This window comes from Phytohabitans sp. LZ39, assembly GCF_059359075.1.
The window spans coordinates 56,508-113,051 of the sequence record NZ_JCADBM010000002.1 but is presented as its reverse complement, the minus strand read 5'-3'; the positions used below and the strand labels follow the sequence as shown (position 1 = coordinate 113,051).

Here is a 56,544-nt window from a genome sequence, read left to right as displayed (position 1 = left end):
GTCAGCGTTGTGGATGGCGATGACGCGCCGAGGTTGACCACGGACTGGCCGCCGACCACGTCGTCGAAGGCACCGACCACGTCGAGCCGGCCGGCGCCCACCTCGTACGGGTCGGCGCCGGGCAGCGGGTCGGCCGCGCCCACCAGCGCCGCCTTGAGCCGCCCGGCATCCCAGTCGGGGTGCCGCTGCACGAGCAGCGCCGCCGCGCCGGCCACATGGGGTGCGGCCATCGAGGTGCCGGAGGTGGCGGTGTACCGGTCGTCGATCACGCGGCCCATCGCGGTGCCGGCCGCGCGGGCGGCGACGATGTCGACGCCGGGCGCGACGATCTCCGGCTTGGCGGCGTTGGTGTTGATCACCGGGCCGCGGCTGGAGAAGGCGGCGAGGCGGTCGCCGCCGTCGACCGCGCCGACGGTGAGCGCGCTGGTCGCCGCGGCCGGTGCGGTGATGAGGCGGTCGGCGTACCCGTCGTTGCCCGCGGCCGCCACGAACAGCGTCCCGTGCTGCTTGGTCAACGTGTCCACGGCCTGCGACATCGGGTCGGTGCCGTCGCTCGGCTCCCAGCCGCCCAGGCTCATGTTGACCACGTCGGCGCGCGCGGCGGCCCACTCCATGCCGGCGATGACCTGGGAGTCGAAGCCGCCGCCGTCGTCGCCGAGCACCTTGCCCACGAGCAGGGTGGCGCCGGGCGCGATGCCGCTGCGCTCGCCGCGCGCACCCGCGCCGGAGCCGGCCGCGATGGACGCCACGTGGGTGCCGTGGCCGTGCCGGTCGACCGCGTCGCCGCCCTCGACCGTGAAGTCGACCTTTTCCGCGATCCGCCCGGCCAGGTCGGGGTGGTTCGGATCCACACCGGTGTCGAGCACCGCGATCTTCGCGCCCACTCCGGTGTACCCGCTGGCCCAGGCGCGCGGCGCGCCGACCTGGGTGATGTTGCGGTCGAGGGTCGCGGTGGTGGTGGCCGTGGCGCGCACCCGGCGGTCGAGGGTCGTGGTGGTGGCCGTGGCGCGCACCCGGCGGTCCAGCCACACCCGCGCGCCCGCCGCTGGCAGCGCGCTCACCAGCGCGGCACCGGACGCCTTGGGCTGCCGTCCGGCCACCGCGGCCACGCTGGGCAGGTCACGCTTGGCACGCAGGCTCGTCGCCAGCGGCGCCCGCGAGGCGGCCGCCTGCGTGCCGGGTCGCACGATCAACGGCAGTTCCTTGGTACGGGCGTCGTCGTACCCCTGGAGGATCAGCGTCGTCACGTCGAACAGGGCCTCGTCGAGCACCCCGCCGACCAGCGAGGCGACCCGGCCGGGGATCACCCGCACGTGCCCGTCGGGGCCGCAGGAGCGCTGGAGCACGCCGTCCGGTGTCGCTGGTCGCACGCTCACCACCGGGCACCCGGTCTCGCGGGTGTGCACGGTCACCACGTCACCGCTCAGCAGCGTGACCGTGTAGGTCTGACCGGCCGGCAACGGCCCAGGCTCCACAGTGGACGCGGCGGCCGGTTGCGGGACGATCGGCAGGAGCAGCGCCGCGATCGCGATCGCGATGCGTGATTTGTACCCAAACACGCCGTGCCTCCTTCGCCGCGACCAATCACCCCGTAGACGCATGGACATCCGTTGCCGGTTGCACGACATTTCGCCATCCCGGGATGTCACGGCATAGTGGTGCGGTGGACCATCGCCCCCGGGTCCAGCTAGCCGTGCTGCTGGCGGTCGCCGTGCTCGTCACTGTCGGTATCGCTCGCTGGCAGACCCGGCCAGGTGCCGCCCCCGAGCCCGCCGCCGTGACCAGCACCTGCGCCGGCCACGCGCTCACCGCCGACCGCCAACTGCGGGGCATGTGGCTGACCACCGTCAACAACACCGACTGGCCCAGCCGCCCCGGCCTACCCGAGGATCAGGTCAAGGCGGAGTACCGGGGCTGGCTCGACCTGGCACAGCGGCGCGGCCACAACGCGGTCTTCGTGCACGTGCGGCCGGCCGGCGACGCGTTCTGGCAGTCCGACTACGCACCGTGGTCGTACTACCTGACCGGGCGAAGCGACGGGCAAGGTCCGGGGTGGGACCCGATGGCCTTCATGATCGCCGAAACGCACGCCCGCAACATGGAGTTCCACGCCTGGTTCAACCCGTACAAGGCGAGCCGCTCCGGCGTCTTCGCGGAGCTGCCGCCCAACCATCCGCTGCGCGCGCACCCCGACTGGGCGGTGCCCTACCCGGCCAAGGGCAAGGGCAGCCGGCTGCACTACAACCCCGGCATCCCGGAGGCGCGCAAGTTTGTGGAGGACTCGATCCTCGACGCGGTCAACCGGTACGACATCGACGGTGTGCACTTCGACGACTTCTTCTACCCCTACCCGAAGGGGCGCGAGGACTTCAACGACGCGGCCGCGTTCAAGGCACACAGCCGGGGCATCAACAACAAGGCCGACTGGCGCCGCGACAACGTCAACCTGCTCGTCAAGGAGACCAACGAACGGATCAAAGCGGCCAAGCCGTGGGTGAAGTTCGGCATCAGCCCCTTCGGCATCTGGCGCAACGCCTCGACCGACCCGCTCGGCTCGCCCACCCGAGGACTGCAAAGCTACGACGCGATCTACGCGGACACGCGACGCTGGGTGCAGGAGCGGTGGGTCGACTACATCGTGCCGCAGCTGTACTGGCACATCGGCTTCGCGATCGCCGACTACGCCAAGCTGCTGCCCTGGTGGTCCGACCTGGTGGCCGACAGCCCGGTGCAGCTCTACGTCGGCCAGGCCGACTACCGCATCGGGCAGAAAGGCGCGTGGCGCGACCCGGGCCAGCTCGACAAGCAGCTCGCCCTCAACCGCAAGTACCGGGTCACCGGCAGCGTGCACTTCAGCGCGCGCCAGGTGAAGGCGGACCGGCTCGGGGCGGTGTCCCGGTACGCGGCCGCCCACTACGCCGAGCCGGCGCTGGTGCCGGCGATGGCACACCTGCCCGGCAAACGCCCGCCGGCCCCGGAGCTGGAGGTCGACGGTGCCCGCCTGCGTTGGGATGGCGACGCGGCAAGCTACGCGGTCTACCGGGTCGACGGTGAAGCGGCCCGACTGGTGGCCACGACCCGCGACACCACATGGACCGACACCACGAAGAGCGAGGCGCCACGCACCTACTGTGTGACCGGCCTCGATCGACTGTGGAATGAAGGAAACGCGAGTGAACCACGCGTCATCGATTAACCACACGCGGCTACCGAATCTTTTCCCTGGTCAGAGCGCTGCCTGAGTCCACTGTCGATCAGGTAAGCTCTTCGGCGGTCTGCCGCGCGGCGGCGCCCCCACGGCGTCGGCGGCACACCGCCGCCTAATCGCCCGCCCAGGGCGAGTCGGGGAACCAGGTTACTGGGGTGAATCCGCGGTCCGCGGTAGGGATCCTTCCGTCCCGAATCCGTCAGCTAACCCGGCCGGCGGCCGATGGGAGGAATCGCGTATGACGCCACCCGTACGTCGCCGGCGCTGGTCGCTGGCCGTAGCCCTGGTCGCCTCGGCGGCCGCGTTGCTTTCCGGGGTGACGCTAGGACCGCTCGGCGCGTCGGCCGCCCCGAAACCCAACCCCGGTGACGAGGGCAGCTCGCCGCTGCTGCGGGACGTGCTGTCCGAAACGAGCAAGGGATACATCGAAGCCCGCAACGCCGTCAACAAGTCGCGCGGCCGGCAGCTACAGCTCCAACTCCAGCTGAACCAGGCCCAGGAGAAGGTCAAGGCGATGGAGCCCGAGATCCAGCTCCTGGTCGCCGCCTCCTACCGCAACGGCCGCATCGGCCCGATGAGCGTGCTGCTCAACAGCTCCTCCCCCGACGAGTTCCTCCAGCGGGCGGCCACCCTCGACCTGTTCGCCGCCCGCGACAACGCACGCCTGGCCCGGCTCAACGCCGCCCTCGACCAGGCCGATCGCGCCAAGGCGGCGATTGACGCCGAGCTCAAGGAAGAGCAGAAGCAGCTCGCCATCATGGCCAAGCAGAAGTCCGAAGCGGAAAAGGCGCTCCAACTGGTCGGCGGCAAGGCGACCGGCGGCTTCGTCAGCGCCACCTCCCCGGTGGCCCGGCCCGCGCCCCGCAACAGCAACGGCGGCTTCTCCCCGCAGGGCTGCACCGCCGGCGACCCCACGACCGGCCGCTGCATCACGCCGCGCACGCTGCACATGCTCAAGGAAACCCAGCGGCTGGGCTTCGACCGCTTCGTCAGCTGCTACCGCCCCGGCGGGCCGTACGAGCATCCGAAGGGCCGCGCCTGCGACTGGTCCTCGGAAAGGAACAGCTTCGGCGGCGACGCCACCGGTGCCGCCAGGCTCTACGGCAACAACCTCGCCGCCTATTTCGTGCGCAACGCCGACCGTCTCGGCGTGATGTACGTGATCTGGTACCGCCAGTTCTGGTCCCCGGCCACCGGCTGGCGGGCCTACGGCGGCGCCGGCGGCGATCCCTCCAGCGACCATACGAACCACGTACACATCTCGATGCTCTGACCCAGGATTCGAGCTACGAAAAAGCCCCGCGCGGTGGCGCGGGGCTTCGTTTCGGTCTGCCTACTGGTCTGGCATGCGGCGGGCGGGGGCCCGGCCGAAGGGCTGGCGCGGCGGGGGGCCCACCGGTGCCAGCGCGGGGATCGCCAGGGTCAGCGGGGTGTCGCTGGTGACCGTGACGTGCTCCCCGTGGTGCAGGAGGTCGAGCTTGGCGCCGTCGCCGCCGTTGCGCAGCGAGTAGGTCACCTCGTGCGGCTGGACGGCGACCCGGAGTCGAAGGCCCCGCCACAGCAGCGAGAACTCCATGTGGTTGATCCGGCTGGGCAGCCGTGGCGCGAAGGACAGGTTGCCGCCGTGGTCGCGCATGCCGCCCAGGCCCGCCACGACGGCCAGCCAGGCGCCGGCGAGCGCGGCGATGTGCAGGCCCTCGCGGGTGTTGTTGTGGATGTCGTGCAGGTCCATGAGCGCGGCCTCGCCCAGGTAGTCGTGGGCCAGCTCCAGATGGCCCACCTCGGCCGCCATGACCGCCTGGGTGCACGTCGACAGCGACGAGTCGCGGACGGTGCGCTGCTCGTAGTAGGCGAAGTTGCGTGCCTTCTGCTCCGGGGTGAACGCGTCGCCCCGCCAGTGCATGGCGAGCACCAGGTCGGCCTGCTTGAGAACCTGCTTGCGGTACAGGTCGAAGTACGGGTAGTTGAGCAGCAGCGGGTAGCCACTGGGCGGGGTGGCCGCGAAGTCCCACTCCTGGAGCCGGGTGAACTCTTCGCACTGCTGGTGTACGCCCAGCTCCTTGTCGTACGGGACGTGCATGGCGGTGGCCGCGTCGCGCCAGGACGCTGCCTCCTCCTCGTCGACGCCGAGCCGGCGGGCCTGCTCCGGGTGGCGCAGGGCCGCGTCGGCGGCACCGACGAGGTTTTTTTGCGCCATCAGGTTGGTGTAGATGTTGTCGTTAACCACCGCGGTGTACTCGTCGGGGCCGGTGACCCCGTCGATGTGGAAGACGCCGTGCCGGTCGTGGTGACCCAGCGAGCGCCACAGCCGCGCGGTGTCGACGAGCAGCTCCAGGCCGACCTCGCGTTCGAAGTCGTGGTCGCCTGTCGCTACGACGTAGCGCTGCACGGCGTCGGCGATGTCGGCGCCGATGTGGAAGGCCGCGGTGCCGGCCGGCCAGTAGCCGGAGCACTCGTGCCCGCGCACCGTGCGCCACGGGAACGCCGCGCCCTTGAGCCCCAGCGTCTGCGCGCGCTCCCGGGCCAGGTCGAGCGTCGCGTGCCGCCATCGCAGGCCGTGGGTGACCGCCTCCGGCTGGGTGTACGTGAGCACCGGCAGCACGAACGTCTCGGTGTCCCAGAAGACGTGCCCGTCGTAGCCCGGACCGGTGAGGCCCTTGGCGGCGATCGGCCGCATCTCCGCGCGTGCGCCGGCCTGGAGCACGTGGAAGAGCGCGAAGCGCACCGCCTGCTGCACCTCGGGGTCGCCCTCGAGCCGGACGTCGGCCGCGTCCCAGAACTGGTCGAGGTACTTGCGCTGCTCGCGGACGAGCCCATCCCAGCCGGAGAACTTGGCCGAGGCGATCGCCGCGCCGACCTGGTCGCGCAGCGCCGGGAACGAGCGGCGGCTCGACCAGCCGTACGCGAGGATCTTGACGACGCGCAGCTTTTCGCCGGGCTTGAGCACGGTCGCCACCGTGGTGCGCGCGAAGTCCGGGTAGGCCTCGGTGCTGATCACCGTGCGCTCCGGCCCCTCGATCTCGTGCTCCATCGCGGCGGCCATCCGCAGCCCACTTTTCTTGGTGCGGTGGATCAGCTGCCCGCCGGCGGCGGTCGCCAGGTGCTCCTCGGCCTTGAGCGGGGCCTTGAGCACGGCGGCGACCCGGGGGTCCTTGCGGGTGGCCGGCAGCTCCTCGTTGGCGACGAGCTCGGACTGCACGATCAGGCGCAGCGGGCGGTCGTCGGCCACCTCCACCTCGTAGCAGATCGCGGCGACCGCGCGCTGCGTGAAGGAGACCAGGCGGGTGCTGTGCACGCGCACCGCCCGCCCGGCCGGCGAGACCCACTCGACCGTGCGGTCGAGCGTGCCCGCCTGGAGGTCGAGGACGCGCTGGTGGGTGCGCACCTCGCCGTATCGGACGTCGAAGGGCTCGTCGTCGACCAGCAGCCGGATGAGCTTGCCATTGGTGACGTTGACAACTGTCTGCCCGGACTCCGGGAAGCCGTAGCCGGCCTCCGCATAGGGTAGGGGGCGCAGCTCGTAGAACGAGTTGAGATAGGTGCCCGGCAACCCGTGTGGTTCACCCTCGTCAAGGTTACCGCGGAGTCCAATGTGGCCATTGGACAACGCGAAGACCGACTCAGACTGAGCCAGCACATCGAGGTCGAGCCGGGTCTCCCGGACGTGCCAGGGCTCGACCGGGTAAGCCCGCTCACGGATCATGGATTCTCCAGCAACTCACTGAGGTCGCGCACGACGACGTGGGCGCCGTGCTTGTAAAGCGCGTCGGTTTGCCCGACCCGGTCGACCCCGACGACCAAGCCGAAGTCGCCGGCGCTGCCGGCCTCCACACCGGCCAGGGCGTCCTCGAAAACGGCCGCAGCCGACGGCGCGACGCCGAGCAGCTTAGCTGCGTCGAGGAACGTATCGGGGTGCGGCTTGCCGCGCAGATTGTCGCGTCGGGCGACGATGCCGTCGACGACCACTTCGACCTCGTCGATGAGGCCCGTGACGGTCAGGATATCGCGGCAATTGGCGCTTGCAGAGACCACAGCGCGACGCAATCCTGACTCGCGGACCGCCTTCAGATAGGCGACCGAGCCCGGATAGACCTCCACCCCGTCGTCGCGGATGTGGCGCAGCAGCAACTCATTCTTACGGTTGCCGATGCCGTTGATCGTCTCGGCGGCCGGCGGGTCGTCTGGTGTGCCCTCGGGCAGGGTGATCCCCCGCGAGCCGAGGAAGGTGCGCACGCCGTCCGCCCGCGGGCGGCCGTCGACGTACTTGTTGTAGTCGTCGCCGGCGTCATACGGGCGGAACGGCTCACCGGTGCGCTCGGCACGGGCGCGCAGGTAGGCGTCGAAGGTCTCCTTCCACGCGGCGTTGTGCACCTTGGCGGTCTGCGTGAGCACACCGTCCAGATCGAACAAACAGGCGGTAACGCCATCGGGGAGTCCCAACACTCGGACAGAGTAACCGCTGAACGTCTGATGAAACTGCCGGCTCACCCGTGGCTTTTGTGGTGACCGTGAGTGTCCGGACGGCCCGGCTTTTGTCCCGGCTCGACCACCACGAACTGGCCCATCATCCCGGCGTCCTCGTGTTTCAGCACGTGGCAGTGGTACATGTAGGGGACGTCCGGGTCGGCGTAGTCGGCGAATCGCGCGATGACCCGCACGGTCTGGTCGGGTGCCAGCAGCACGGTGTCCTTCCAGCCGCTCAGCTCGGCCGGCGGCGGCTCGCCACCCACCGAGAGCACCTGAAACTGCACGTCGTGGACGTGGAAGCTGTGCGGCGTGCCATCTTCCTTGGTGATCTCCCAGATTTCTGTGGTGTCCTTCGTGACCACCGCGTCGATCCGGCCCATGTCCATCTTCCGGCCGTTGATCTGCCGTCCGGAGAGCGTGAACTCGCGTGTGGTCACGGCGTCGGCGGGGTCGAGCCGCTCGATCGGCGCGAGTGTGGCCGGGACCTCGGCCGACCGGGCCAGATCACTTTCCGTGCGCAGCTGGAGTACGTCCAGGGTGTCCCGCCCGCCGGCGAACCGGTCGGAGACGGGGTTGTCGAGACTGGCCGGAAAACTACGTAGGGTGACGCGCTTGTCCGGCTTCATCGCGACCACGATCTCGGCCCGCTCGCCCGGGGAGAGCCGGATCCGGCCCATGTCGTGCGGTGCCGGGAGCAGCCCGCCGTCGGTGCCGACGAGGGTGAAGCTCCGCCCGTCGGACAGCCCGAAGGAGTACGTGCGCGCGGCCGAGGCGTTGAGCAGCCGGAGCCGCACCCGCTCGGTGCGCACGTCCAGGTAGGGCGCCACGGTCCCGTTGACGAGCACCGTGTCGCCGGTGTCGCCGCTGTCCTTGATCTGCCCGCCGCCGTCGAACTCGTGGTCCTGGACGATCACCGGGATGTCGTCGATGCCGTACTCGTGTGGCAGTTTGGCGGAGTTTTCGTCGTCGAGGATGAACATGCCGGCCAGGCCGCGCTGGACGTGCCGGGCGGTCTGGCCGTGCGGGTGCGGGTGATACCAGAGCGTCGCGGCCGGCTGGTCCACCGTCCAGGTGGGTGACCAGGTGGCGCCGGGCCGTACCTCCTGGTGTGGGCCGCCGTCCATGCGGGCCGGCAGGTGCATGCCGTGCCAGTGCACGCTGGTCGGCTCGGGCAGGCCGTTGGCGACGTTCACCAGCACCTGCTCGCCGCGCTTGGCGCGCAGGGTGGGTCCGAGGTGGTCGCCGTTGAAGCCCCAGGTGCGGGTGGGCTGGCCCGGCCCGAGATCGGTACGCCCCTGCTGGGCGCGCAGGTCGAACACGCGGCGCCCCTGCCCGTCGATCCGCGACTGGGCCAGCGGCGGCACCTTGAGCGGGTTTCGGAAGTCGACCTGGCCCGCGGTGTCGAGGCCCGCGCGGCTCCATGCCACGGCGGCGGCCACCGCCCCGCCGCCGCAGCACAGTGCGAGGGCGGTAGCCACGCTCACGAGCAACACTCGTTTCATCACCACTCCTTATCTCTCTACATGTAGCTTGACTACTTATCTGGGCGCGCGTCCACGTTCTCGGGGCCAATTGGGGGTCCCTTCCAGGGTTACTTGCGGGTAACATCTGGTGCATGTCCATCGACGCGCAGGCCGTTGGAGCCGGGATGCTCCAGGCGGTGCCGTTCGCCCGCACGCTCGGCTTCGAGTTCGTCGACGCCGCACCCGACGGCGACGGCGGCGTCCGCACGGTCGTCCGCCTGCCCGACTCACCCGCGACGCACAACCACGTCGGTGGCCCGCACGCCGGCGCCATCTTCACGCTCGGCGAGACCGCGTCCGGCGCGGTGGTGCTGGCCGCGTTCGCCGACCTGCTCGACCGGGCGGTGCCGCTGGCCGTCCGCGCCGACATCGCGTACAAGCGGCTGGCGCTCGGCGCCATCCGCGCCACCGCCCGCCTGGGCCGCCCGGCCGCCGAGGTGGCCGCCGAGCTGGAGGCCGGCACCCGCCCGCAGTTTCCGGTGCTGGTCGAGATCGCCACCGAAGACGGCGAAACCACGGCCGAGATGACGGTGATCTGGACGCTGCGACCACAGCGCTGAGTACCGTGCAGGCGTGACCGACCCGCTCGAGAAGGCGCGGCAGATCGCCGACGACGTGCTCTTCCCCGCCGCGCTGGAGGTCGACGCCACGGGCGTCATCCCGGCCGGCCACCTCGACCTGCTGGCATCCGCGGGCCTCTACGGCATGGCCGGCCCGCCCGGCGTGCCGGACGCGCCGATGATCGTGGAGTCACTGGCCAGCGGCTGCCTGGCCACCACGTTCGTGTGGATGCAACATCACGGTGCGGTGCGGGCCGTGGCCGACAGCGCACAGCCCGACCTGATCGAGGAGTGGCTCGACCCGCTGTGCCGCGGCGAGCGCCGGGCCGGCGTCGCGCTGGGCGCCCTCCGCCCCGGCCCACCCTCGGTGCGCGCGACGCCCGTCGACGGCGGCTACCGGCTCGACGGCACCTGCCCGTGGGTCACCGGCTGGGGCATGATCGACGTCTTGCTCACCGCCGCCCGCGACGACGCCGAGACGGCGATCTGGTCCCTCGTGGACGCCGTGCCCGGTCCGACGCTGGCCGCGCGGCCACTCGACCTCGTCGCCGCGAACGCCGCCACGACCGTCGAGGTCACCTTCGACGGCCACTTCGTGCCGGCCGAGCGGGTGACCACCACCCTCCCGTTCGCCGAGTGGGGCGCGCGTGACGCCGCCGGCCTGCGGATGAACGGCTCCTTCGCCCTCGGCGTGGCCGCCCGCGCCACCCGCCTGCTCGGCCCGACCTCGCTGGCCGCGGAGCTGGACGCGTGCCGCGCCGCGCTCGACGCCGCCACCCCCGAGACGCTGCCGGCCGCGCGTGCGGCGGCGTCCGCGTTCGCGATGCGCGCGGCGACCACGCTGACGGTGGCAAGCGGCGCGCGGTCTGTCCTTCGCGACCACCACGCCCAGCGCCTGGTCCGCGAGGCGATGTTCCTGCTGGTCTTCGGCTCCCGCCCACCGATCAAGTCCGCGCTGCTCGACCTGCTCTCCCCCGAGATCCACCCGTCCTGACGTCTCGTCGATCAGGGACTTGGGGGCCCTCCACCAAGTCCCTGGCCGACTCCAGGTCCAGCCCCGATTCATACATATTTGAGCTACCGCGATGTCCGCTGTGGCCCGGACCGCTGCTCCCGCGGCCTCACCCGTCCGCCGCTGGTCACGCTCACGCCTACGCTGTCGAGCTGCCTCGTCTGTGCGTCCGGGTCGACAGCTTCCCAGGCCGACGGGCCGCGGTCCGTGGGGTGTGCGGGATCCCTTTGCTCTGCACCCCGGGAGGAAACCGGTCGGGCGGTTCAGCCGCATGGGCGTGGGTGGCGACTATGGGGGTGCGGAGCAAAGGCGATCCGCGCGCACACCCGTCTCCTGCCCGGCCCCGGTGGCCGGGCAGGGCGTCCGGCGTGAGCGTGACCAACGGCGGACGGGTGAGGCAGCGGGAAATGCACCCCAAGAAAACGCTCCGCTGCGCTCCACGTTTCCCCGGGGGCCCCGCGCAGCGGTCTGGACCACGACGGGCGCCGCGGTAGCTCACATCTGTATGAATCGGGGCTGGACCAGAGTCGGCCAGGGACTTGGTGGAGGGCCCCCAAGTCCCTGATCGACGAGACGTCAGAAGAGGTTGGCGATGGTCTTCAGGATTTCGGCGTAGAAGTTGCCCTCGATGCTGCGGAAAAGCGCGAAACCCTCGTTCGGGCTGCCGAAGAACGGCCGCAGCGTCCAGGCGAGCTGGGTGCCCACGAAGCCGAACAGCATGATCCAGATGTACAGCAGGGTCATGCTCGCCGGACGCTGTCCGTCGCGCGGCGGCGGGTGGTGCGGGCGCGGGCCGGCGTTGGCGAAGATGGGGCGCGACGCGGGGTCCCATGCCGGCGTGGTCATCGGCGGCGGCGGTGGCAGCGGCGCGCTGACCACAGTGGACGCCGCACCGCCGTTGACGGCGCTGGTGGCAGGCACGGCTGTCGCGGGCACCGGCGTGGCGGGCACCGTGGTCGCGGGCACGGCGGAGATCGGCGTGGCCGGCACCACCTCCGCCGGCACCGGGGCCTGCGCGGGAGCCGCCGGCGCGGCCGCGAGGGTGGGGGTCGCGGGAGCGAGCAGGCCGTGCTCGTTGAGCACCTGCATCCCACCGGTCAGGAAGCGCAGACCGACCAGCGCCGACAGGGTCAGGATCGCCACGTTGAGCAGCTTGAAGAAGCCGTAGTCAGGCGCCGTGATGAGGAAGAAGAGGCTGATCGGCGCGAACGCCACGGCCAGCATCGCGGTGACCGTGATGGCCACCATCACCATCGCGAGCGCCTGCCGCACGGACAGCCGCGCACCGAAGACCAGGTTGAACAGGTAGAGCGTCGGCAGGCAGATCGCCAGCGTGACGAGGAAGAGCAGCGGCAGCTTGACCGCCGACGTGAGGGCCATCAGGACACTGTGGAAGGCGCCCAGCACCGCGCCGTAAAGCGCGAGCGCGATGGCGGAGCTGGCCAGCATATGGCGGGTCAACTGGCCGAGCTCCCGCTCATCGACGATCTGCTGCCAGATGCTCTGCCGGTCGCGCAGGATGCGCTCGATCACGAGCAATCCAGAACCGTAGCGGACATCCGCTGACGGTAGGGCAGCGGGTGTGACTACCGCCACCCCACATCGATCCGATCGCCACGCTCGTCGAAAAAGTGCAGGGCGTCCATCCGCACCGAAATGGCGAGCGGGTGCCCCGCCGACACCGCGGGGTAGGGCGCCAGCCGCACCGCCAGCTCCGCCGGGCGGCGATGGTGGCGGCCGGGGTCGCTCAGCACGCTGGTGCGGCTGCCCTGCCCGGTGGCCTCGGGTCGCGCCGCCTCGCTGGTCGCGCGGCCGGTAAGGCGCTGCATCACGTGGCCGAAGCGGCGCAGCCGGCTGCCACCGTTGGCGCCCTCGGTCTCGGTGACCGGGCCGCCCAGGTCGTCGACGAGGATCGCGGTGGCGCCGATGTCGAGGAACGCCAGCGACTCGTGCCCGTGGTGCTCCAGGTAGCGGATGCGTCCCTGAAGCACGTCGCCCGGCGTGCCCGGCGCCACCGGCGTGAGCGCCTCCGCCCGCATGCCGACCACGATGCGCTCACCGTGGTAGTGCGCGACCGCCCGCGCCCGGATGTCGTCCCACGGCAGGTAGAGGGCCTGCTCGCCGAGGTTGAGCGCGACGTACCGGTCGAGGTGCACGTAGACCGACGCCTCCAGCAGGTTCATCCGGGGGCTGCCCAGGAACGCGGCGACGTAGAGGGTGGCCGGCCGCCCGTACACCTGGGTGGGTGTGCCCACGTCCTGGAGCACGCCCTTGCGCATGATCGCGACGCGGTCGGCCATGGTCAGCGCCTCGGCCTGGTCGTGCGTGACGTAGATCGTGCTGACGCCCAGCTCGCGCACCAGCCCGGAGATCTCCGCCCGCAGCTCGGCGCGCAGGCCACTGTCTAGGTTGGACAGTGGCTCGTCCATCAGGAACAGGCCCGGCCGGCGCACGATCGCCCGGCCCATCGCCACCCGCTGGCGCTGGCCGCCGGAGAGCTGGCTGGGCTTGCGGGCGAGGACGTCGCCAATGCCGAGAGCGCTCGCCACGTCGGCCACCCGCTCGCCACGCGGCAGCTGGTCGACGCCGGAAAGACGTAGAGGAAAACCAATATTCTCCCCAACAGTCATGTGGGGATATAGCGCGAAATCCTGGAAAACCATCGCGATTCGCCGGTCGCGTGGAGGAAGATCATTGGCGAGCTCGCCGTCTAGCAAGATCGCTCCGGTGGTGGGGTCTTCCAGCCCGGCGACCATGCGGAGCACCGTCGACTTGCCACAGCCTGACGGGCCCAGGAGCACCATAAATTCGCCGTCGTTAACGTCAAGACTGACGTTGTCGACCGCGACTGTGCCATCTGGGAAAACCTTGGTGACGTCCTTGAGTGCGACGGTGGTCACCGTCACCTCCCCGCAGCTTCGTTGCCGGCCCCCGAATAGGTAACTGTGACGATCGTTACGGCTTCAGCCCATCGGGTAAACGTGCCATGTTCGTGGTGTGACAGGGTGATTACTGCCCAGTTCAGCCGAGTTTTTCCGTACCCCCGGCTATGGGACACCAAACCGGCAGGAATGACGCGTCAGCGCCCTGCCGCGCCGTAACTCCACGTACGCCACGCGTCGACCACCACGAGCGCCGCAAGGTACAGGCCGAGCATCGCGAACGCGGCGGAGGCCGCCCCGGCGACCGCGCCGACCACGAGCACCACCGCCCGGCCGTCCCAGCCGAGCCCCAGCTTGTGCAGCGGCGGCCCCTCCACGCGCTTTTCCAGCCGGGTCGTGAAGTCGCAGTGGTGCAGGGCGAGCGCGGCCAGCAACAGGTAGACGACGGGCAGCGGCACCTCGTACGCCACACCCGCCGCGACCACGAACAGCAGCTCCGCCGCGCGCAGCGCCGCCGGCACCAGCCAGTCCAGCGGGCCGTCGTGCGCGTGCCACGCACCCAGCGCGGCAGCCAACACCAGCGCCCCAAGCGCCACGACGGCCAGGTCACTCCCGCCGGACCGGGCCACCACCAGCGCCGCCGCCGCACCGGCCGCTCCGAGCACGGCCGCGGCCAGCGGCGGGACCGACCAGCGGCGCAACAGGTGGGCGGCGGCACCGTCGTCGCGGTACAGCGTCGGGTCGGCGGAGGCGAAGACCGGCACCCGCATCGACAGCGCGCGTGCGGTGCGCAGGACCAGCGTGTACGCGGCCGAGAGCACGGCGCAGACCAGCACCGCCACCAGCGCCACCCGCTGGTCGAAGAGCGCGACGCACACCGCGATCACGGCCCACCGGGCGCCGGTCGGAAACAGCGCGGTCTGCTTGAGCCAGTACGCCGGCGAGCCCTGGTCGGACTGCACCCGGTGGGAGAGCCGGCCCAGCCGCCCGGTCGAGGGTGTGGCACGCGCCGCCGCCTCGTCGTGCAGCGCCAGGTACCAGGTGTCGCTCTGCCGCCGCACGGTGATCAGCAGCAACACGCCGACGGCGAGCGCCCACCCGTCACCCTGCGCCCCGACCGCCAGGCCGGCGAAGACCACGGCCTCCTTGACCCGGTCGGCCATCGTGTCCAGCCACCCGCCGAAGGGGCTAAACCGCCGCGTGTACCGCGCGAGCTGGCCATCGACCCGGTCGAGCACGAAGCCGAGGTAGAGCATCGCCGCGCCGAGCAGCAACGCCGGCCGCCCACCCGCCCAGAACAGCAGCGCGGCGGCCGCCACGAACGCGACCGAGGCAGCGGTGACCGTGTTGGGCCCGAGGCCGACCCGCGCCGCCCACCCGGTCAGCCGCGGCGACCAGGAGCTGACCAGATAGGTGGCGACGAGGTCGTCGCGCTCCCGCACCGCCAGCCGCAGCTCCACCTCTTCCGGCTGGATCTCGGCGATCGTCGCCTGCGCGGCCGCGCGGGCCACGCCGTCCCGAGCGCGGGCCGCGACGAGCTGGCGCACCCGCTGGCTGAAGACGGTGACGCCCACGCCACGCAGGGACGCAGGCAGCGCGTCGAGGCCGACGCCGACCCCGCCGCGCGCGGCGGCCATCAGGTCGGGCAGGTCGGGCGGGTCCACCCGCAGGGCACCGCCGAAGGCCGCGTTGGGCTCGCCCGGCACCAGCCGGCCGCGCTCCTCGCGGACCCGCTCACCGCGCGACCCGGACCCGGCCTCGACCACCAGGGCCACCGTCGAACCAGCCGGGTTGGTGGCCAGGTGCCGCAGCACGGCGGTGTGCGCGACGAGGTCGTCGGCACAGATCAGCAGCGGCTCGTCGGACGTGCTCGCCATCCCGGCCAGACCGGCGAGGTCCGGCACCGCCACGACCTTGTTTACGCCAGCGGCGCGCAACTGCTCCGAGATGGGCCCGGCGGTCAGCTCCAGCCCGGAGGTGACGATGACACCCAACATCGATGAGCCGCCCTACCCCAGGAATTGACGCCGGCCAGGTTAGCAGCCACCAGCCAGGTCAGGGAAAGCCCTCAGCCGCTGTTCAGGGCGGGGTCCGCCGCGCTGCGGAGGCGGGTGGGCCGGGCCGCTCATACCGTGGATACATGAGGACGAAACTCGTACGACCCCGAGACAACCGGATGATCGCCGGCGTGTGCGCCGGCCTCGGCCGCCGCTTCGGCATCTCGCCGAACGCGATGCGCCTGATCTTCCTGATCTCCTGCCTGCTCCCCGGCCCGCAGTTCGTCATCTACATCGCGCTGTGGATCATCATGCCCAACGAGGAGCGGTACGCCACGACGTACTAGACGATCTTTTTCCAGATTTGAGCTACCGCGATGTCCGCGGTGGTCCGGACCGCTGCTCCCGCGGCCTCACCCTCCGCGCTTCACAACCCAACCCAGGCCCGCCGAACACACACCGACGAGCATGTGCGGCTCCCACCGCCCGTCATTGTGGGATCCACGCCTGTGTCGACGGGTCCCATGCGCCGGTCGCTGTCGCGTCGAGGATCGGGTCGAAGATCTGGCTGGCGAGGTGTACGGCCGTGTCGTAGTCCGGGATAGGGCCGGGTGCTTCTGCTGCGGCGCGTGGGTAGCGTGCGGCCCAGCCGGCCGGGTCAGGCAACGTGAATCGTTCGGGAAGATCGAGCCTGCGCAGTGCCGCGTTGGTGACGATGGCGATGCGCAGCGTTTTGGCCCCGGTGGTCTGCGTGGTGGCGATGATCGCGATGTCGACGAGGTCCTTCACCCGGCTACTGCTGGCTGGCTGTCCGTCCCGGGCGTACGTGCCGAAGATGGCGCAGAGCTTGTCTGCAAGGTGGTCGGCGACCGGGAAGACGCGGTAGTGCGGCCGGACGAGCCCTTCTATGTCGAGTGGTGTCAGTGGCGCGACGACGTCTGGTGTGCCGGTCATCGCGGTGCCCACGACAACGTCGATGTGGAAGGTCGCGGACGGCGTCGGGCCGAGTCGTGCGTTGAGGTACACCCGGGCTCCCTTGGCCTCCTCTTGGAGTGGCATGACTCGGGTGATGTCGAAGTCGAAGTGATCGCCGAGGTCGATGCGGAGCGCGGTCTGGAGCGCGTCGAGAGCGTCGTCGACATCGGCGTCCGCGGCGTTGAAGAAGACATCGACGTCCTTGCTGTGCCGGGCCGTGGCGAGCCGGGCCAGGAGCGCTCCTGCGCCCTTGAGTACCCACCGGTCGGCGTCAGCGGAGCTGAACAGTCGGGCGAGGGCGCGGTCATAGGCGAACTGGCGCTGGAGTTCGTCGACTGAGTAGCGTCGGTCCGTACGCGCGATCTGCCCGAAGCGGTCCTTGAGTGCTTTCCTGAACGCCGAGGGCGTCTCGTACTGGAACTTTGTCCCGGTCACGACGGATCCGTTGTGCCGACGAGTATCCGAAGAAACTCTGCTGGGTCCGAGTGACCGTAGGCCACCGCGTACGGCTCGATGGCTGCCTCGAGCGCATCTCCGCGGAGGAGGCCCCGTTCGAGCGCATCCCGTGCGACTTGAGCCACCGCCGATTCGTCCTCGTGGTCGCTGAGCAGATCGTCTATGAGCCCCGGCACGGTACGCACCGGCAGCCCGCCCCAGACCTCCCAACTCTTTGGGGCAATCTTCGAACGCACACGCAGTTTGATGTCGCTGCGCCGAGGACGCAGCCGGGTGGTGGCGTAGAACTCGTGCTCATGTGGAATCAGGTCGCCGAGTCGCCGCAGGTGTGCCGCGCTGCGATGGCTGATGACCACGTCCGGGATAGCGGTGCGTTCATGCCATGATTTGGCACCGCCGAGTTGCAGCCAGGCCGCTCGCAGCGGGTCGAGGTCGGGGTCTTCGGGCACGCCCGTGAGCCGGTACACGCGTGTGGCCTGATCAGCGACGGCAAGCGTCCCGTCATCGACCAGTCGGCTCAGATCCTGACGCGACACGCCAACACGCCGAGCCTGTCCAGCGGTGATCATGCCCCATTGCTCACCAGCAACCTGGCTGATCGAAGCCAGGGCAGTACGCCTAGACATGGAGCGATCGTATCAATAGTGCGACGAACGCTCCGACTTCACGTTCGTCCTCGCGCGACCTGGTCAGGCGTTGGTGGAGGCGAACTCGCCGGCCGGGCTCACCACGGGTGAGTTGACCCGGCGCAGGCTCAGCAGGCTGGAGAAGAGGCCGGCGAAGATCACGGTGACGCCGACGCCGATGCAGGTCGACGAGGGCAGCACCACGCGGAGCGCTTCGCCGAGGTCTTGGGCGCCGAAGCCGCGCGAGCCCCAGGCGGAGAACGCCAGGATGCTGCCGGCGAGGCCGATCAGCACGAGCAGCACGCCGACCGCCGTACAGGTCTCGAGCCGGATCAGGCGGATCCACCGGTCGGACTGGCGCTCGCTGGTGATGCCTTCGTTGTGCCCATAGATCAGGGCGAACGCGCCGAACATCAGCAGCTGGGTGCCGACGAGCATGGCCAGGCAGGTGTAGACGAGCGTGTTGATGTCGAAGCCGACGCCGGCCACTCGCAGGGGGCCGACGGTCAGGATCGACGTGCCGATCAGGCCGAGGACGAACATGATCGCGCCGGGCCAGATCAGCGTCTTGCGCGGCGCGAAGACCAGCAGGAACCGCAGGTGGCGCCACCCGTCACGCCAGGTGCGCAGGTGTGGCGGGCGGCTGCGGCCGTCGGGCTGGAGGGTGGTCGGCACCTCGACGATGTCGTAGTCGTTGAGCGCGGCGCGCACGACCAGCTCGGAGGCGAACTCCATGCCCGGCATGCACAGGCCCAGCTGGCGGATGCGGTCGCGGTTGAAGCCGCGGATGCCGCAGTGGAAGTCACCCACGTGGCTCAGGCTCTTGCCGAACAGGCGACGTCCGAGGAAGGAGAGCACCGGGTTGCCCAGGTAGCGGTGCAGCGGGGGCATGGCGCCGGGCGCGATGCCGCCGCGGAACCTGTTGCCCATCACCAGGTCGTGGCCGGCCCGGAGCTCACGGATGAACGGCTCAAGATTGGACAAGTCGTACGAATCGTCCGCATCACCCATGATGATGTACTTACCGCGCGCCTCGGCGATGCCGTTGAGCAGCGCGCCGCCGTATCCGCGGACCGGCGCGTGCGAGACCCGGGCGCCGGCCTTGATCGCGATGTCCTGCGAGCCGTCGGTCGAGCCGTTGTCGCTGACCAGCACCTCGCCGACCACGCCCAGGTCGTCGAGCGCGCGGCGCGCCTTGGTCACGCAGACCTCGAGCGTCTCCGCCTCGTTGAGGCAGGGCAACAGGACGGTGACCTCGATGTCGACGTCGTCCTTCGCCACGGTGCTGGCCACAGGCATACTCCCGGTCACAACGCTGATTGTCCTTGCCGGCGCACTCTACGCGCGATGTTTTGATCCTCGCCCGGCGCGTCGCCAAGCGCAAAGGCTCGCGCCACCCGCATGAGGATAGCGGGTGGCGCCGCGACCGCACCCGCCGCTATGCGGCGGTATAGGTGACCTTGACCTGTGTGTAACCGAGTGATCGCAGCAGGCCTTCAAGCATCTTGCGGGTGTTTTCCTCGGCCCGCTGCACGAGGCCGCTGTCTCGCGCGGCCCCGGTGATCCGCTCCTGGGCCAGCTGGTAGACCTCCTGCTGGCGGTTTGGATCACCGCCGAACACCTCACCGAGCCTGTTGAGCAGGCCGCGCTCCTCGGCGAAGACGTAGCTCTTTTCCAGGTCGAGCGAGGCCTCGGTGAGCTGCGGCCCGGGCAGCGTGACCTCGGCCGACGTGCGGTCGGCGGACTCGACGATCGCGCCGTCGCCGATCTTGCCGAAGTCGACGTAGGCCTCGACCCGGCCCGCACCGACGAAGAGCGTGCGCTGGTTGACCAGGAAGTCCGGCACGTACTTGCGGTCTTTTTCGAGGTCGATGACGACCTGGAAATTGCCCTCCGCGGCCACGTAGCGGCTCAGATCCTGGATGGACTGAAGCAGCGGCGGCTGGCTGCGGTCTTTGGTCTCCTGGGCGAACGGGTTACGCCAGCTCGGCCACAGCCCGACCGCCTGGACGCTGAGCACCAGGACCACGATCAGCCCGACCGCGCCGGCCAGCCAGAACAGGGCCCGGCCGCGGCGCGCGCGGGGTGTCTCGGGCGTGGTCTCCTCGTCGTCGTGAAACCGCGGGTCGGGCCGTGACTCCTCCGCCGTGGCCTGACCCTTTCGATACTCGGAAAACTCGCTGGTCGGGTGGTCCATGTCCCGATCACCGTCCTCTTGAGACTGGGCTTAAGAGACCCTTAAGAGAACGGTACGGCCCGGGTGCGACACTCGCACGTTCAGCCGAACGCCGACAGGCCGGTCAGCTTTTGCCCGATGACAAGTTGATGGATCTCGGAGGTGCCCTCGTAGGTCAGCACGCTCTCCAGGTTGTTGGCGTGGCGGAGCACCGGGTACTCACCGCTGATGCCGTTGGCGCCGAGGATCGTGCGGCACTGCCGGGCGATCGCGAGGGCCTCCCGCACGTTGTTGAGCTTGGCGACGCTGACCTGCTCGGGGCGGACCTTGCCGGCGTCGGCGAGGCGGCCGAGGTGCAGCGCCAACAGGTATCCCTTTTGCAGCTCGACCGCCATGTCGGCGAGCTTGGCCTGGGTCAGCTGGAAGGCGCCGATCGGCCGGCCGAACTGCTCCCGCGACACCGCGTAGTCGAGCGCCGTGTGCAGGCACTCCCGCGCCGCGCCCAGCGCGCCCCAGGAAATGCCCTGGCGGGCCTCGGTCAGGCAGGACAGCGGGCCTTTCAGCCCCTCGACCTCGGGGAGCACGGCGTCGGCGGGCAGCCGCACGTCGTCGAGCACCAGCTCACCGGTCGAGGAGGCGCGCAGCGACATCTTGTGCTGGATCTCGCGGGCAGTGACGCCGGGTGAGTCCATCGGCACGACGAAGCCGCGCACGGCCTCCTCGGCCCGCGCCCAGACCACCGCCACATCGGCGACCGGCGCGTTGGTGATCCACATCTTGGTGCCGCTGAGCAGCCAGTCATCGCCGGAGCGACGGGCCCGCGTCGTCATCGACGCCGGGTCGGAGCCGTGATCGGGCTCGGTGAGCCCGAAGCAGCCCAGCGCCTCGCCGGCGGCCATCCGGGGCAGCCACTGCGACTTTTGCTCGGCACTGCCGAAGCGCCAGATCGCGTACATGGCCAGCGAGCCCTGCACCGAGACCAGCGAACGCACGCCCGAGTCGCCCGCCTCGAGCTCCAGGCAGGCCATCCCGTACGCCACGGCGGAGGCGCCGGCGCAGCCGTATCCGGTCAGGTGCATGCCGAGCAGGCCGAGCTTGCCGAACTCCAGCGCGAGGTCGCGGGCCGGCACCTGCCCCCGCTCGTACCACTCGGCGACGTGCGGGCGCACCAGGCTGTCGACGACCTTGCGCACGACGGCGCGGATCTGCCGCTCCTCGTCGGTGTGCAGCGAGTCGACGTCGATCAGGTCGAGCGGCAGTGCGCGCATCAGGTCAGCACCAGCACTCGGGCGTGGATCTGGTTGCGCTGCTGAAGGGCCGCGCGCAGCGCCCGGTGCAGGCCGTCTTCGAGGTAGAGCCCGCCGTTCCACTGCACGACGTGCGGGAACAGGTCGCCGTAGAAGGTCGAGTCTTCGGCGAGGAGCTTGTCGAGGGCGAGCTCGCGCTTTGTCGTGATGAGCTGGTCGATCCGGATCGGCCGTGGCGGGATCTCCGCCCACTGCTTCAGCGTCAGACCGTGGTCGGGATACGGACGCCCGTCCCGAACCGCTTTGAAGATCACGACGGCACGCTCCCCTCCCATGTCGCCGTACCGTTCTTACCTGTGCCGGCTCTTACCGGTGTCGACCGCATGCCAGCCTAGCGACCGGCGCCGACACCTCGGTTTGTTCCCTGATGTCGGCTATATTGCACGCTGTCCAGTCCAGTGCCCACGGTGGATGACCTGGTCGGGTGGCCGCCGGCCGCGCTTGAGCGACGGCGAGCGGCGGTCCGGGGCCGGATAGCCGACCGTGATCGCCCCGATCGGGGAGAAGTCCGCCGGCACCCCGAACTGCTCCCGGTACGCCGCGATACGCGCCGGCGGGATGCCGAAAAAGCACGCGCCCAGGCCCTCGTCGACGGCCGTGAGCAGCATCAACATGCTCGCGAAGCCGGCGTCGATGTCCCAGTACGGCGCCGGCCAGCGGCCCGGGTCGCGGTCGGTCCAGCCCTTGTCCGGCTCCGCGTACCGGTCGAGGTACACCGACCGGTTGGAGTGCGCGACCACGAGCAGCGGGGCGCGGCGCATGCCGGCCAGCCAGCCGGTCATCGCCTGCCCCTCGGGTGTCGTGGTGGCCCAGAACCGCTCCCGGTCGGCGGGCTCCTCCAGGACCAGAAACCCCCAGCCCTGGGAGAATCCGGCGGACGGCGCCCGGGTGGCGTGGGCGAGCAGGCGGTCGACCACCTCGGGCGGCACCGGACGGTCGGGGTCGTAGTTGCGAACCATCCGCCGGCGCCGCACGACGTCGCGGAACTCCACCCCGGCTCAGCCGCCCGCGGACGGCGTGATGCCCCAGGTGCCGCTCCAGGTCTGGCCCGGCTCCAACACGACGAGCCCACGCCCGGAGCGGAACGCGTCGGGCACGCAGGTCATCGGCTCGATCGCCACCGCGCGGCGGAACCGGTCGCCGGTGAGCGTGTCGCTGCTGAACACCTGCCACCAGCCGAACGCGGCGTCGCCCCAGATCGTGACCGCGTGCTCTCCATCCGATGTGGACAGGGTGACGGCGGAGCCGCCGTCTTCGCGCCGGTCGACGTCGCCGAACGCGGTGTCCAACACCGTGGTGCCGATGCGGCGCGGCTCGGTGAAGTCGAACTCGGTGCCGGCCACCTTCTGCGCGCCGATCGGCAGCAGCCGGCCGTCGACCAGCACGCGGCTGCGGGCCGGCACGCGCAGCAGCAGGTCGTCGGCGCGGGCGCCGGGCAGGCGCAGGTAAGGGTGGACGGAGAAGCCGAACGGGCACGGCTCGTGGGCGGCGTTGGTGACCGAGTGGGTGACCCGCAGCCCGTCCCCGCCGACCCGCCACTCGGCGCGCAGCCGCAGCGGCCACGGGTAGCCCGGCTGGGCCGGCATCGCGCACTCGATCGTCACCGCGTCGGCCGAGCGCTCGGCCAACGTCCAGGGCTGCCAGTTGACCAGGCCGTGGATCGCGTTGTTGCGGATCGGCTCGGTGATCGAGAGCTGGAGCTGCCGCTCGCCGAAGGTGTACTGGCCGTCACGGATCCGGTTGGGCCAGGGCGCCAGGATCTGTCCGGCACAGCCCGGCGGCAGCTCGTCGTCGCCGTACCCGTCCACGTAGTCGACCCCGCGCCACCGGTAGTGCCGCAGCCCTCCGCCGACCTCGACCACGACGGCCTCGTGGCCTTCGGCCGCGATCGTCCACTGTGCCCCGGAGAGCGGGGTCCTACCGTTGTCCATCGGCTGACGATATCTGGTAGCGCAGGAGCGCGGGGAAGGCCAGCACCAGCACCAACGCCAGCACCGCGGCCGCGAACCCGCCGCCGGCCCAGGCGAGCGTGACGCCCCACGGCCCGGCCATCGCACCGGCCCGCAAATCGCCCAGCCGCGGACCACCGGCGACAACCGTGATGAACACCCCCTGAAGGCGCCCCTGGAAGCGGTCCGGCGCGTACGTCTGGAGGATCGACTGGCGGTAGACCGCGCTCACCAGGTCGGCCGCGCCAGCGAAGGCGAGCAGCAGCACCACCAGCCACAGGTGGCGGGCGAAGCCGGACACTCCGACCGCGATGCCCCAGGCGACCACCGCGGCGGTCAGCGCCACGCCCTGCTTGCGGACCCGGCCGATCCAGCCCGATGTCAGCCCGCCGATCACCGAGCCGATCGCGATCGCGCTGTAGAGCCAGCCGACCGCGGCGCCGCCGCCGAACCGGTCCTCGGCCACCTCGGGGAACAGCGCCCGCGGCATGGCCAGCACCATCGCGATCAGGTCGATGGCGAACGAGAGCAGCAGCACCGGCGTGGTCGCCAGGTAGCGGATGCCGTCCACGACGCTGCGCAGCCCCATCGTGGCCCGCTCGACGCCGGGCGGGATGGCTGGCAGGCGCAGGGTGGCCCAGAAGGAGATGGCGAAGAACAGGGCGTCCACGCCGTACGCGATGGGCAGCCCGGTGTCCGTGCCGAAGGTCCCGAAGATCAGGCCCGCGGCCAGCGGCCCGACCACCGCGCTGCCGCTGGTGGTGGTGAAGCTGAGCGTGTTGGCCGCCGGCACGAGCTCCGGCCCGACCAGCCGCGGGATGATCGCCTGCCGGGTCGGCGAGCTGATCGCGAACGCGATCGTCTGCACCGCCACCAAGCCGAGCAGCAGCAGCGGGCTGCCCACCTGAAGCAGCGCCTGCACCAGCAGGCCGCCGGTCGACGCCCACATCAGCGTGGAGCTGGCCAGCAGCAGCCGGCGGCGGTCGACCGCGTCGGCCACCGCGCCGCCCCAGAGGCCGAAGACCATCAGCGGTACGAGGCCGGCGACGCCGAGCAGGCCCACCCAGAACGAGTCTTCGGTGATCGCGAACATCTCGACCGGCACCGCGACGGCGGTGAGCTGGAAGCCGAAGAAGGAGACCGCGTTGCCGAGCCACATGCGCCGGTACGCGGGAACGCTGAGCGGTCGGACGTCGATCGCCCAGCGCCGGGGGTGGCGACCGCCGGTCCGAGGAGCGGAGCGACGAGGGCGGCGGAAGCCGGCCGCCCGGCGCGCCCAGCGAGCGAAGCGAGCGCGACCAGCAGAGCGCCGGGTGAGGCTATCCGTCAAGGGGCCAGCCGCTCGATGGTCCACACTCCCTCGTCGGTGCGGCGGTAGCGCAACCGATCATGCAACCGACCGGTGCGGCCCTGCCAGAACTCGACGGTGTGTGGCGCGACACGCAGCCCACCCCAGTGCTCGGGCGCCGGCACCCGCTCCGGAAACCTCCTCTCGGTCTGCTCGTACGCCCGGTCCAGCGCGGCCCGGTCGGGCACCACCTGGGACTGCGGGCTGGCCCAGGCGCCCAGTTGGGACTCGCGCGGGCGGGTGGCGAAGTACGCCTCGGTCTCCGCGCGGGTCACCCGGGTCACGGCGCCGCCGACCACGACCTGGCGGCGCATCGCGAACCACGGGAAGACCACGCTGGCGTACGGGTTGGCGGCCGCCTCGGTGCCCTTGCGCGACTCGTAGTTGGTGTAGAAGACCAGGCCTCGTTCGTCGTACCCCTTGAGCAGCACGGTGCGGGCGCTGGGCCGGCCGGCGGGGTCGGCGGTGGCGACGATCATCGCGTTCGGCTCGGGCAGGCCGGCGTCGACCGCGTCGGCGAACCATCGATCGAACTGGGTCCACCAGTCGGGGGCCAGGTCGTCGCGAGAAAGCGCCTTCCCGGTGCCGTAGTCGCGACGCATGTCAGCGGGCTCGGGTGTGTCTGCGATCACGGCCCCATCCTCTTGGCGCGAGGGGTAACCCCCCGTTAACTCGGCGGAAAAGGGATGATGTCGCATGTACCACAAGACCCAGCACTCGCAAACTTAGTTACCCACCAGGCAAGATGGCACGCAACCTGCCGCGGCCACCCCGTGGCTTGGCGATAGCAGATCCGGGAGAGCGAAATGTCCGACTTCAAGCCGGGACTGGAAGGCGTGATCGCCTTTGAGACCGAGATCGCCGAGCCCGACAAAGAGGGCGGCGCGCTACGTTACCGCGGTGTCGACATCGAAGATCTGATCGGTCAGGTCTCGTTCGGCAACGTCTGGGCGTTGCTGGTCGACGGTCGATTCGGGCCCGGGCTGCCGCCCGCCGAGCCGTTCCCGGTGCCGGTGCACTCCGGCGACATCCGGGTCGACGTGCAGTCGGCCGTGGCGATGCTCGCGCCGTACTGGGGGCTTTCCCAGCTGCTGGACATCTCCGACGTGCAGGCGCGCGAAGACCTCGCCCGCGTGTCGGTCACCGCTCTGTCGTTCGTCGCCCAGTCGGCCCGCGGGCTGGGCCTGCCGGCCGTGCCGCAGAAGGAGATCGACAAGGCCTCGACGATCGTCGAGCGGTTCATGAAGCGGTGGCGCGGCGAGCCCGACCCGCGGCACGTCAAGGCCGTCGACGCGTACTTCATCTCCGCCGCCGAGCACGGCATGAACGCCTCGACGTTCACCGCCCGGGTCGTCGCCTCCACCGGCGCCGACGCGGCCGCCTGCATCTCGTCCGGCATCGGCGCGCTCTCCGGCCCGCTGCACGGCGGCGCGCCCTCGCGCGTGCTGCACATGATCGAGGCCGTGGAGCGCAGCGGCGACGCCGAGGGGTACGTCAAGGGCGTGCTCGACCGCGGCGAGCGGCTGATGGGCTTCGGCCACCGCGTCTACCGCGCCGAAGACCCGCGGGCCCGCGTGCTGCGCCGCACCGCCAAGGAGCTCGGCGCCCCACGCTTCGAGATCGCCGAGGCGCTGGAGAAGGCCGCGCTGGAGGAGCTGCACAACCGCAAGCCCGACCGGGTGCTGGCCACCAACGTCGAGTTCTGGTCCGCGGTGGTGCTCGACTTCGCCGAGGTGCCCTCGCACATGTTCACGTCGATGTTCACCTGCGCGCGGATGGGCGGCTGGAGCGCGCACATCCTGGAGCAGAAGGGGCTCAACCGGCTGGTCCGCCCCTCCGCGACGTACGTCGGCCCGGCACCGCGCAAGCCCACCGACGTCGAAGGCTGGGACACCGTGCCGCACGGCCTGTAGAAGATCACGGGCGGCGTGCCCTTGCTTACACTCCGGCGGGCCGTATCCCGGCCCGCCGGAGTTCGGTGGAAAGATGTCCGCCGTGGCTGACACACCGAGCATCCGGATCCCCGACGACCTCAAGCCCGCCGACGGCCGCTTCGGCTGCGGGCCGTCCAAGGTGCGCCCCGAGTCCGTGTCGGCGCTGGCCGGCGTGGCGACCACCTACCTCGGCACCTCCCACCGGCAAAAGACGGTCCGCGACCAGGTCGCGCGGCTGCGCCGGGGCATCGCCGAGTTCTTCTCCCTGCCCGAGGGCTACGAGGTCGTCCTCGGCAACGGCGGCACCACCGCCTTCTGGGAGGTGGCGACGTTCGGGCTGATCCGCGACCGGGCCCAGTTCGCCAGCTTCGGCGAGTTCGGCGCCAAGTTCGCCGCCTCGGTCAAGGCCGCGCCGTTCCTCGGCGAGCCGACCGTGCGCAAGGCCGACCCGGGCTCGGCGCCCACGCTCGAGGCCGAGGCCGGTGTCGACGCCTACGGCACCCCGCACAACGAGACCTCCACCGGCGTGGCCGTGCCGATCAAGCGGGTGGCCGGCGCCGACGACGACGCGCTGCTGCTCGTCGACGCCACCTCCGGCGCCGGCGGCCTCGACGTCGACGTGCGCGAGAGCGACGTCTACTACTTCGCGCCGCAAAAGTGCTTCGGCAGCGACGGCGGTATCTGGATCGCCCTGATGTCCCCGGCCGCGCTCGCCCGGGCCACCGAGATCAAGCAGTCGGGCCGCTACATCCCGGGCTTCCTCGACCTGGTCACCGCGATCGACAACTCGCGGCTGGAGCAGACCTACAACACGCCCGCGTTGGCCACGATCTTCCTGGCCGCCGAGCAGACCGACTGGATGCTCGGGCAGGGCGGCCTGTCCTGGGCGGCCAAGCGCACAGCCGAGAGCGCGGCGATCGTGTACGGCTGGGCCGAGCGCTCCAGCGTCGCCACGCCGTTCGTGAGCGACCCGGCACTGCGCTCCAACGTGGTGGCCACTGTGGACTTCGCCGACGGCGTCGACGCCTCGGCCATCGCGAAGGTGCTGCGGGCCAACGGCATCGTCGACACCGAGCCCTACCGCAAGCTTGGCCGCAACCAGCTGCGCGTGGCGCTCTTCCCGGCCGTCGAGCCGAGCGACGTCGACGCGCTGACCGCCTGCATCGACTACGTGGTCGAGCGGCTCTGACGGGTGGCGGGCCGCGCGACATGCCGCGTGGCCTCCCCCCGCGGCAGGTAGATTGCGCGTACCGTGTGCCGAGGACATCTCTGGCCTGGCCTGGCTAGAGGTGGCGCAGGCCAGCGAAGCGGGACGGAGGCAACGCGATGCGGCCAGTACGCTTCGTCGCCCTCTCCGAGGACGGCCAAGCCTTGGTGCTCGCCGACGAGGTGGGCCGGCTCCTCGCGCTCCCGCTCGACGAGCGGATCTCCACCGCGCTGCACGCCGAGCCGGGCGCCGGGCCGATCACGTTCGCGGTCGCCAGCGGCAGCGAGCCCGCCCCGTCGCTGTCCCCGCGCGACATCCAGGCCCGCATCCGCTCCGGTGAGTCGGCCGACGACGTGGCCCGCATCGCCGGCGTGCCGGTCGACCGCGTGTTGCGCTACGCCGGCCCGGTCCTCCAGGAGCGGGCGATGCTCGCCCAGCACGCCCGCCGCACCCGCCTGAAGTCGTCCGAAAAGGGCGCGCCGCTCGCCGAGGTCGTCGACAGCCGCCTCGCCCAGCACGGCATCGACTCCGAAAAAATCTCCTGGGACGCCTACCGGCGCGACGACGGCACCTGGCGGATCGTGGCCACCTGGCCCTCCGGCAAGGCCACGGCGCAGGCGATCTGGGAGCTCGACAAGACCCGCCAGATGGTTTCCCCACACGACGACATGGCGCAATACCTGTGCGCCGAGCGCCCGACCCAGATCCTCGGGCAGGAGCCGCCGGTCGAGCGCAGTGGCCACGGCCTGCCCGGCCCGTCCCGCGCCGAGCCCAGCCGCGGCGGCCACGGCCTGCCCGCCGCCGGCGACAAGTCGCGCACCCGCGACCCGATCCGCGCCGGCCGCGATGCGCTCCTCGCTTCGCTCGACCGCCCGGTCAGCTCCCCCGGTCGCGGCCTCGACCCGGCCGCCGCCCCGAGCGAGCCGGCCCGGCAACGCCCGGCCGTCTCCGGTGGCGCGGCCGCACTGCTCGGCGGCGGTCAGGGTTCGGCCTTCGACGACGACAGCGACCTCCCCAAGGAGGTGCCGGCGGTGCCGTCGCTGGCCGTGCTGCGCCCCCGGCGCACCACCGGCGCCGCTGCCGCCGCGAGCGAGTCCACCGAGCCCGGAGCCAAGCCGCGCAAGCGCCTGCCCAGTTGGGATGACGTGCTCTTCGGCACCGGCCCGGCCGCCCGCGAGACCTCCTGATCTTCGCCTGCCGCGTGGCAGGGTTGGGCGCATGGAGTACACCAACCTGGGCCGCACCGGCCTGTCGGTCAGCCGCCTCTGCCTCGGCACGATGAACTTCGGCCCGCACACCAGCGAGCCGGACAGCTTCACCGTGATGGACCAGGCGCTCGAGCACGGCATCAACTTCTTCGACACCGCCAACGTCTACGGCTGGAAGCTCGGCGAGGGCGTCACCGAGCAGATCATCGGCCGCTGGATCGCCCAAGGTGGCGGCCGGCGGGAGAAGGTGGTCCTGGCCACGAAGGTGTACAGCCGGATGGGCGACTGGCCCAACGAGCGCGGCCTCTCCGCCCGCCACATCATCCGCTCCGCCGAAGACTCGCTGCGCCGCCTCCAGACCGACTGGATCGACCTTCTCCAGATGCACCACATCTCCCGGGAGACGCCGTGGGAGGAGATCTGGCAGGCGATGCAGACGCTGGTAGACCAGGGCAAGGTGCTCTACGTCGGCTCGTCCAACTTCGCCGGCTGGCACCTCGCGCAGGCGCAGGAGACCGCGTCGGCACGGCACTTCCTGGGGCTCGTGTCCGAGCAGTGCCTCTACAACTTGCTCACCCGCCACGTCGAGCTGGAGGTGGTACCGGCCGCCCAGCGGTACGGGATCGGGATCATCCCGTGGTCACCGCTGCACGGCGGCCTGCTCGGCGGAGCGGTCCGCAAGCTGGCCGAGGGCGGCGCGGCGCGGGCCAAGAGCGGACGTGCCGCCGACACGCTGGCCGAGCACCGGTCGACGATCGAGGCGTTCGAAAAGCTGGCCGCCGACCTCGGCTACGACCCGGCCAACGTGGCGCTGGCCTGGCTGCTGTCCCGCCCCGGCGTCACCGCCCCGATCATCGGACCACGCACGGCCGACCAGCTCGACGCCTCGCTCGGCGCCCTCGACGTGGTGCTCTCCGACGACGTGCTCGCCCAGCTCGACGAGCTCTTCCCACCCATAGGCAGCGGCGGCCCCGCCCCGGAAGCCTGGGCCTGGTAACCCCGCCAGACGCGATCTCGAGACGTTTCGAGTCGAGGTGGCCCGGGCGCTGAGTTCCTATTAGGACAAAAGATTTGAGCTACCGCGACGTCCGTCGTGGTCCAGACCGCTGCTCCCGCGGCCTCGCCCGTCCGCCGCTGGTCGCGCTCACCCCGTTGGGCCGCCGCGACGGTCGCTGTTTGTCCACAATGTCTGTTCCCGGATCGGCGCTCTGGGAAAGCTGCGGGTTTTCGTCGCCGCGGGTAACCGCCGCGGCGGCGTGAGCGGCGCGAGATTCGAGATCTAGGAGAGTTAAGGCGCTATTTCAACCCTAAGTCTCCTAGATCTTGAAGTCCTGACCTCTGGGCTGGTTACGTTGCGTCAGGATGGTGCAGGTGGGGCCGTGTAGACCCGCTCGGGCTTGTCTCGCGGAGCTGGCAGTGGACGGCCGGGGGTTTCGGCGAGCGCTGCGAGCCGCCGGCCGGGAGCGGTGCCCGCGGGAGCATACGGTCCGCAGCTGACGCGGACATGGGCAGATCTGCCTTGAAGCAACGCACGACGAGCGGCGACCCTGACCCCGAAAGGTCTCTAGAACGGTTAAGAGCTGAAATCGCGCTCAAAGCGGCCAGGCGCCAAGCTGGTCGTAGGTGGGTTTGGGGCCGGGGTGGCTGCGCATCAGCACCACCTCGGCCACCGTCCACCGTGGACTCTCGTAGGCGTCGAGGGCGGCCCGGTCGGCTTCCACCGCGGACCGGTCGACGCGGTCGCCGGGGCGGGCCACGGTCAGGTGCGGCCGGAGCGGCTTGGGGTCGTAGGCGAGGCGGGCCCGCTTGAGCTCGCGCCGCACGCCGCGGCTCAGCCCGGCAAGCGCCGGCACGTCGCCGCCGACACCGACCCACAGGATGGTGAAGCGGCCGCGCCCGAACCGGCCACCGCCGCCCAGCCGCACCTCGAAGGGCGCGGCGAGGGCGGCGGCCCGCTCGACGGCGTTGGCCGCGTCGGTCGACCGGTCGTCGGGGACGTCTGCGAGGAACGCGAGCGTCACGTGCCAGTTGGCGCGCGAAGCGACTCGGGTGTTGACGCCCTCACGGAGGGCCTGGCTGACCCGCAGCTGCTCGACGTGGGCGGCGAAGTCGTCGGCCACGTGCTCCGGCGGGTAGACCGCGACGAAGAGCCGCAACGCCTCAATGATCCTGGTGGCGTGGCGCTGTCGAGCGCAGGTGTAGGCCGGCCGCCTCGAGCTCGCCCTCGACCCGGACCCGCTCGATCTCCAGGTCGACGCCGTCGAGCTGGCCGAGGTGCTCGCAGACGCCGAGGCAGCGGCTGGCCAGACGGAGCCGGTCGTCGTAGGCCAGCAGCACGGCGGCGTGCCAGACCTTGGAACGGGTGGCGATGCCGAGGCGCTGGTGGTCGAGGCGGCGCAGGTCTGCCGCTATCTGCTGGATGCTCGGCTGGTGCTGGTCGAGCTCGGCGAGCGAGATGCTCTGCTGGCTCAGCGTGCGGTCGAGGCGGTGCAGGTCGCGACGGTCGCGCTGGTCACGCACCCGACGCCGGACACGGCCCGCCGTGCCCTCCGCACAGATGAAAAGGGCCACCAGGCACGGCAGGCACACCAGCGCTATCAGCGCTAGTGCCAGCACAACCGCGTGCATGATGGCCACGATCCTTCACGCTAAGCCGAATCTTCGACTATTGCTACCGGTTTCAATTGACGGAAGGCGGACTCACTGTGTGGTGTCACGGAGCAGGTCGCGCAGGCCGTCGATCCGCTCCCGGTCGCCCTCCAGCCGGACCGTGTCGCCGCCGGCCCGACCCCACAGCCACAGCAGGACACTCTGCGGGTCGCCGGTGACCGAGGCTGCCGACCGACCGTCCGCCGGCCCGACCAGCACGCCCTCGGGGGCCGGCGTGACCGACCAGCGCGCGTCGCCGGCGGCGACCAGCACCGCGTGGCCGTCGCTCTGCGACAGCGCGGCGCCGAAGGCCTCCGGGGCGCCTGCCGTCTCGTACGCCAAGAAGAGGTGGAGCACCTCGTCGATGCCGTCGACCGCGAGATCGTCGGGGATCGGCGTGACCTCCAGGCGGAGGGCCAGCTCGGCGTCGACCCGGTGGATCACCGTCTCCTGCGCCATGCGGCGCACCCAGAACCCGACCGTCTGATCCGGCTCGAACCACGTGAAGGCCGGCGCGGACGGATCGCGACCCAACTCGTCGACGAGCGCGGCGTAGGCGCGGTCGAGGAGTGGCAGCGGATCCTCCTTTTCCAGGCTGGGTGGCGGCCAGTGGGACGGGCGCAGGCCGGTGCGGATGCACTCCACCTTGTGCAGGTAGACCTCACCCACGTGGCGGACCAGGTCGGCCACCGTCCAACCAGGACAGCTGGGCACATCCGCGTCGAGATCGCGGGCCGCCACCTCGCGGAGCCGCGCCTCGTCGTCGGCCAGGCAGCGCAGGAATCGCAACCGCTCCATGCCCGCCAGTCAAGCACGCGCCTACGACACTCCCGCGTGGATCACGTACAGCCGGGGCAGCGGGCGCAGCCGCAGCCGCAGCCGCCCGCCGGTGCGGCGCAGCTGCCAGGCCAGCGCGAGGAGCGCCGCGGCGATGGAGATCAGGCCGCCGGCCCAGATGCTCACGCCGGCGCCGAACTTCTCCGCCACCAGGCCGATGAGCGGCGCGCCGACCGGGTTGGTGCCCAGGAAGACCAGCACCCACAGCGCCATCACGCGACCGCGGTAGGCCGGGTCGACGCTGAGCTGGACACGCTGGTTGGAGGCCTGCGCGAAGTACACCATGAAGAACCCGGTGGGCACGAGCAGCACGGTCACCAGCCAGTACGCCGGGGCGAGGCCGACCAATGTGCCGAGCACGCTGAATGCGAAGGCGGCGCCGATCACCACGTACGCCGAGGGCCGCTCACGCCGGCCGCTGCCGGCCAGCGCCCCACCCAGGGCGCCCACCGCGAGCGCGGTGGTGAAGAGGCCGAAGGAGGCGGCGCCGGTGTTGAAGACGGTCTTGGCCAGCGCGGCGAGCGTGAGCTGGAAGTTGAACAGCACCATGCCGATCACCATGATCAGCGCCATCGGCATGACGAGGTCGGGCCGGCGGGCCACGTACCGCAGGCCGTCGGTCACCTTCGCCGCGTCGCGCTCGTCGATCGGCGGCAACTCCGGGCGGTGCAGCTCGTCAGCGTGCATCCGGGCCACCATGAGCAGCGGGGCGAGCGAGCTGACCGCGCTGATCATGAAGACCGGACCCACGTCGAACGCCGCGATCGCCACACCGGCCACCGCCGGTCCCACGATCCGCGCGGTGTTGAACGTGGCCGCGGAGAGCGAAAGCGCGTTGGGCAGCAGCCGGGTGCCGACCAGCTCGGAGACGAACGCCTGCCGCACCGGCGTCTCCACCGCGTTGGCGGTGCCGAGCAGGCCGGCGAAGACGAACACATGCCACAGCTGCACCGCGCCGCTCACCACGAGGACGCTCATGCCGAGGGACAGCACGCTCCACGCGCCGTTTCCGATGAGCAGGAGCAGGCGCTTGTCGTAGCGGTCGGCGAGGCGGCCGGAGAAGAGCGTAAGCAGCAGCACGGGCGTGAACTGGAGCGCCGTCACCACGCCCAGGGCGGTGGCGGAGTCGTCCGACAGTTCGAGGACCAGCCAGTCCTGGGCGATGAACATCATCCAGACGCCGATCAGCTTGATCAGCTGACCGGTCGCGAAGAGCCGGTAGTTGCGGACCGTCAAGGACTGGAATGTGGTGCTCAGCTTTGCCCGCACTTGAGAGTGCGCCTCCCTCACCGATGATGCGCGTCATCCACAGTGGACGAAGCGGCACCGATGGGGGCCGTCAGGCGCTGGCGAGCTTTCGCAGGATCTCGGCGGCTCGCCGTAGCGTGTCGCGTTCCTCCGGGCGCAGCTCGGCCAGGCGGCTGGCCAGCCACTCGTCACGGGCCCGCTCGAACTGGGCGAGCACCGCACGACCGGCCTCTGTCGCCGCCAGGATGACCTGCCGCCCGTCGGTCGGGTGGGGCGAGCGCTGCACGAGGCCACGCTCTTCCAGCTTCGCGATGATCTTCGTCATCGTCGGGGGCTGGACCCGCTCGACGTCGGCGAGCTCCCTGGGTGTCAGCGCACCGGCCAGCTCGAGGCTGGTCAATGCGTTGAGCTGGGTCGCCGTGAGGTCACCGACGGGCCGGGTCTGCCGGACCCGCCGGTTGAGCCTGGTGATCGCATCGCGCACCATCGGCGCGAGCTGCACAGCGGTAACTGGCACCGCCATCACCGTCCGCTCCGTCACGGTCGTTAGCCTAACTAATAAGCTAGGCTAACGACCACCGAATATGACTGCGATCACGTTCAGGGAACGCTCAGAAGAGCAGCGTCTCGACCGGGCCGCGTAGGAAGTACAGCACGAAGAGCCCGGCGACGGCATACAGCAGCGGGTGTACCTCGCGCGCCTTCCCCTTGACCAGCTTGATCAGCACGTAGGTGATCACGCCGGCCCCGATCCCGTTCGAGATCGAGTAGGTGAACGGCATCAGCACGATCGTCAGGAACGCCGGGATCGCGATCTCGTAGTCGGTCCAGTCGATCGTGCGTACCGCGGTGAGCATCAGGAAGCCGACGATCACCAGCGCCGCCGACGCCGCCTCGAACGGCACGAGCTCCACCAGCGGCGCGAGGAAGACCGCGACCAGGAAAAGCGCACCCGTGACAAGGTTGGCCACACCGGTCCGGGCACCCTCGGCGACACCCGCGGCGCTTTCGATGTACGAGGTGTTGCTCGACACGCTCGCCGCGCCACCCGCGGCGGCGGCCACCGAGTCGACAAGCAGGATCTCCCGGGTACGCGGCGGCTGGCCGTTGTCGTCGAGCAGGTTGCCCTCCTGGCCGACCGCCACCATCGTGCCCATCGTGTCGAAGAAGTCGGTGAGCAGCAGCGTGAAGACGAACATCAGCGCCACGAGCACGCCGGCCCGGTCCCACGCGCCCAGCACGTTGAACTCGCCCAGCAGCGACAGGTCGGGCGTGGCGTCCCAGGTGGACGGCCACTCGGGCACGTTGAGCGACCAGCCGTGCGGGTTGCCCTGCGGGCCGCCGGCCGGGCCGACGTCGGCGATCGCCTCCACGATGACGGCCAGCACCGTGGTGCCGAGGATGCCGATCAGGATCGCGCCCTTGACCCGGCGCACCACCAGCAGCAGCGTCGCCAGCAGGCCGATCACGAAGACCAGCGCCGGCCAGGTGACGATCACGCCGCCGATGCCGAGCCCGACCGGCGGGGTGCCGGCGTTGCCCTTGACGAAGCCGGCGTCCACGAAGCCGATCAGCGCCAGGAACAGGCCGATGCCGACACCGATGGCCGTCTTGAGCTGGGTAGGCACCGAGCGGAAGACGGCGGTACGCAGGCCGGTGAGCACCAGGATCGCGATGATCACACCCTCGATCACCACAAGGCCCATCGCGTCGGCCCAGGTCATCTCGGGCGCGATCTCGTACGCCACCAGCGCGTTGACACCCAGCCCGGCGGCCAGAGCCAGCGGGAAGCGGGCCACGACACCCATGAGGATCGTCATCACACCGGCCACAAGGGCGGTGGCGGCGGCCACGGCGGGGATGGCCAGCTTCGCACCGTCGCCGTCGGTCGCGCCGAAGAGGATCAGCGGGTTGAGGACGACGATGTACGCCATCGTGAAGAACGTGGCGAACCCACCTCGGATCTCGCGACCCAACGTGGAACCACGGGCGGATATCTCAAAGAACCGGTCGAAACGGTCCATGGAACCTCACCTATGATCATGAATACGGTTCCGCGCATCGTCCCAGATCAGGGGATACCGAAGAAGCACCTGCGAGTTACAAAGCCGTACCCTTGCCTCGTGTCTGATCAACACGAGCCACCACCCCGGGTGGAGCCGCTCGATCCACCGATGGTGCCCTTCGCCGTCGCCGGGATCGTGGGCTGGGCGGTGGCCGGTTTGGTGCTCCTGGTCTTCTTCCGCGGTTGGCTGGAAGACAACGGGCACACCGACTGGCTCTGGACCTGCCTGGCCGGCTTCCTGCTCGGATTTCTCGGCCTGGCCGTCATGCTGCGCCACGACCGAAACCGGCGGCGGCGCCGCGGCTCGTAACGCCTAGCCGTGCCCGTACGGCTCCGCGGGCTCACCAACCTCGACGGAGCCGGGTGCGCGGCTCACCGCGACCGCCTCGACCTCGCTGTCGTCGTACACCGTGGGCAGCTCGTCGACCGGCGGCTCGGCCACGCGCGTCGCCTCCGAGTGCGCGCCGCAGCCGTGGTCGGCGCTGACCGCGCGGCCGTCGTCAGGCGCGTACAGGTTTCCGCACACACCGAACGCCTGCCGCAGCGACCCGGCCAGCGGGAGGTAGAAGCCGCACGAGCCGCACCGCGCGGTGCGGGGAGCGGCGGTCGAGATGGGCGCCTCGGGGCCGTGCTCGCCGTCGTACCACCGCTGGGCGGTCTCCATCCGCCCCTCCATCGACATCACCCGGGAACGGCCGAGGCCGAGCTCCCAGGAGACCTCCTCGACGGCCGGGTCGTCGGAAAGCATGTATCCGGGCGCGAGGCGGTCATCGTCGGGCGGCGTGGGCAGCAGGTCGCCGACGCCCAGATCGCCAGGCTTGAGCCGCTCCTCCCACGGCACCCAGCCAGGCGCGAGCAGCGCGTCCGGCCCGGGAAGCAGCACGGTCTCGCAGACCGTGACGTGCTTGGTGCGTGGCACCCGGGTGACCGTCACGGCCCACCGCCAGCCGCGGTAGCCGGCCAAGTGGCACTCGAAGAAGTGGGTGACCACGCGATCGGCCTCGGCCACCGCGTCGAGATGCTCGCCCACGTCTGCGGCGTCGACCTCGGTGATGGCGGAACGGGCCAGATCGACCGCGTCAGCGCAGACCTGGTCGAGACGAGCGGCACGAACGGCGGTGGTCCTGGTCACGCCGGCTATTGTGCCATGCGCCAAAATGGGGGGATGCCGCTGTTGCCATCGCTCGGCCGAGCCGTCGGCTCGATGATCCGGTGGACGCGGCTCTTCGGCCGTAGTTCCGTCCGCGGCGGCCGGTGGGCGGGTCGCAAGGTCGGCGCCGTCCGCACCAAGGGCGCCGGCGGCGAGGTTGGCATGACCCGCCTGCTCGACCTGCACGCCGCGTCGTACGCCGGCGACATCCTCATCGCGATCGGCCTGGCCGGCACCATCTTCTTCAGCGCGTCGATCGGCGAGGCACGCAGCGGCGTCGCCGTCTACCTGCTGGTCACGATGATCCCGTTCGCGGTGCTCGCCCCGGTGGCCGGCCCGCTGCTCGACCACTTCCGCCATGGCCGGCGATACGCGCTGGCCGCCACCATGCTCGGTCGCGCGTTCCTGGCCTGGATGATGTCCGACTACATCCACGGCCTCGCGCTCTACCCGGCGGCGTTCGGCGTGCTGGCGCTCTCCCGGGCATACGGCGTGGCCCGCTCGGCCGCCGTGCCCCGGCTGCTGCCCGAGGGCATGGGCCTGTCCCAGGCGGCCGCCCGGGCCGGCGTGTACGGCATGATCGCCGGCGCCGCCGTGACCCCGATCGGGCTCGCCGCCTTCAAGTTCGGCCCGCAGTGGCCGCTGCGCGTCGCCTCGATCATCTTCCTGGTGGGCATGGTCGTCGCCCTGCGCCTGCCACCCAAGGCCGACTCCGACCCACCGGAGACGCTCCCCCGCCCGTTCGCCGCGATGGGCCTGCGCCGCGGCGACCGCGCACTCACCGGCCGGCTGGTCATCGCCACGCTCGTCAGCAGCGCCGCGCTCCGCGGGCTCTACGGCTTCCTGTTGCTCTTCCTCGCGTTCGCCATCAAGTCCGGCAACCTCACGACCGAGTTCCTCGGCCGCGACCTGGGAGACGAGCTCGCGCTGGGCCTGGCCGGCGGCGCGCTCGGCGTGGGCGGCTTCCTCGCCACCGCCATCGGCACCCGCATGCGCATCCACCGTCCCGCCGCCCTCCAGTCCAGCGGGCTCGTGATCGTGGCCGGCGTGGCGGTGCTCACCACGCTGAAGTTCTCGCTCGCCATGGTGGCATTGCTGTGCCTGGTGACAGCGTTCATGAGCGGCATCTCCAAGCTCGCCGTCGACGCGTCCATACAGGAGCGGATCGGCGAACGCCTGCGGGCCAGCGCGTTCGCCCACTCCGAGACCGTGCTCATGCTCGCCTGGGTGGCCGGCGGCGCGCTGGGCCTCATCCCGTTCCACGGCCGCCTGGGCATCGGAGTGGCCGCCGTCGTCGCGGTCCTCGCCGCCGCCCGCGCGGTGGTGGTCGCCGGCACGCTCCGCAAGGACCGGCTCAACGGCCGGGCAGACCCGGACGCCGACTCGCCGCCGCCCTCCGCACCGCCGCCCACCAAGCCAACGTCACGCCGGCGCCGCAAGGCAGCGCCACCGCCGCCCGAGCCGGAGCCGGAGCCGACGCTAGATCGCGGACCGGCCGCGGAAACTGAGCAGGAGAAGGAAAAGGACACCGTCCCGCCGCCTGGCTTCCATGTGTACCGCCCGTCGTCCGGCCCGCCCACATGACGCTGCTGGTCGTGACCGCCGTCGAGGCGGAGGCCCAGGCGGTCCGTGCGGGAGCCAGCGAAGTGACCGTCGCCGCGGTAGGCGTGGGCGCCGCGGCGGCCGCCGCCGGCACCGCCCGCCTGCTCGCCCTGGCCGAGGCAGCCGGCAGCCCGTACACAGCCGTGGTCGTGGCCGGCATCGGCGGTGGCTTCGCCGGCCGCGCCCCGGTCGGCGCCACCGTCCTCGCTACCCGCAGCATCGCCGCCGACCTCGGCGCGGACTCCCCGGAAGGCTTCATCCCGCTGGACGACCTGGGCTTCGGCACCGCGATCGCGCCGGCCGACCCGATGCTGCTGGCCCGCCTGCACGCCGCGCTCCCCGACGCGATCACCGGCGACATCCTCACCGTCAACACCGTGACCGGCACAGCCGAGACCACCGAAACCCTCACCCGCCGCTTCCCGGCCGCGGTGGCCGAGGCCATGGAGGGGTACGGCGCCGCCCGCGCCGCCACCGACGCCGGCCTCCCCTTCGCCGAGCTACGCACCATCTCCAACCCGATCGGCCCCCGCGACCGCGGCGCCTGGCGCATCCCCGACGCCCTCGCCGCGCTGGCCAAAGCCGCCCACGCGCTGACCGCCTGACCACGCGGCGCTCCTGGGCGGTTGGGGCGGCCCTCGCCCCGTCGCGGCGCCGTCAGCTTTGTGCGCCGCCCTCGGCCCGTCCTGACGCCGTCGACCGGCGCGCGCCCAGGACAAGGGCGACCGGCCGCCAAGAGTCCTCGTGAAACCCACACCGCCGCAGGAACGCCGCCGGCAGCCCCGCCCCGACCACCGCCCGCGCGAGTTCAACGCCCGACCGCTCCACCTCCGCCGCGAACTCTCCGACCAGCCGCCGTCCGATCCCCAGACCGCGCACCCCTCGGGCCACCACCACGCCGTCGAGAAAGACCTCACGCCGCCCCGGCGTGTCCTCGGGATGCCCGGCCCGCACCAGGGCTCGCAACTCCCCGACCACGACGCCGTCGCCAGCCTCCGCGACCCAGCGCCAGACCTCGCCCACGCCGGCGCCGCCATCCCCCACTCGCCGCACGCGAAGGCTCCGCCGCACCCACTCCCGCCACCGCCGTCGCTCCCGCCGCCCACGGCTCAAGTCGTAGGTGTACTCCGGCGGCTGCAACGGCCAGGTCTCCCGCGGCAACCGGTGCCAGTGCGCCCACCACGCTCCCGCCCAGTCCGTCAGCTCCTCGACAGGCCGCACATCGAGGTGGGCTGGATAGTGCCGCTCCGCCCGATCACGCAGCTCCTCGCCCGGCACCGGCCCGCTCCCATCGCTGACGGCAAGCTCACCCCCGGCCGCCCGCAGGAGCCGTTCCACGGTCCGGAACCGCGGATCGAGGGCGGCTCCGGACTCGATGCGCCCCACTGTGCTTTTGGGCACGCCGGCCACCTCCGCCAGCTGCCGCTGACTGAGATCCGCCCGCCGCCGCAAGGCACGAAGAGTCTCACCCAGCTCGATGCCGCCCGTTTCCACCATGTCGGCAGCCTGCCTACTCACCACCCATGCTTCAATCCCTGCCTCATTCCTGTGGATAACTCGGCGCTGAAGCAACCTGGGGGCCTCCGCGTGCGGGGAGCTGTCGACCTGCCCCGCTTGTGCGCCCACGAGATACCTTCCGGGGTTGGGTACGCCGCGCCGCCTCCAGGCCGCGGACCCCCCACTGCCAGGCACACACCAGGGGGAACACCCCGAGTCCGACGGTCTCCAGACGCGGGCGCGCGTGCCCCGTCTGTGCGAGCAGCTCGACAGCTCTTCGCACAGCACCCCTGGCCTCGGCGGCTCTAGGATCCGTCGGGTGGTGCTGTCGGCGAGGTTGCAACTGACCAAGGCGGTGCACCGGGCCGGAGAGCTGCTGGCCGGGATAGCGTGAAGCTGTGGCGCTCTCACTTGCGATCTCGCCGTGTCCCAACGACACGTTCGTCTTCCATGCGCTCGTGCACGGGCTGGTGCCGGGGGCGCCAGCGTTCGACGTGACGTACGCGGACGTGGACGTGACCAACACCGCCGCCGAGAAGGGGGCGTTCGACCTGGTCAAGGTGAGCTATGCGGCGCTGCCCTGGCTGCTGGACGACTACCACCTGCTGCCCTGCGGCGGGGCGCTCGGGCGTGGGTGCGGGCCGCTCGTGCTCACCAAGGAGCCGCGGGAGGACCTGACCGGGGCGACCATCGCGGTGCCGGGCGAGCGGACCACCGCGTACCTGCTGATGCGCCAGTGGGCTGCCGAGCGGCCGCCGGCGAAGGTGGAGATCGTGCCGTTCGACCAGATCATGCCGGGCGTCGCGGCGGGTCGCTTCGACGCGGGGTTGGTCATCCACGAGGCGCGCTTCACGTACCAGCGCTACGGCCTCACCGCGCTCGCCGACCTGGGCGAGTGGTGGGAAGGGGAGACCGGGCTGCCGATCCCCCTCGGGGCGATCCTGGCCCGCCGCGGCGCGGTCGACCCGCAGGCCGCGGCGGACTGGGTGCGGGCGTCGGTCCGCTACGCGTGGGCGCATCCCGAGGCGAGCCGCGACTATGTGCTGGCGCACGCCCAGGAGATGGAGCCGGACGTGGTCGACCAGCACATCGCGCTCTACGTCAACGGGTTCACCGAGGACCTCGGCGGCGAGGGGCACAAGGCCGTCGAGGCCTTGCTCAGATCTCCAGCTCTTTAGCCACCGCGTGCACGACCTGGGCGACCATCTGGGACGTCTTCTTGTCCGGGAAGCGGCCGCGCCGCAGGTCGGGCATGACCTTCGCCTCGAGCACCTTGATCATGTCTTCGATGAGGCCGTGCAGCTCCTCGGCCGGGCGGCGGCGCAGCTCGGTGACCGACGGCGGCGCCTCCAGCAGCGTCACGCCCATCGCCTGCGCGCCCTTGCGGCTGTCGACGACCCCGAACTCGATCCGCTGGCCGCTCTTGAGGTCGGTGACGCCCCCCGGCAGCGCGTTTTTGGGCAGGAAGACATCGCCACCCTCGTCACTGGTGACGAACCCGTAGCCCTTCTGCGCGTCGTACCACTTCACTCGACCCGTAGGCACCGCTGACCTCAACTCCGTTTGCGGGATTGCTGGTTGTCACAAGGCTAACCGGAGCAACCCCGTCAGCGCGCCTCGGAATCCATTCAGGTCACCCAGGACCTCGCTGGCGCCAGCCGCCCGGAGCTCGTCGGCGGAGCAGGGGCCGGTGGTGACACCGACGCCGGGGATGGCGGCGGTGCGTGCGGCGACCATGTCGGCCACGTGGTCGCCCACGTACAGCAGCACGCCGTACTCGGTCAACGCGGTGGCCTTGCCCTCGGCGAACAGATCGCCGGCCACCTCGTCGACCGGCAGGCCGAGGTGGTCGAGGTGGAGCCGGGCCAGCCGGCCGAGCTTCGACGTGACGACCACCACCTTGCCGCCGAGCGCGCGCACGGTCTCGACCGCCTCCGCGGCGCCGGGCAGCAGCATCGACGGAGTGATCGCGTACTCCGGGTAGAGCGCGCGGTATCCGTCGACGGCCTCCTCCAACTGCTCGGGCGGAAACCAGCGCCGCAGCTCATGGCGAAGCGGCGGGCCGAGGCGGGCCACCGCGGCCTCGGCGTCCACGTAGACGCCGGTGCGGGCGGACAGCTCGCGGAAGGCGGCGGCGATGCCGGGGCGGGAGTCGACGAGGGTCATGTCAAGGTCGAACCCGACAACCAGCGATTCAGCCACGCCGGTGCTCCTCCCCCAGACCGTTTCCTCGATCATCCTGACACGTGAGCGAGCTTGCGAGCGAACCATCGGGCGCAGGGACTGACCCACAACGCTGGCGGCGCCAACAGACGGCCTCAGCTAGCTTTGGATGACGATGGCCACCACACTCGCCGAACAGCTGCGGTCGCTGCCGGACCGCGCGCTGGCCGCGCTGCTCCAGCTGCGGCCAGACCTGGTCATGCCCGTGCCGTCCGACCTCTCGGCGCTGGCGGTGCGGGCCCAGTCCCGGGTATCGGTGGCGCGCGCCCTCGACGGGCTCGACCAGTTCACGCTCCAGGTGCTCGACGCGGTGCGCCTGACCCGCGACCCGGACGACGGCACCACCTCGGTCGACGCGGTGCTCGCGATGGCCAAGGGTGAGACCGCCGGTGTGCGGGAGGCGCTCGGCCGGCTGCGGGCGCTGCTGCTCGTACCCGGTCCGGACGAGGCCCTGCATGTGGTCGGCGGCGTCGACGAGGTCTCCTCGCCGTACCCGGCCGGGCTGGGACGACCCGCCGCGGAGCTGGACCCGGCCGCGGCGGCCCTGTGCGCGGACCCGGCCCGGCTGCGGCGGACGCTGCTGGCCGCGCCGCCGCCGGCGCGCGCGGTACTCGACCGCCTGGCGGACGGTCCACCGGTGGGCACCTTGACCAACGGCACCGCGGCGGCGGACTCGCCGGTCCGGTGGCTGCTCGACAACGGGCTGCTGGTGCGGATCTCCGGCGAGGCGATGGAGCTTCCCCGCGAGATCGGCCTGCTGTTGCGCCGCGACGCCGGCCCGCTCGGCCCGTTGCGGGTGCGGCCGCCGGCCATCCAAAGCGCCGCCCGCGACCTCAAGAGCGTCGACTCCGCGGGGGCGGGGCAGGCCATGGAGGTGGTACGCCAGGCCGAAGCGCTGCTTGCCGCGCTCGACGCCGAGCCGGCCACGATGCTCCGCTCGGGCGGGCTGGGCGTGCGCGACCTGCGCCGGCTGGCCAAGGCGACCGCGCTGGACGAGCCGGTGGCCGCGCTGCTGCTGGAGGTGGCGTACGCGGCCGGGCTGGCCGGCGAGGCGGACGCGCCCGGTGCGCGGGTGGGCGCGGAGCTTGTCTTCCTGCCTACGGCGGCGTACGACACTTGGCGCGCCATCCCGCTGGCCCGGCGCTGGGAGCGGCTGGCCACGGCATGGCTGGCGATGACCCGGCAGGCCGGCCTGGTCGGGCAGCGCGACGAGCGGGACCGGCCGATCAACGCCCTCGCCGGCGAGGCGGAACGCGCCGGTGCGCCGGCCGCCCGCCGGGGCGTGCTCGAAGTGCTCGCCGGGCTCGAACCCGGCACCGCGCCGACCGCCGCGGAGGTGCTCGCGCTGCTGGCCTGGCGGGCGCCGCGCCGGGCGAAGGGGCGTGAGGCGATCCACCGCGAGGTGCTCAGCGACGCGGCGCTGCTCGGGGTGACCGGGATGGGCGCGCTCACGTCGTACGGGCGGATGCTCGCCACCCGCGACGAGGCCGAAGACGACGACCCGCTGGGCGTACGGGCGGACGACGAGCCGGATGTGGCGGGTGCGCTCGACGGCCTCCTGCCCGCCCCGGTCGACCACCTGCTCGTGCAGGCCGACCTGACCGTCGTCGTGCCCGGCCCGCCGGAGCCGGCGCTCGCCGCCGAGCTGGAGCTGCTGGCCGAGCAGGAGTCGGCCGGCGGGGCGAGCGTGCACCGGGTGACCGAGGCGAGCGTGCGGCGCGCGCTCGACGCCGGCTACACCGCCGACGACCTGCACTCGCTTTTTCGCCGCCGCTCCCGCACCCCGGTGCCGCAGGGGCTGACCTACCTCGTCGACGACGTGGCCCGCAAGCACGGTGGGCTGCGTGCGGGCGGCGCCGGGGCGTACGTGCGCAGCGACGACGAGGCGTTGCTGGTGCAGCTGCTGGCCGACAAGCGGCTGGCCGCGCTGACCCTGCGGCGGCTGGCCCCGACCGTGCTGGTCACGCCGTACCAGATTGGCCGCCTGCTCGCCGCGCTGCGCGAGGCCGGCTACCCGCCGGTGCACGAGGACGCCAGCGGTGCGGCGGTGCTCAGCCGCTCGAAGTCGCGCCGGGCGCCGGTGCGCACCGCGGTCGGGTTGCGCACCGACCCGATCGGGCCGCCACCGCTCACCCCGCCGCGGCTGGCCGGCATCGTCGAGCAGATCCGGCGGGGTGACGCGGCCGCCCGCGCCGCCCGCCGCGCGCCGGTCACCGTCCGCGCCGCCAACGGGCACGGCGTCGAGGGGCTCACCGCGGTACAGGCGCACAGCCAGGCGCTCGCCGTGCTACAGCAGGCGGTACGTGACAAGGTGCTGGTCTGGGTGGGGTACGTCGACGCGCACGGCGCCACCGCGTCCCGGCTGGTGCGGCCGGTGTCGATCGGGGGCGGCTACCTGCGGGCGGAGGACGAGCGCACGGAGATGCTGCACACCTTCGCGCTGCACCGGATCACCGCCGCGGTCCTCGACGACTGACCGTTGCCCAGCCGCCTTACGGCCATATCGCCGGATACATCCCCCACATATTAGTTCTTGTAAATTTCTAGATGTGATGGAAACGTTCTTCACATCTCGGCATCAAAACGGTCGAGATCATCCATCACGTCACCGACGTGTGCCAAAACCCCCGGAGGCTCACGTGAGACTCAACCGACCCGCCGCCATCCTCGCGGCACCGGTGCTCCTGCTCGGCGCGGTGCTCTGGCCGTCCGCCGCCCAGGCCGCCCCCGAACCCCTGCTCGCCGCCGACGCCCCCGCGGCCACCAGCCTCAGCACGAGCCTCGGCGCCCGCTCGGCCGGCGCGTACATCGACGCCAGCGGCCGGATGGTGGTCACCGTGACCGACGCCGCCGCGGCGAAGCAGGTGCGGCAGGCCGGCGCGACCGCCAAGACGGTCAAGTACAGCGCCGCCCAGCTCGACGCCGTCACGGCCACGGTCGCGAAGACGACCGACGTGCCCGGCACGGCTCGCTACACCGACGTGACGACCAACCAGGTCGTGGTCACCGTCGACAGCACCGTCACCGGCGCCCGCCTCGACTCGGTGAAGGCCGCTGTGGCCGCCGCCGGCGACGCGGCCCGCCTGGAGACCACGGCTGGCAAGTTCCAGCTGTTCATCGCCGGCGGCCAGGCCATATACACCGGCGGCTCGCGCTGCTCGCTCGGCTTCAACGTGCGTTCGGGCAACACGCTCTACTTCGTCACCGCCGGCCACTGCACCAACGCCGGCGCGAGCTGGAGCAACGGCTCGACCACGCTCGGCACCCGCGCCGGCTCGAGCTTCCCGGGCAACGACTACGGGATCGTCCGGTACACGAACACGAGCATCGCCCGGCCCAGCGCGGTCTACCTGTACTCCGGCAGCAGCACGCAGTCGATCACCTCGGTCGGCAACGCGGTCACCGGCCAGTCGGTCCGCCGCAGCGGCAGCACCACCGGCGTACGCAGCGGCTCGGTGACGGGCACCAACGCCACGGTGAACTACCCGCAGGGCCAGGTGCGCGGGCTCATCCGCACCAACGTCTGCGCCCAGCCCGGTGACAGCGGCGGCTCGCTCTTCGCCGGCTCCTCCGGCCTCGGCCTGACCTCCGGCGGCAGCGGCAACTGCTCCACCGGCGGCACGACCTTCTTCCAGCCGCTCAACGAGGTGATGTCGGTCTACGGCGTGAGCCTGGGCTGATCACCAGCGGTCCCAACGGCCGCCGGTCGGGTGCGTCAGGTGCCCGGCCGGCGGCCGAACACGTACACCCGGGTGCCCACCTTGCCGAGCTCGTAGAAGGCGACCGCGTCGGAGTGCAGCAGGTTGGCGCAACCGTGCGAGCCGATCGACTTCGTGTGGATGTACGTCGTGGTCTCGTGGAAGCCGATACCACCGTTGAAGCGCTGCCAGTACGGCAGCCACACCTCGTACGGGTTGGACCACTCCTTGAGCGCCTTGTTCTGCACCGAGTACGCACCGGTCGGCGTCGCGAAGCCGGGCATACCGGTACGCGTGACGGTCGGCTTGAGCACCACCTTGCCGCCGCGCATCGCCCACGCGGTCTGATGGGTCAGGTCGAGGCAGAACGTCGTACCCGATCCGGTCTTGCACTTGCTCGTGTCGGTCGCGGCCAGGCGCTGCGCGACGTCGGCCGTGGTGGGGCCGGCGCGGCCGGCGGCCGGGCTGATGCCGTATCGCTGCTGGAACTTCTTGATCGCCACGCAGTCGGCGTCGGACTGCTTGCCGTCGACGGTGACCTTGCCGAACGTGCCGAGCTTGGCCAGCGCCACCTCGACCTCGCGCTGGCTGTCGCCCTGCGGGCAGCCCGGCTTGGGCTGTTTCTTCGGCTTCGGAGCCTTTTTCGTCGTCGTGGTGGTCGGCGTCGGAGTCGGCTTCACCGTGGGTGACGGCTCGACCGTGGGGGACGCTGCCGGGTCGGGCGACGCACTCGCCCCCGTAGCGCCCTGCCCCGCACTCACCGACTGGGGATCTCCCCCGGCCTGGCCAGGTTGCGACTCGAGCGCGCACGCACCGACGCCGAACAGCGCGACGACTGCAACGGCGACGAAGCGCAAGCCTTTGCCTACCACGGCGCCCTCCCCAGAGCAGTTGTCGTCACGTAGACGCACGACAGTGCCAGTCCGGTTGCAGCAGATGAAGACTTTCTTCGCGACAGTCTGCACGCCGGGGGCAAGCCGGCGTCCGTGCAACACTGGAGGGTCTGCGTGGAGGAGGGGCAATCTTGAGCGGCGGACCATTGATCGTGCAGTCGGACAAAACCCTGCTGCTGGAGGTCGACCACCCGGACGCGCTCGCCTGTCGCATGGCGATCGCCCCCTTCGCCGAGCTGGAGCGCTCGCCCGAGCACGTGCACACCTACCGGCTGACCCCGCTCGGGCTGTGGAACGCGCGGGCGGCGGGCCACGATGCCGAGGGCGTGGTCGACGCGCTGCTGCGCTTCTCCCGCTACCCGGTGCCGCACGCGCTGCTGGTGGACGTGGCCGAGACCATGGACCGCTATGGGCGGCTCCAGATCGTCAACCATCCGACGCACGGGCTCGTGCTGCGCGGGCTCGACCGGGCGGTGCTCGTCGAGGTCGCCAAGTCGAAGAAGCTGGCCGGCATGCTCGGCGCCAAGATCGACGACGACACCATCGCGGTGCACCCGTCCGAGCGCGGGCGGCTCAAGCAGGCGCTGCTCAAGCTCGGCTGGCCGGCCGAAGACCTGGCCGGTTACGTCGACGGCGAGGCGCACGAGATCGCGCTTGACCAGGACGGCTGGCAGCTGCGGTCCTACCAGCAGGAGGCGGTCGACCACTTCTGGGCCGGCGGCTCCGGCGTCGTCGTGCTCCCCTGCGGCGCGGGCAAGACGCTCGTCGGCGCGGCGGCGATGGCGCAGGCGTCGGCCACCACGCTGATCCTGGTCACCAACACGGTCGCCGGCCGCCAGTGGAAGCGTGAGCTGCTCGCCCGCACCTCCCTGACCGAGGAGGAGATCGGCGAGTACTCCGGCGAGCGCAAAGAGATCCGCCCGGTGACGATCGCCACCTACCAGGTGCTCACCACCCGGCGCGGCGGCGCGTTCACCCACCTGGACCTGTTCAACGCGCGCGACTGGGGCCTGGTCATCTACGACGAGGTGCACCTGCTGCCCGCGCCGATCTTCCGTTTCACCGCGGACCTCCAGGCCCGCCGCCGGCTCGGCCTAACCGCGACGCTGGTCCGCGAGGACGGCCGCGAGGGCGACGTCTTCTCGCTGATCGGCCCCAAGCGGTACGACGCGCCGTGGAAGGACATCGAGGCGCAGGGCTGGATCGCGCCGGCCGACTGCACCGAGGTGCGGGTGACGCTCTCCGACGAAGAGCGGATGGCGTACGCCACCTCCGAGGCGGAGGAGCGCTACCGCTTCGCGGCGACCGCGCGTTCCAAGCTCCCGGTGGTGAAGGCGCTGGTCGAGCGCCACTCCGACGACCAGGTGCTGGTGATCGGGGCGTACATCGACCAGCTGCACCAGCTCGGCGAGGCGCTCGACGCGCCGATCATCCAGGGTTCGACCACCAACAAGGAGCGTGAGCGGCTCTTCGACGAGTTCCGCTCGGGCACGCTGCGCACGCTGGTGATCTCCCGGGTGGGCAACTTCTCGATCGACCTGCCCGAGGTGGCGGTGGCGGTGCAGGTGTCCGGCACGTTCGGCTCCCGCCAGGAAGAAGCGCAGCGGCTGGGTCGGGTGCTGCGCCCCAAGTCCGACGGCCGGCAGGCGCACTTCTACACGGTGGTCTCAAGGGACACGATCGACACCGAGTACGCGGCGCACCGCCAGCGGTTTTTGGCCGAGCAGGGCTACGCCTACACGATCGTCGACGCGGACGACGTGCTCGCCTGACGTTCCCGCGGGGCCGCCACGGTGGCCGGCGCGGCCCGGCGGGTTTGCGGGATGACCAGCGCGAGCAGCGCGGCGCCGGCGAGCGCCACCGCACCGACCATCTGTCCGGCGCGCATACCGTCGACGAAGTCCTGCCCGCTGGCGTAGCCGCCGGCGGCCGAGAAGACCGCGCCCAGCACCGCGATGCCCAGCACGGTGCCGAGCTGGCGCACCGCGTTGGACGCGCCGGAGGCGACGCCCTCCATGCCGCGCGGTGCGAAGTCGATCGCGGCCCGGGCCATCGGCGCGAAGAACAGGCCCATGCCGACGCCGCCGAGCACGAACGGGGGCACGAGCTCGCCGTACGGGACGTCCGGGTCGCTCACCAGGGCCAGCCAGGCCACGCCTGCGGCCTGGAGCGCGAGCGCGATGGCCAGCACCCGCCGTACGCCGATCCGGTCGGCGAGCGCGCCGGAGATGGGCGCGACGAGGGCCGGCGCCGCGGTCCACGGCAGCGTGCGCACGCCGGCTTCGAGCGGCGAGTACCCCTGCACGGTCTGGAGGAACTGCGCGCCCAGGAAGACCGCGCCGAACATGCCGAACGCCATCACGAACCCGACCGCGTTGGACACGCTGAAGCCTCGGCTGCGAAACAGCGGCAGGGGCAGCATCGGGTAGCGGGCGCGGGCCTGCCAGGCGACAAACGCGAGTACGAGGGCGCCGCCGCCGATCAGCCCGAGGAGTACGGGTGCGCTGGTCCAGCCGTGGCTGCCGCCGCGGACCAGGCCGAAGACCACACCGAACAGGCCCGCGGTGGCGAGGGCGACGCCGATCGGGTCGAGCCTGCCGGCACCGCCGCGGCTCTCCCGTACGGCGGCGACGAGCGGGAGCAGCACCAGGCCGATCGGCACGTTGATCCAGAAGATCCACTCCCAGGACGCGGAGTCGACCACCGCGCCGCCGATCACCGGGCCGAGCGCGACGCCGAGCCCGCTCATCGCACCCCAGATGCCGAAGGCGGTGCCGCGCCGGGCCGGCGGTACCGCGTCGGCGAGCAGCGTGAGGCTGAGCGGTGTGATGATCGCGCCGCCCAGGCCCTGTACCGCGCGGGCGGCGATCAGGGTGTCGATGTCCGGCGCGAGCGCGGCGGCGGCCGACGCCGCAGTGAAGATGACGAGCCCGATCGCGAAGACCTTCCGCCGGCCGAAACGGTCGCCGAGGGCCGCGCCGGTGAGCAGCAGGACGGCGAACGTGAGCGTGTACGCGTTGACGGTCCACTCCAGCCCTTCGAGGCCGGTGCCGAGGTCGACCCGGATGACGGGCAGCGCGTTGGTGACGATGAGGTTGTCCATCGCGACCATGAACGTGGCCGCGCCGGTGACGACGAAGGTCCACAGGAGCTTGCCTAGTGACTGATCACTAACTTCTTTTCCCATGGGAAGTTCCCTGTTCGCTCGGGTGTCCGGTACTCAGGCGGGTGGGTCGGAAAGGCCGGCGAGCGTGTCGCCGAGCTGCTCGCGGATCCGGGGGAGGTCCATCGCGGCCATGACGTTGAGCAGCATGCCCGCGGCCAGAAACTGCATGACCCGCTGGTCGTCGGCTCCGGACAGGTGCGCGACCTGGCGCCACAGCGCGCTCACCCGCTCGCGGGCCAGCTGGCGGATCTCCTCGTCGTGGCAGGCGGCGGCCCACATCTGGAGCTGCATCTGGAGCGTCGCCTTGTCGTCGAGCAGCGTCTTGTAGGCCCGGCCCATCTCTTGGAGCGCCGCCTCACCGGTGAGGCCCTCCGCGGCCTCGTCGAAGATGGCCCGCACGTGGTCGAAGCAGTTTTCGATGCTGGCGAGGAAGATCGCCTTCTTGGTCGGGAAGAGCCGGAACAGATATGGCTGGGAGACGCCGACCCGGCGGGCGATGGCCTCGGTGGAGGCGCCGTTGAGCCCGCTCGCGCCGAACTCTTCACGCGCGGCGCGGAGCACCGTGATCCGCCGTTCCTCCGCACTCATCCGCACGTCGGTAAGTTATCACTCACTAACCAGGCACGGAAGGACCCGGGGTCAGCAGGTCCTCGAGCAGGTCGCCGTACTCCTCGATCCGCTCCAGCACCTCGTCGGGGCTGAACGCCCGCGCGGCGCCATCCTCCACCTCGTCCCAGGTCAGCGGCGTGGAGACGGTGGGCTGGGCTTGGGCGCGCAGCGAGTACGGCGCGACGGTCGTCTTGGCCGCGCTGTTTTGACTCCAGTCGATGAAGACTTTGCCCGGCCGCAGCCGCTTGGCCATCTTCGACGTGATCGACTTGGGCGTGCCGCGCTCCAACTCCTCGGCGATCCGCTTGGCGTACGCGGAGACCTCCTCGGCCGACTGCGTGCCCGCGATCGGGCAGCTCAGCTGCATGCCCTTCTTGCCGGAAGTCTTCGGATAGGCGGCAAGCCCGTCTTCGGCGAGCCGGTCGCGCATCAGCACCGCCACCGCGCAGCACTCGCGCAGCCCCGCCGGCGCACCGGGGTCGAGGTCGACCACCATCAGGTCGGGCTGCTCGCCGACCCGCCACTGCGGGGTGTGCAGCTCCAGCGCGGCGAGGTTGGCCAGCCACACCAGCGTCGGCAGGTCGTCGGCGACGACGTAGTCGATCGTCTCCCGGTCCTTTGTCGACCCGGGCACCGGCAGCGTCTCGACCCGCACCCACTCCGGGGTACCGCCAGGCTTGTTCTTCTCGAAGAAGGACTGCCCGTCCACGCCGTTGGGAAAGCGGATCCGGGTCAACGCCCGGTCGCGCAGGTGCGGGAGCAGCACCGACGCGACCTGGGTGTAGTAGTTGATGATCTCGCCTTTGGTGAACCCGGCTGCCGGGTAGAGCACCTTGTCCAGGTTGGACAGCTCCAGCGACTGCCCGTCGACCTCGACCCGGATGCGCTGCTCTTTAGGTGGCATCTGCTACATCCTCCGGTCGCAGGTCCGGGCGCAGCCGCAGAAACCGCGGGAAGCGCAGTCTCCCGTCCGGCGTGCGCTGGCCGTACTTCACCTCCACTACGATCTCCGGTCTTACCCAGATCGCGCCACGGGCATCTTCACGCGGCACATCGCCGGCGAAGGGTGACGGTGCGTCGCGTCGCGGCTCCAGCACGTCGAGCAGCGCGCGCTCGGCCGCGGCGCCGATCCCGCCGCCGACCCGGCCACGGAACGCCAGCCGCCCGTCCGGCTGCGGCGCGCCGACGAGAAGCCCGCCGATCTTCCGTGCGCCCGGCCGCCACCCGCCCACCACGAACTCCGCGGTGAACTCGGCCTTCACCTTGACCCAGTCCGGGGAACGCAAGCCCGGCCGGTAGATCGAGTCGGCGCGCTTGGCGACCAGGCCCTCGAGCTGGTTCTCCTTCGCCGCCGCGTACGTGGCCGGGCCGTCGGAGAAAGTCGGCGGCACCGCCCAGCGCGGCCCGGCCAGCCCGAGTGCCTCCAGGGCCGCCCGGCGGTCGTGGTACGGCCACGCGGTGAGGTCGGCGCCGCGCAGCCGGAGCAGGTCGAAGATCATGTATGTGACGGGGATGCTCGCGGCCAGCCGCGCCGCCCGTGCCTTCTCGCGTACGTGCATCCGCTCGGCCAGCGCCGTGAAGCTGGGCCGCCCCGCCTCGTCGAGCAGCACCACCTCGCCGTCCAGCACCGCGTCGTCGAGGGTCTTGCCGAGGCGGGCCAGCTCGGGGTAGGCGGCGGTGATCTCGGCGCCGGAGCGGGCCCACATGCGCGAGGCGCCCTGGGTGATTTCGGTGATTGCGCGAACGCCGTCCCATTTGAACTCATACGCCCACCCGGAACCGGCTGGAAGCCGCTCCCCCGTGGTCGCGAGCATGGGTTTCAGCGGCATACCAGCCACGAAACCACCTTAGATCCACTGTGAAGGCCTCGCGTCCCGTTCATCGCAGTGCGATCCTGGTTGGGACCGGGCTGTGCCATCAGGATGCGCGGCGGGGGTTCCGGGCAGGTCAGCACGGATAGGAGCCAGGATGCGGGCAATCTGGAAAGGCGCGGTCTCGTTCGGCCTCGTATCGATCGCCGTAAAGCTTTATTCGGCAACCGAAGAGAAGGATATCCGTTTTCACCAGGTTCATCGGCAAGACGGCGGTCGCATCCGATACAAGCGCACCTGCTCGGTCGACGGCGAGGAGGTGACCTACGACGACATCGCCAAGGGCTACGACATCGGCGGTGGCGAGATGGTCATCCTCACTGACGACGACTTCGCCGACCTGCCGCTGAGCACCTCCCGCGCGATCGACGTGCTGGAGTTCGTGCCGGCCGATCAGGTCGACCCGATCATGTACAACAAGGCGTACTTCATGGAGCCCGAGGGCGCGGCCACCAAGCCGTACATCCTGCTCCGCGACGCGCTCGCCGATGCCGACCGGGTCGCGATCGTCAAGGTGGCGCTGCGCCAGCGCGAGCAGCTCGCCACGCTGCGGGTACGCGAGGGCGTCCTGATGCTCAACACGATGCTGTGGCCCGACGAGATCCGAAAGCCCGACTTCACCTTCCTCGACGAAAACATCGAGGTGCGCCCGCCGGAGCTGGCGATGGCCGGCTCGCTGATCGACTCGATGGCCGGCGACTTCGACCCGGACGACTTCAAGGACAACTACCGCGAGGCGCTCCAGGAGGTCATCGACGCCAAGGTCGAGGGCCGCGAGGTCGTGCAGCCGGAGGAGGTCGAGGAGGCCCCGGCCGCCGCGGTCGACCTGATGGCCGCGCTGAAGGCGTCGGTCGAGCGGGCCCGGGCGGCACGCGGCGAGGAGGGCGGCGAGCCGACCCCGATCTCGTCGGCGCGCTCGGCCAAGAAGGCCGAGCCGGCCAAGAAGGCACCCGCGAAGAAGGCCGCACCGGCCAAGAAGACCGCCGCGAAGAAGGCCGAGCCGGCCAAGAAGGCGGCGGCGAAGAAGACCACCGCCAAGAAGACCGCCTCACGCAAGTCGGCCTGACCGCCCAGCCGACCTCGGTGACCTCTAGGGAGCGCGGCGTCAGCCGACCTCGGTGACCTCGAGGGCGCCTTCGGCGTAGCTGGAGCGGACCCGCTTCTTGTCGAACTTGCCGACGCTCGTCTTCGGCACCGCCTCGATGAACGCCCACCGCTCGGGGAGCTGCCACTTGGCGACCCGCTCGCCGAGGAAGTCGCGCAGCTCCTCGGCGCTGGCCGTCGTGCCCTCCTTGAGCACGACGGTGGCCAGCGGGCGCTCGTCCCAGCGCTCGTCGGGCACGCCGACCACGCAGGCCTCCAGCACCGCGGGGTGGGCCATCAGCGCGTTTTCCAGCTCGACCGAGGAGATCCACTCGCCGCCGGACTTGATCACGTCTTTGGCGCGGTCGGTGAGCGTGATGAAGCCGTCGGCGGAGAGGGTGCCGACATCGCCCGTGCGCAGCCAGCCGTCGCGGAACTTGTCCGGGTCGGGCACGTCCTCGCCGATGTACCGCGACGTCGTCCACGGCCCGCGGACCTCCAACTCGCCCACGGACTTGCCGTCGGCGGGCATCTGCTCGCCCAGCGGGCCCACGATGCGGGCCGCGACGCCGGCCGGCACGCGGCCCTGGGTGATCCGGTACGCGAACGCGTCGTCGCCCGTCGCACCGGCCGGCGCGCGGGACACCGAGCCCAGCGGCGACATCTCGGTCATGCCCCAGGCGTGGATGATCTCGATGCCGTATCGCTCCTTGAACGCGGTCATCAGCGCGGGCGGGCAGGCCGACCCACCGACGATCACCTCCTTGAGCGAGGAGATGTCGACGTCGTGACCGTCTAGGTAGGACAGCACATCGGTCCAGATGGTCGGCACGGCGCCGGCCTTGGTGGGGCGCTCCGCCTCGATCATCTGCGCGATCGGTCCACCTTGGAGGAAACGGTCGGGCATCAGCAGCGAGGCTCCGGACATGAACGCGGCGAACGGGATCCCCCACGACATCGCGTGAAACATCGGCACGATCGCGAGTTCGCGGTCGGCCGGGCCGAGCCCGAAGCCCTCGGGTGCGCAGACCTGCATCGAGTGCAGCCAGATGGAGCGGTGCGAGTACGCCACGCCCTTCGGGTTGCCGGTCGTGCCCGAGGTGTAGCAGAGGGCGGCGGCGTCGCGCTCGTCGAGTGTGGGCCAGTCGAAGCGCTCCGGCTTGTCGCGCAGCAGGTCGTCCCACCGGTGTACCGACACGCGGTCGCCCAGCGGTGCCGGGTCTCCGCCGCCGACCACGACCACGTGCTCCACTGTGGACATCGTGGGCAGCACCTTGGCCAGCAACGGGATCAGCGTGCTGTCGACGATGACGACCCGGTCTTCGGCGTGGTTGGCGATGTACGTGATCTGGTCGGGAAACAGCCGCAGGTTGAGCGTGTGCAGCACGGCGCCCATGCTCGGCACGCCGAGGTAGACCACGAGGTGCTCCGCGTTGTTCCACATGAAGGTGGCCACCCGCTGGTCGCCGGTCACGCCCAGGTCGTCGCGGAGGGCGTGCGCGAGCTGTGCGGCCTTGGCGCCCACCTCGGCGTACGTCATGCGGCTGCTGCCGGCACCGGTCCAGGTGGCGACGTCCGCGGTGCCGTGCACGGTGCTGCCGTGCTCGAGGATCCGGGAGACGAGAAGCGGGGCGTCCATCATCGTGCTGCGCATGGTCTGAATGTAGTGTCCTGGATCACACCAGCGGAAGGGATCGGGGCGGCATCTAGGATCGTGCGTTGTGGCAAGCATTCCGTGGGCGGAGTCGTACCTTGGCCAACTGCGCGCGCTCGCCGGCGACCGCACCCTGCTATTTGTCGGCGCACGCGGCATCGTCTTCGACGAGCAGGGCCGTGTGCTGCTGATCAGGCGGCGCGACAACGGCATCTGGGCGGTCCCGGCGGGTGCCATGGAGCTGGGCGAGTCGATCGCCGACTGCGCCGTACGGGAGGTGTACGAGGAGACCGGCCTGCGGGCGGCCGAAGTCACCCCGTTCGCCTTCTACACCGGCCCGGCCTACACGTTCACCAACATGTACGAGGACACGTACCAGCTCTTCGTGACCGCGTTTCGGATCGACCGGTGGGCGGGCCAGCTGGCGCGGGTGACCGACGAGACCATCGACGCCGGCTTCTTCCACCCCGACGAGATGCCCGCGCCGCTGTCCCGCAGCGTGTACGAGTCGCTGGCCGACCTCGCCGCCTTCGAACGCACCGGCCAGATGGTGCTCAAGTAGAGATGGCCAAGGCGATCCGGAGTGCGCCGTTGACGGCGAGCATCGTGTGGCCCGACAACGCGCCCGCAGCCTCGACGATCTCGTCCCGGTAGATCGGGCCCAGGTCGTCGCAGACGACATAGCCCACCAGCGGGTCGTCATGCGTCAGGCGCACCACCGTCGGCATGGAGGCGTGCCGGTCCGTCGTGGTGATGCGCACGGCGAGCACACTTTCCAGGTTTCGGTTACGCCGGTTGTTTGACACCACCAACCATGGCTTTCTGCCGACGCCGGCGACCTCCGCCCAATAGACCTGCCCCCTCGCCGGCTCGATCACGAGCGAACCGGCTTTGCCGCGTCAGCGCCCTCTCCGGCGGCATCCTCCGCCGCCCAGCGGGGCGCCTCACGGCCCACCCACCGGTCGCGCGCGGCCCGGCGACCGCTGTCGGTCTCGACCCACCACTCCGCCATCCGGGCATAGCCGATGTCGAGCGCCCGCTCCTGCAACGCCTCACCGGCCACCTGGATGAGCGCGCGGATCCGGCCGCCCTCGCTGCGCAGCACGTCGGGGGACTCGCCGTGGTCAACAAGCCACTGCTCCAGTGCCTGCCGCAACGCCGTCTCGGCGCCACTGGCCTCGACCACCTGGGCGGCCTCGTCATCGAGCGTCACTGTCGTCCGCTTCATCTGCAACAGCATACGCTTCAGGCTACACATCACATTACGATGCATCAAGTGCATCACCTAGAGCAGCGTCTGGGTCTTCGCTTCCGCATCGTTGGCGCTGTCCTCGTCCGTGCCGGGCACGGCACCGCGCAGCTCATGGTCGGGCAGCGCGAGTGTCACCGCGATCGCCACGACCGCGACGAGCCCGGCGATCAGGAAGACCACGTGCAGCGCGTCGACGAAGGCGAACTGGATCG

General features: G+C 71.0%; 53 protein-coding genes, 1 pseudogene and 1 riboswitch (2 of these 55 running past the window's edge). Of the genes and pseudogenes, 18 read left to right on the top strand and 36 right to left on the bottom strand.

All coding sequences use genetic code 11. The features are described from left to right. Positions 1-1,559, bottom strand: partial view of a S8 family peptidase gene (locus AC5L36_RS04120; protein ID WP_441213981.1) — the start only. 1,729 nt of this gene lie to the left of the window's left edge; 1,559 of the gene's 3,288 nt are visible here — the first part of the coding sequence; the start codon lies at positions 1,557-1,559; its stop codon lies beyond the left edge, outside the window. A 104-nt stretch (positions 1,560-1,663) separates the two neighbouring features. Between AC5L36_RS04120 and AC5L36_RS04115 the strand changes: the two genes are divergently transcribed. Further along, positions 1,664-3,196: a glycoside hydrolase family 10-like protein gene (locus AC5L36_RS04115; protein ID WP_441213979.1), complete on the top strand. Its 1,533-nt coding sequence runs from the start codon at positions 1,664-1,666 to the stop codon at positions 3,194-3,196. Positions 3,197-3,307: 111 nt separating this feature from the next. Further along, positions 3,308-3,442, top strand: a riboswitch (cyclic di-AMP (ydaO/yuaA leader). Between the two features lie 4 nt (positions 3,443-3,446). After that, on the top strand, positions 3,447-4,481 hold the full coding sequence (locus AC5L36_RS04110) for a coiled-coil domain-containing protein (protein ID WP_441213978.1): 1,035 nt from the start codon (positions 3,447-3,449) through the stop codon (positions 4,479-4,481). Positions 4,482-4,541: 60 nt separating this feature from the next. On the opposite strand, the gene AC5L36_RS04105 is transcribed toward AC5L36_RS04110, so the two are convergent. Genes AC5L36_RS04105 through AC5L36_RS04095 form a run of 3 tightly spaced genes read right to left on the bottom strand, consistent with a single transcriptional unit; the run spans position 4,542 to position 9,177 of the window. After that, a complete protein-coding gene (locus AC5L36_RS04105) occupies positions 4,542-6,911 on the bottom strand; it encodes a glycoside hydrolase family 65 protein (protein ID WP_441213976.1) in 2,370 nt (789 codons plus the stop codon). Continuing rightward, entirely contained in the window at positions 6,908-7,651 is a 744-nt protein-coding gene (locus AC5L36_RS04100; RefSeq protein ID WP_441213974.1) for a beta-phosphoglucomutase family hydrolase, read from the bottom strand. Before AC5L36_RS04100 ends, AC5L36_RS04105 begins: the two co-directional genes overlap by 4 nt. A 41-nt stretch (positions 7,652-7,692) precedes the next feature. Next, on the bottom strand, positions 7,693-9,177 hold the full coding sequence (locus AC5L36_RS04095) for a multicopper oxidase family protein (protein WP_441213972.1): 1,485 nt from the start codon (positions 9,175-9,177) through the stop codon (positions 7,693-7,695). A gap of 113 nt (positions 9,178-9,290) precedes the next feature. Here AC5L36_RS04095 and AC5L36_RS04090 point away from each other — a divergent pair, with 113 nt between their 5' ends. Both AC5L36_RS04090 and AC5L36_RS04085 read left to right on the top strand, forming a co-directional pair. After that, entirely contained in the window at positions 9,291-9,758 is a 468-nt protein-coding gene (locus AC5L36_RS04090) for a DUF4442 domain-containing protein (protein ID WP_441213970.1), read from the top strand. A gap of 13 nt (positions 9,759-9,771) precedes the next feature. After that, positions 9,772-10,752, top strand: a complete 981-nt coding sequence (locus AC5L36_RS04085) for an acyl-CoA dehydrogenase family protein (protein ID WP_441213968.1) — start codon at positions 9,772-9,774, stop codon at positions 10,750-10,752. Between the two features lie 594 nt (positions 10,753-11,346). Here AC5L36_RS04085 and AC5L36_RS04080 read toward each other — a convergent pair. From AC5L36_RS04080 to AC5L36_RS04070, 3 genes are all read right to left on the bottom strand, one after another. Next, entirely contained in the window at positions 11,347-12,303 is a 957-nt protein-coding gene (locus AC5L36_RS04080; RefSeq protein WP_441213966.1) for a hypothetical protein, read from the bottom strand. Positions 12,304-12,356: 53 nt separating this feature from the next. Next, complete coding sequence (locus tag AC5L36_RS04075; RefSeq protein ID WP_441213965.1) at positions 12,357-13,670, bottom strand: ABC transporter ATP-binding protein; 1,314 nt, start codon at positions 13,668-13,670, stop codon at positions 12,357-12,359. 179 nt (positions 13,671-13,849) lie between these two features. Continuing rightward, the gene (locus AC5L36_RS04070) at positions 13,850-15,649 is read right to left on the bottom strand and encodes a CDP-alcohol phosphatidyltransferase family protein (protein ID WP_441213963.1); all 1,800 of its coding nucleotides are present in this window, start codon (positions 15,647-15,649) and stop codon (positions 13,850-13,852) included. A gap of 143 nt (positions 15,650-15,792) precedes the next feature. Between AC5L36_RS04070 and AC5L36_RS04065 the strand changes: the two genes are divergently transcribed. Continuing rightward, positions 15,793-15,996 (top strand): PspC domain-containing protein, encoded by a 204-nt coding sequence (locus AC5L36_RS04065; protein ID WP_441213961.1) that lies wholly within the window; start codon positions 15,793-15,795, stop codon positions 15,994-15,996. Positions 15,997-16,138: 142 nt separating this feature from the next. Here AC5L36_RS04065 and AC5L36_RS04060 read toward each other — a convergent pair whose 3' ends face one another. From AC5L36_RS04060 to pdxH, 10 genes are all read right to left on the bottom strand, one after another. After that, entirely contained in the window at positions 16,139-17,059 is a 921-nt protein-coding gene (locus AC5L36_RS04060) for a nucleotidyl transferase AbiEii/AbiGii toxin family protein (protein ID WP_441213960.1), read from the bottom strand. Next, positions 17,056-17,706, bottom strand: a complete 651-nt coding sequence (locus tag AC5L36_RS04055; RefSeq protein ID WP_441213959.1) for a type IV toxin-antitoxin system AbiEi family antitoxin domain-containing protein — start codon at positions 17,704-17,706, stop codon at positions 17,056-17,058. The genes AC5L36_RS04060 and AC5L36_RS04055 overlap by 4 nt, the downstream gene beginning before the upstream one ends. A gap of 63 nt (positions 17,707-17,769) precedes the next feature. Then, positions 17,770-18,999, bottom strand: a complete 1,230-nt coding sequence (locus AC5L36_RS04050; protein ID WP_441213958.1) for a glycosyltransferase family 2 protein — start codon at positions 18,997-18,999, stop codon at positions 17,770-17,772. Positions 19,000-19,144: 145 nt separating this feature from the next. Next, the gene (locus AC5L36_RS04045) at positions 19,145-19,903 is read right to left on the bottom strand and encodes a DUF4230 domain-containing protein (RefSeq protein ID WP_441213956.1); all 759 of its coding nucleotides are present in this window, start codon (positions 19,901-19,903) and stop codon (positions 19,145-19,147) included. An 80-nt stretch (positions 19,904-19,983) separates the two neighbouring features. Beyond that, entirely contained in the window at positions 19,984-21,150 is a 1,167-nt protein-coding gene (locus AC5L36_RS04040) for an acyl-CoA dehydrogenase family protein (protein ID WP_441213955.1), read from the bottom strand. Further along, the gene (locus tag AC5L36_RS04035) at positions 21,150-21,443 is read right to left on the bottom strand and encodes a type II toxin-antitoxin system VapB family antitoxin (protein WP_441213953.1); all 294 of its coding nucleotides are present in this window, start codon (positions 21,441-21,443) and stop codon (positions 21,150-21,152) included. Before AC5L36_RS04035 ends, AC5L36_RS04040 begins: the two co-directional genes overlap by 1 nt. Before the next feature lie 120 nt (positions 21,444-21,563). Further along, positions 21,564-22,181 (bottom strand): nitroreductase family protein, encoded by a 618-nt coding sequence (locus AC5L36_RS04030; protein ID WP_441213952.1) that lies wholly within the window; start codon positions 22,179-22,181, stop codon positions 21,564-21,566. A 6-nt stretch (positions 22,182-22,187) separates the two neighbouring features. Next, positions 22,188-23,120, bottom strand: coding sequence for an aldose 1-epimerase family protein (locus tag AC5L36_RS04025; RefSeq protein ID WP_441213951.1), 933 nt, complete (start codon positions 23,118-23,120; stop codon positions 22,188-22,190). Beyond that, complete coding sequence (locus AC5L36_RS04020; protein ID WP_441214473.1) at positions 23,107-24,336, bottom strand: MFS transporter; 1,230 nt, start codon at positions 24,334-24,336, stop codon at positions 23,107-23,109. Before AC5L36_RS04020 ends, AC5L36_RS04025 begins: the two co-directional genes overlap by 14 nt. 128 nt (positions 24,337-24,464) lie before the next feature. Continuing rightward, complete coding sequence (gene pdxH / locus AC5L36_RS04015; RefSeq protein ID WP_441214472.1) at positions 24,465-25,088, bottom strand: pyridoxamine 5'-phosphate oxidase; 624 nt, start codon at positions 25,086-25,088, stop codon at positions 24,465-24,467. 204 nt (positions 25,089-25,292) lie between these two features. On the opposite strand from pdxH, the gene AC5L36_RS04010 reads away from it, so the two are divergent. The 4 genes from AC5L36_RS04010 to AC5L36_RS03995 all read left to right on the top strand — a co-directional run bounded on the left by AC5L36_RS04010 (position 25,293) and on the right by AC5L36_RS03995 (position 29,832). Continuing rightward, positions 25,293-26,399: a citrate synthase 2 gene (locus tag AC5L36_RS04010; protein WP_441213950.1), complete on the top strand. Its 1,107-nt coding sequence runs from the start codon at positions 25,293-25,295 to the stop codon at positions 26,397-26,399. Between the two features lie 82 nt (positions 26,400-26,481). Further along, on the top strand, positions 26,482-27,609 hold the full coding sequence (gene serC / locus AC5L36_RS04005; RefSeq protein WP_441213949.1) for a phosphoserine transaminase: 1,128 nt from the start codon (positions 26,482-26,484) through the stop codon (positions 27,607-27,609). 137 nt (positions 27,610-27,746) lie between these two features. Continuing rightward, the gene (sepH, locus tag AC5L36_RS04000) at positions 27,747-28,814 is read left to right on the top strand and encodes a septation protein SepH (RefSeq protein WP_441213948.1); all 1,068 of its coding nucleotides are present in this window, start codon (positions 27,747-27,749) and stop codon (positions 28,812-28,814) included. Between the two features lie 31 nt (positions 28,815-28,845). Continuing rightward, entirely contained in the window at positions 28,846-29,832 is a 987-nt protein-coding gene (locus tag AC5L36_RS03995) for an aldo/keto reductase (protein ID WP_441213947.1), read from the top strand. Between the two features lie 595 nt (positions 29,833-30,427). Here the strand turns inward: AC5L36_RS03995 and thpR are convergent. The 6 genes from thpR to AC5L36_RS03965 all read right to left on the bottom strand — a co-directional run bounded on the left by thpR (position 30,428) and on the right by AC5L36_RS03965 (position 35,593). After that, positions 30,428-30,991, bottom strand: coding sequence for an RNA 2',3'-cyclic phosphodiesterase (gene thpR / locus AC5L36_RS03990; protein WP_441213946.1), 564 nt, complete (start codon positions 30,989-30,991; stop codon positions 30,428-30,430). Positions 30,992-30,995: 4 nt separating this feature from the next. Next, positions 30,996-31,463: a hypothetical protein gene (locus AC5L36_RS03985; protein WP_441214471.1), complete on the bottom strand. Its 468-nt coding sequence runs from the start codon at positions 31,461-31,463 to the stop codon at positions 30,996-30,998. 72 nt (positions 31,464-31,535) lie between these two features. Next, positions 31,536-32,282: a maleylpyruvate isomerase family mycothiol-dependent enzyme gene (locus AC5L36_RS03980; protein WP_441213945.1), complete on the bottom strand. Its 747-nt coding sequence runs from the start codon at positions 32,280-32,282 to the stop codon at positions 31,536-31,538. Between the two features lie 21 nt (positions 32,283-32,303). Further along, the gene (locus tag AC5L36_RS03975; RefSeq protein WP_441213944.1) at positions 32,304-33,590 is read right to left on the bottom strand and encodes an MFS transporter; all 1,287 of its coding nucleotides are present in this window, start codon (positions 33,588-33,590) and stop codon (positions 32,304-32,306) included. 70 nt (positions 33,591-33,660) lie between these two features. Then, positions 33,661-34,110 (bottom strand): MarR family transcriptional regulator, encoded by a 450-nt coding sequence (locus AC5L36_RS03970; RefSeq protein WP_441213943.1) that lies wholly within the window; start codon positions 34,108-34,110, stop codon positions 33,661-33,663. A gap of 70 nt (positions 34,111-34,180) precedes the next feature. Further along, entirely contained in the window at positions 34,181-35,593 is a 1,413-nt protein-coding gene (locus AC5L36_RS03965) for an NCS2 family permease (RefSeq protein WP_441213942.1), read from the bottom strand. Positions 35,594-35,743: 150 nt separating this feature from the next. On the opposite strand from AC5L36_RS03965, the gene AC5L36_RS03960 reads away from it, so the two are divergent. After that, positions 35,744-35,944, top strand: a complete 201-nt coding sequence (locus AC5L36_RS03960) for a DUF2530 domain-containing protein (protein WP_441214470.1) — start codon at positions 35,744-35,746, stop codon at positions 35,942-35,944. Positions 35,945-35,947: 3 nt separating this feature from the next. Here the strand turns inward: AC5L36_RS03960 and AC5L36_RS03955 are convergent, their stop codons facing one another. After that, complete coding sequence (locus tag AC5L36_RS03955) at positions 35,948-36,790, bottom strand: DUF3027 domain-containing protein (protein WP_441213941.1); 843 nt, start codon at positions 36,788-36,790, stop codon at positions 35,948-35,950. 9 nt (positions 36,791-36,799) lie between these two features. On the opposite strand from AC5L36_RS03955, the gene AC5L36_RS03950 reads away from it, so the two are divergent. Together AC5L36_RS03950 and AC5L36_RS03945 are read left to right on the top strand one after the other, a co-directional pair. Continuing rightward, a complete protein-coding gene (locus AC5L36_RS03950; RefSeq protein ID WP_441213940.1) occupies positions 36,800-38,368 on the top strand; it encodes an MFS transporter in 1,569 nt (522 codons plus the stop codon). Next, on the top strand, positions 38,365-38,991 hold the full coding sequence (locus AC5L36_RS03945; protein WP_441213939.1) for a futalosine hydrolase: 627 nt from the start codon (positions 38,365-38,367) through the stop codon (positions 38,989-38,991). Before AC5L36_RS03950 ends, AC5L36_RS03945 begins: the two co-directional genes overlap by 4 nt. A 52-nt stretch (positions 38,992-39,043) precedes the next feature. On the opposite strand, the gene AC5L36_RS03940 is transcribed toward AC5L36_RS03945, so the two are convergent. Beyond that, positions 39,044-39,904 (bottom strand): GNAT family N-acetyltransferase, encoded by an 861-nt coding sequence (locus AC5L36_RS03940; protein ID WP_441213938.1) that lies wholly within the window; start codon positions 39,902-39,904, stop codon positions 39,044-39,046. A 377-nt stretch (positions 39,905-40,281) separates the two neighbouring features. On the opposite strand from AC5L36_RS03940, the pseudogene AC5L36_RS03935 reads away from it, so the two are divergent. Further along, positions 40,282-41,043: pseudogene (locus tag AC5L36_RS03935) on the top strand (1,4-dihydroxy-6-naphtoate synthase); the annotation flags it as partial. On the opposite strand, the gene AC5L36_RS03930 reads toward AC5L36_RS03935, so the two are convergent. Continuing rightward, positions 41,042-41,428, bottom strand: a complete 387-nt coding sequence (locus AC5L36_RS03930) for a cold-shock protein (RefSeq protein WP_441213937.1) — start codon at positions 41,426-41,428, stop codon at positions 41,042-41,044. The pseudogene AC5L36_RS03935 and the gene AC5L36_RS03930 sit on opposite strands and share 2 nt — an antisense overlap. Before the next feature lie 36 nt (positions 41,429-41,464). Further along, positions 41,465-42,049, bottom strand: coding sequence for an HAD family hydrolase (locus AC5L36_RS03925; RefSeq protein WP_441214469.1), 585 nt, complete (start codon positions 42,047-42,049; stop codon positions 41,465-41,467). A gap of 172 nt (positions 42,050-42,221) precedes the next feature. Between AC5L36_RS03925 and AC5L36_RS03920 the strand changes: the two genes are divergently transcribed. Further along, entirely contained in the window at positions 42,222-44,582 is a 2,361-nt protein-coding gene (locus AC5L36_RS03920) for a helicase-associated domain-containing protein (RefSeq protein WP_441213936.1), read from the top strand. 163 nt (positions 44,583-44,745) lie between these two features. Then, the gene (locus AC5L36_RS03915; RefSeq protein ID WP_441213934.1) at positions 44,746-45,786 is read left to right on the top strand and encodes a S1 family peptidase; all 1,041 of its coding nucleotides are present in this window, start codon (positions 44,746-44,748) and stop codon (positions 45,784-45,786) included. Positions 45,787-45,821: 35 nt separating this feature from the next. Here AC5L36_RS03915 and AC5L36_RS03910 read toward each other — a convergent pair whose 3' ends face one another. Continuing rightward, entirely contained in the window at positions 45,822-46,676 is an 855-nt protein-coding gene (locus AC5L36_RS03910; RefSeq protein ID WP_441213933.1) for a L,D-transpeptidase family protein, read from the bottom strand. 152 nt (positions 46,677-46,828) lie between these two features. Here AC5L36_RS03910 and AC5L36_RS03905 point away from each other — a divergent pair, with 152 nt between their 5' ends. Beyond that, complete coding sequence (locus AC5L36_RS03905) at positions 46,829-48,469, top strand: DNA repair helicase XPB (RefSeq protein WP_441213932.1); 1,641 nt, start codon at positions 46,829-46,831, stop codon at positions 48,467-48,469. On the opposite strand, the gene AC5L36_RS03900 is transcribed toward AC5L36_RS03905, so the two are convergent. The 4 genes from AC5L36_RS03900 to ligD (AC5L36_RS03885) are packed head-to-tail and all read right to left on the bottom strand — an operon-like array spanning position 48,433 to position 52,310. Continuing rightward, a complete protein-coding gene (locus AC5L36_RS03900; RefSeq protein WP_441213931.1) occupies positions 48,433-49,884 on the bottom strand; it encodes a DHA2 family efflux MFS transporter permease subunit in 1,452 nt (483 codons plus the stop codon). The genes AC5L36_RS03905 and AC5L36_RS03900 overlap by 37 nt on opposite strands. A 33-nt stretch (positions 49,885-49,917) precedes the next feature. Continuing rightward, on the bottom strand, positions 49,918-50,451 hold the full coding sequence (locus tag AC5L36_RS03895) for a TetR/AcrR family transcriptional regulator (RefSeq protein WP_441213930.1): 534 nt from the start codon (positions 50,449-50,451) through the stop codon (positions 49,918-49,920). Positions 50,452-50,476: 25 nt separating this feature from the next. Then, entirely contained in the window at positions 50,477-51,376 is a 900-nt protein-coding gene (gene ligD / locus AC5L36_RS03890; RefSeq protein WP_441213929.1) for a non-homologous end-joining DNA ligase, read from the bottom strand. Further along, a complete protein-coding gene (gene ligD / locus AC5L36_RS03885; RefSeq protein WP_441213928.1) occupies positions 51,366-52,310 on the bottom strand; it encodes a non-homologous end-joining DNA ligase in 945 nt (314 codons plus the stop codon). Before ligD (AC5L36_RS03885) ends, ligD (AC5L36_RS03890) begins: the two co-directional genes overlap by 11 nt. Before the next feature lie 130 nt (positions 52,311-52,440). Between ligD (AC5L36_RS03885) and ku the strand changes: the two genes are divergently transcribed. Continuing rightward, on the top strand, positions 52,441-53,409 hold the full coding sequence (gene ku / locus AC5L36_RS03880; RefSeq protein ID WP_441213927.1) for a non-homologous end joining protein Ku: 969 nt from the start codon (positions 52,441-52,443) through the stop codon (positions 53,407-53,409). A gap of 39 nt (positions 53,410-53,448) precedes the next feature. On the opposite strand, the gene AC5L36_RS03875 is transcribed toward ku, so the two are convergent. Then, positions 53,449-55,080 (bottom strand): fatty acid--CoA ligase, encoded by a 1,632-nt coding sequence (locus AC5L36_RS03875; protein ID WP_441213926.1) that lies wholly within the window; start codon positions 55,078-55,080, stop codon positions 53,449-53,451. A gap of 67 nt (positions 55,081-55,147) precedes the next feature. Between AC5L36_RS03875 and AC5L36_RS03870 the strand changes: the two genes are divergently transcribed. Beyond that, on the top strand, positions 55,148-55,642 hold the full coding sequence (locus AC5L36_RS03870; protein WP_441213925.1) for an NUDIX domain-containing protein: 495 nt from the start codon (positions 55,148-55,150) through the stop codon (positions 55,640-55,642). Here AC5L36_RS03870 and AC5L36_RS03865 read toward each other — a convergent pair. The 3 genes in view from AC5L36_RS03865 to AC5L36_RS03855 are tightly spaced (at most 57 nt apart) and all read right to left on the bottom strand, a layout consistent with a single transcriptional unit that may run on beyond the window. Further along, on the bottom strand, positions 55,635-55,958 hold the full coding sequence (locus AC5L36_RS03865) for a type II toxin-antitoxin system PemK/MazF family toxin (protein ID WP_441213924.1): 324 nt from the start codon (positions 55,956-55,958) through the stop codon (positions 55,635-55,637). The genes AC5L36_RS03870 and AC5L36_RS03865 overlap by 8 nt on opposite strands. Next, complete coding sequence (locus AC5L36_RS03860; RefSeq protein WP_441213923.1) at positions 55,955-56,308, bottom strand: hypothetical protein; 354 nt, start codon at positions 56,306-56,308, stop codon at positions 55,955-55,957. Before AC5L36_RS03860 ends, AC5L36_RS03865 begins: the two co-directional genes overlap by 4 nt. Before the next feature lie 57 nt (positions 56,309-56,365). Continuing rightward, positions 56,366-56,544, bottom strand: the final stretch of a protein-coding gene (locus tag AC5L36_RS03855; RefSeq protein ID WP_441213922.1) for an MDR family MFS transporter. The gene runs 1,429 nt beyond the window's last position; the window shows 179 of its 1,608 coding nt (coding positions 1,430-1,608); the start codon falls outside the window, past its right edge; the stop codon is at positions 56,366-56,368.

Coding starts and splice junctions, on each gene's coding strand:
- AC5L36_RS04110 (WP_441213978.1), top strand. CDS start 3,447: ATGACGCCACCCGTACGTCGCCGGCGCTGGTCGCTGGCCGTAGCCCTG.
- AC5L36_RS04105 (WP_441213976.1), bottom strand. CDS start 6,911: ATGATCCGTGAGCGGGCTTACCCGGTCGAGCCCTGGCACGTCCGGGAG.
- AC5L36_RS04095 (WP_441213972.1), bottom strand. CDS start 9,177: ATGAAACGAGTGTTGCTCGTGAGCGTGGCTACCGCCCTCGCACTGTGC.
- AC5L36_RS04090 (WP_441213970.1), top strand. CDS start 9,291: ATGTCCATCGACGCGCAGGCCGTTGGAGCCGGGATGCTCCAGGCGGTG.
- AC5L36_RS04070 (WP_441213963.1), bottom strand. CDS start 15,649: ATGTTGGGTGTCATCGTCACCTCCGGGCTGGAGCTGACCGCCGGGCCC.
- AC5L36_RS04065 (WP_441213961.1), top strand. CDS start 15,793: ATGAGGACGAAACTCGTACGACCCCGAGACAACCGGATGATCGCCGGC.
- AC5L36_RS04055 (WP_441213959.1), bottom strand. CDS start 17,706: ATGTCTAGGCGTACTGCCCTGGCTTCGATCAGCCAGGTTGCTGGTGAG.
- AC5L36_RS04045 (WP_441213956.1), bottom strand. CDS start 19,903: ATGGACCACCCGACCAGCGAGTTTTCCGAGTATCGAAAGGGTCAGGCC.
- AC5L36_RS04040 (WP_441213955.1), bottom strand. CDS start 21,150: ATGCGCGCACTGCCGCTCGACCTGATCGACGTCGACTCGCTGCACACC.
- AC5L36_RS04025 (WP_441213951.1), bottom strand. CDS start 23,120: ATGGACAACGGTAGGACCCCGCTCTCCGGGGCACAGTGGACGATCGCG.
- pdxH (WP_441214472.1), bottom strand. CDS start 25,088: ATGCGTCGCGACTACGGCACCGGGAAGGCGCTTTCTCGCGACGACCTG.
- AC5L36_RS04010 (WP_441213950.1), top strand. CDS start 25,293: ATGTCCGACTTCAAGCCGGGACTGGAAGGCGTGATCGCCTTTGAGACC.
- sepH (WP_441213948.1), top strand. CDS start 27,747: ATGCGGCCAGTACGCTTCGTCGCCCTCTCCGAGGACGGCCAAGCCTTG.
- AC5L36_RS03995 (WP_441213947.1), top strand. CDS start 28,846: ATGGAGTACACCAACCTGGGCCGCACCGGCCTGTCGGTCAGCCGCCTC.
- AC5L36_RS03985 (WP_441214471.1), bottom strand. CDS start 31,463: ATGCACGCGGTTGTGCTGGCACTAGCGCTGATAGCGCTGGTGTGCCTG.
- AC5L36_RS03980 (WP_441213945.1), bottom strand. CDS start 32,282: ATGGAGCGGTTGCGATTCCTGCGCTGCCTGGCCGACGACGAGGCGCGG.
- AC5L36_RS03965 (WP_441213942.1), bottom strand. CDS start 35,593: ATGGACCGTTTCGACCGGTTCTTTGAGATATCCGCCCGTGGTTCCACG.
- AC5L36_RS03960 (WP_441214470.1), top strand. CDS start 35,744: ATGGTGCCCTTCGCCGTCGCCGGGATCGTGGGCTGGGCGGTGGCCGGT.
- AC5L36_RS03950 (WP_441213940.1), top strand. CDS start 36,800: ATGCCGCTGTTGCCATCGCTCGGCCGAGCCGTCGGCTCGATGATCCGG.
- AC5L36_RS03945 (WP_441213939.1), top strand. CDS start 38,365: ATGACGCTGCTGGTCGTGACCGCCGTCGAGGCGGAGGCCCAGGCGGTC.
- AC5L36_RS03925 (WP_441214469.1), bottom strand. CDS start 42,049: ATGACCCTCGTCGACTCCCGCCCCGGCATCGCCGCCGCCTTCCGCGAG.
- AC5L36_RS03920 (WP_441213936.1), top strand. CDS start 42,222: ATGGCCACCACACTCGCCGAACAGCTGCGGTCGCTGCCGGACCGCGCG.
- AC5L36_RS03900 (WP_441213931.1), bottom strand. CDS start 49,884: ATGGGAAAAGAAGTTAGTGATCAGTCACTAGGCAAGCTCCTGTGGACC.
- AC5L36_RS03895 (WP_441213930.1), bottom strand. CDS start 50,451: ATGAGTGCGGAGGAACGGCGGATCACGGTGCTCCGCGCCGCGCGTGAA.
- ligD (WP_441213929.1), bottom strand. CDS start 51,376: ATGCCACCTAAAGAGCAGCGCATCCGGGTCGAGGTCGACGGGCAGTCG.
- ku (WP_441213927.1), top strand. CDS start 52,441: ATGCGGGCAATCTGGAAAGGCGCGGTCTCGTTCGGCCTCGTATCGATC.
- AC5L36_RS03875 (WP_441213926.1), bottom strand. CDS start 55,080: ATGCGCAGCACGATGATGGACGCCCCGCTTCTCGTCTCCCGGATCCTC.
- AC5L36_RS03860 (WP_441213923.1), bottom strand. CDS start 56,308: ATGAAGCGGACGACAGTGACGCTCGATGACGAGGCCGCCCAGGTGGTC.